Annotated in this window: 49 protein-coding genes, 9 tRNA genes, 1 other RNA gene and 1 pseudogene (2 of these 60 only partly in view); 40 read left to right on the forward strand and 20 right to left on the reverse strand. The window is 70.5% G+C overall.

The features are described from left to right. A protein-coding gene (locus tag ACIOGX_RS14750; RefSeq protein ID WP_401913179.1) for a class I SAM-dependent methyltransferase crosses the window boundary here: on the reverse strand, positions 1-307 show its start. 521 nt of this gene lie to the left of the window's left edge; 307 of the gene's 828 nt are visible here — the first part of the coding sequence; the start codon lies at positions 305-307; its stop codon lies off the left edge, out of view. Between the two features lie 56 nt (positions 308-363). On the opposite strand from ACIOGX_RS14750, the gene ACIOGX_RS14755 reads away from it, so the two are divergent. From ACIOGX_RS14755 to ACIOGX_RS14840, 18 genes are all read left to right on the forward strand, one after another. Further along, on the forward strand, positions 364-1080 hold the full coding sequence (locus ACIOGX_RS14755; RefSeq protein WP_356509270.1) for a GntR family transcriptional regulator: 717 nt from the start codon (positions 364-366) through the stop codon (positions 1078-1080). Between the two features lie 627 nt (positions 1081-1707). Then, entirely contained in the window at positions 1708-1983 is a 276-nt protein-coding gene (locus ACIOGX_RS14760) for a DUF6284 family protein (protein ID WP_401913183.1), read from the forward strand. After that, positions 1980-2435 (forward strand): Pycsar system effector family protein, encoded by a 456-nt coding sequence (locus tag ACIOGX_RS14765; protein ID WP_401913186.1) that lies wholly within the window; start codon positions 1980-1982, stop codon positions 2433-2435. Before ACIOGX_RS14760 ends, ACIOGX_RS14765 begins: the two co-directional genes overlap by 4 nt. Beyond that, complete coding sequence (locus ACIOGX_RS14770) at positions 2432-2722, forward strand: DUF6303 family protein (RefSeq protein WP_401913189.1); 291 nt, start codon at positions 2432-2434, stop codon at positions 2720-2722. The genes ACIOGX_RS14765 and ACIOGX_RS14770 overlap by 4 nt, the downstream gene beginning before the upstream one ends. Beyond that, a complete protein-coding gene (locus tag ACIOGX_RS14775) occupies positions 2719-3633 on the forward strand; it encodes a DUF2637 domain-containing protein (protein WP_401913192.1) in 915 nt (304 codons plus the stop codon). The genes ACIOGX_RS14770 and ACIOGX_RS14775 overlap by 4 nt, the downstream gene beginning before the upstream one ends. Next, complete coding sequence (locus ACIOGX_RS14780; protein ID WP_401913195.1) at positions 3633-4019, forward strand: RRQRL motif-containing zinc-binding protein; 387 nt, start codon at positions 3633-3635, stop codon at positions 4017-4019. The genes ACIOGX_RS14775 and ACIOGX_RS14780 overlap by 1 nt, the downstream gene beginning before the upstream one ends. Before the next feature lie 24 nt (positions 4020-4043). Then, the gene (locus ACIOGX_RS14785; RefSeq protein WP_401913198.1) at positions 4044-4226 is read left to right on the forward strand and encodes a hypothetical protein; all 183 of its coding nucleotides are present in this window, start codon (positions 4044-4046) and stop codon (positions 4224-4226) included. Positions 4227-4320: 94 nt separating this feature from the next. After that, positions 4321-4704, forward strand: a complete 384-nt coding sequence (locus tag ACIOGX_RS14790; protein ID WP_401913201.1) for a DUF6251 family protein — start codon at positions 4321-4323, stop codon at positions 4702-4704. A gap of 77 nt (positions 4705-4781) precedes the next feature. Continuing rightward, entirely contained in the window at positions 4782-4973 is a 192-nt protein-coding gene (locus tag ACIOGX_RS14795; RefSeq protein ID WP_401913204.1) for a DUF6257 family protein, read from the forward strand. Positions 4974-5063: 90 nt separating this feature from the next. After that, a complete protein-coding gene (locus ACIOGX_RS14800; RefSeq protein ID WP_401913207.1) occupies positions 5064-7145 on the forward strand; it encodes a cell division protein FtsK in 2082 nt (693 codons plus the stop codon). A 402-nt stretch (positions 7146-7547) separates the two neighbouring features. Further along, the gene (locus tag ACIOGX_RS14805) at positions 7548-7736 is read left to right on the forward strand and encodes a hypothetical protein (RefSeq protein WP_401913210.1); all 189 of its coding nucleotides are present in this window, start codon (positions 7548-7550) and stop codon (positions 7734-7736) included. Positions 7737-7748: 12 nt separating this feature from the next. Then, positions 7749-8030: a hypothetical protein gene (locus tag ACIOGX_RS14810; RefSeq protein WP_401913213.1), complete on the forward strand. Its 282-nt coding sequence runs from the start codon at positions 7749-7751 to the stop codon at positions 8028-8030. A 78-nt stretch (positions 8031-8108) separates the two neighbouring features. Further along, positions 8109-8810, forward strand: coding sequence for a SpoIIE family protein phosphatase (locus ACIOGX_RS14815; protein WP_356509292.1), 702 nt, complete (start codon positions 8109-8111; stop codon positions 8808-8810). Positions 8811-8895: 85 nt separating this feature from the next. Further along, the gene (locus ACIOGX_RS14820) at positions 8896-9750 is read left to right on the forward strand and encodes a hypothetical protein (RefSeq protein ID WP_401913216.1); all 855 of its coding nucleotides are present in this window, start codon (positions 8896-8898) and stop codon (positions 9748-9750) included. Then, complete coding sequence (locus ACIOGX_RS14825; RefSeq protein ID WP_401913219.1) at positions 9747-10583, forward strand: bifunctional DNA primase/polymerase; 837 nt, start codon at positions 9747-9749, stop codon at positions 10581-10583. The genes ACIOGX_RS14820 and ACIOGX_RS14825 overlap by 4 nt, the downstream gene beginning before the upstream one ends. Positions 10584-10587: 4 nt before the next feature. After that, positions 10588-12063, forward strand: a complete 1476-nt coding sequence (locus ACIOGX_RS14830) for an ATP-binding protein (RefSeq protein WP_401913222.1) — start codon at positions 10588-10590, stop codon at positions 12061-12063. A gap of 468 nt (positions 12064-12531) precedes the next feature. After that, positions 12532-12750 (forward strand): helix-turn-helix domain-containing protein, encoded by a 219-nt coding sequence (locus ACIOGX_RS14835; RefSeq protein WP_401913225.1) that lies wholly within the window; start codon positions 12532-12534, stop codon positions 12748-12750. 82 nt (positions 12751-12832) lie between these two features. Next, a complete protein-coding gene (locus tag ACIOGX_RS14840; protein WP_401913228.1) occupies positions 12833-14113 on the forward strand; it encodes a tyrosine-type recombinase/integrase in 1281 nt (426 codons plus the stop codon). 64 nt (positions 14114-14177) lie between these two features. Here ACIOGX_RS14840 and ACIOGX_RS14845 read toward each other — a convergent pair. Beyond that, positions 14178-14265 (reverse strand) — tRNA-Ser (locus ACIOGX_RS14845). Between the two features lie 72 nt (positions 14266-14337). Between ACIOGX_RS14845 and ffs the strand changes: the two genes are divergently transcribed. The 6 genes and pseudogenes from ffs (at position 14338) to ACIOGX_RS14875 (ending at position 23797) form a co-directional block, all read left to right on the forward strand. After that, an RNA gene (gene ffs, locus ACIOGX_RS14850) (signal recognition particle sRNA small type) lies at positions 14338-14436 on the forward strand. A gap of 51 nt (positions 14437-14487) precedes the next feature. Next, a complete protein-coding gene (locus ACIOGX_RS14855; protein ID WP_401913231.1) occupies positions 14488-16878 on the forward strand; it encodes a DNA polymerase III subunit gamma and tau in 2391 nt (796 codons plus the stop codon). Between the two features lie 82 nt (positions 16879-16960). Then, a pseudogene (purD, locus tag ACIOGX_RS14860) lies at positions 16961-18205 on the forward strand (phosphoribosylamine--glycine ligase); the annotation flags it as partial. Between the two features lie 536 nt (positions 18206-18741). Next, positions 18742-20796 (forward strand): hypothetical protein, encoded by a 2055-nt coding sequence (locus ACIOGX_RS14865; RefSeq protein WP_401913234.1) that lies wholly within the window; start codon positions 18742-18744, stop codon positions 20794-20796. A gap of 311 nt (positions 20797-21107) precedes the next feature. Further along, on the forward strand, positions 21108-22640 hold the full coding sequence (locus ACIOGX_RS14870; protein WP_387013962.1) for a N,N-dimethylformamidase beta subunit family domain-containing protein: 1533 nt from the start codon (positions 21108-21110) through the stop codon (positions 22638-22640). Between the two features lie 257 nt (positions 22641-22897). Further along, a complete protein-coding gene (locus ACIOGX_RS14875) occupies positions 22898-23797 on the forward strand; it encodes a phosphoribosylaminoimidazolesuccinocarboxamide synthase (protein WP_356509308.1) in 900 nt (299 codons plus the stop codon). Positions 23798-23938: 141 nt separating this feature from the next. Here the strand turns inward: ACIOGX_RS14875 and ACIOGX_RS14880 are convergent. From ACIOGX_RS14880 to ACIOGX_RS14915, 8 genes are all read right to left on the reverse strand, one after another. Further along, positions 23939-24011: transfer RNA gene (locus ACIOGX_RS14880), tRNA-Gly, on the reverse strand. A 22-nt stretch (positions 24012-24033) separates the two neighbouring features. Then, complete coding sequence (locus ACIOGX_RS14885) at positions 24034-24645, reverse strand: response regulator transcription factor (RefSeq protein WP_129769931.1); 612 nt, start codon at positions 24643-24645, stop codon at positions 24034-24036. Between the two features lie 4 nt (positions 24646-24649). Continuing rightward, positions 24650-26215: a sensor histidine kinase gene (locus ACIOGX_RS14890; protein WP_401913238.1), complete on the reverse strand. Its 1566-nt coding sequence runs from the start codon at positions 26213-26215 to the stop codon at positions 24650-24652. A 39-nt stretch (positions 26216-26254) separates the two neighbouring features. Further along, the gene (locus ACIOGX_RS14895) at positions 26255-27079 is read right to left on the reverse strand and encodes an ABC transporter permease (protein WP_401913241.1); all 825 of its coding nucleotides are present in this window, start codon (positions 27077-27079) and stop codon (positions 26255-26257) included. After that, a complete protein-coding gene (locus ACIOGX_RS14900; protein WP_401765987.1) occupies positions 27076-28044 on the reverse strand; it encodes an ABC transporter ATP-binding protein in 969 nt (322 codons plus the stop codon). Before ACIOGX_RS14900 ends, ACIOGX_RS14895 begins: the two co-directional genes overlap by 4 nt. A gap of 277 nt (positions 28045-28321) precedes the next feature. Continuing rightward, positions 28322-28394: transfer RNA gene (locus ACIOGX_RS14905), tRNA-Gly, on the reverse strand. An 89-nt stretch (positions 28395-28483) separates the two neighbouring features. Further along, a tRNA-Gly gene (locus tag ACIOGX_RS14910) sits at positions 28484-28555 on the reverse strand. Between the two features lie 174 nt (positions 28556-28729). Beyond that, entirely contained in the window at positions 28730-29065 is a 336-nt protein-coding gene (locus ACIOGX_RS14915; RefSeq protein WP_129769933.1) for an Lsr2 family protein, read from the reverse strand. Positions 29066-29441: 376 nt separating this feature from the next. Here ACIOGX_RS14915 and purS point away from each other — a divergent pair, with 376 nt between their 5' ends. The 7 genes from purS to purM all read left to right on the forward strand — a co-directional run bounded on the left by purS (position 29442) and on the right by purM (position 37711). Then, the gene (purS, locus tag ACIOGX_RS14920; protein ID WP_356509316.1) at positions 29442-29726 is read left to right on the forward strand and encodes a phosphoribosylformylglycinamidine synthase subunit PurS; all 285 of its coding nucleotides are present in this window, start codon (positions 29442-29444) and stop codon (positions 29724-29726) included. After that, complete coding sequence (purQ, locus tag ACIOGX_RS14925) at positions 29723-30403, forward strand: phosphoribosylformylglycinamidine synthase subunit PurQ (RefSeq protein WP_356509318.1); 681 nt, start codon at positions 29723-29725, stop codon at positions 30401-30403. Before purS ends, purQ begins: the two co-directional genes overlap by 4 nt. Continuing rightward, positions 30403-32661 carry a phosphoribosylformylglycinamidine synthase subunit PurL gene (gene purL, locus ACIOGX_RS14930; protein WP_401913246.1) on the forward strand — a complete coding sequence of 753 codons (2259 nt, stop codon included), beginning with the start codon at positions 30403-30405 and terminating at the stop codon, positions 32659-32661. Before purQ ends, purL begins: the two co-directional genes overlap by 1 nt. A 559-nt stretch (positions 32662-33220) precedes the next feature. Beyond that, positions 33221-34024, forward strand: coding sequence for a sterol carrier family protein (locus ACIOGX_RS14935; protein ID WP_356509322.1), 804 nt, complete (start codon positions 33221-33223; stop codon positions 34022-34024). Further along, entirely contained in the window at positions 34021-34968 is a 948-nt protein-coding gene (locus tag ACIOGX_RS14940; RefSeq protein WP_401913250.1) for an META domain-containing protein, read from the forward strand. The genes ACIOGX_RS14935 and ACIOGX_RS14940 overlap by 4 nt, the downstream gene beginning before the upstream one ends. A gap of 73 nt (positions 34969-35041) precedes the next feature. Then, positions 35042-36568: an amidophosphoribosyltransferase gene (gene purF / locus ACIOGX_RS14945; protein ID WP_382527107.1), complete on the forward strand. Its 1527-nt coding sequence runs from the start codon at positions 35042-35044 to the stop codon at positions 36566-36568. A gap of 72 nt (positions 36569-36640) precedes the next feature. Continuing rightward, the gene (gene purM, locus ACIOGX_RS14950; RefSeq protein ID WP_401913254.1) at positions 36641-37711 is read left to right on the forward strand and encodes a phosphoribosylformylglycinamidine cyclo-ligase; all 1071 of its coding nucleotides are present in this window, start codon (positions 36641-36643) and stop codon (positions 37709-37711) included. A gap of 178 nt (positions 37712-37889) precedes the next feature. On the opposite strand, the gene ACIOGX_RS14955 is transcribed toward purM, so the two are convergent. Beyond that, the gene (locus tag ACIOGX_RS14955) at positions 37890-38141 is read right to left on the reverse strand and encodes a DUF3073 domain-containing protein (RefSeq protein ID WP_129769940.1); all 252 of its coding nucleotides are present in this window, start codon (positions 38139-38141) and stop codon (positions 37890-37892) included. A gap of 302 nt (positions 38142-38443) precedes the next feature. After that, complete coding sequence (locus ACIOGX_RS14960; protein ID WP_401913257.1) at positions 38444-39544, reverse strand: Leu/Phe/Val dehydrogenase; 1101 nt, start codon at positions 39542-39544, stop codon at positions 38444-38446. 188 nt (positions 39545-39732) lie between these two features. On the opposite strand from ACIOGX_RS14960, the gene ACIOGX_RS14965 reads away from it, so the two are divergent. Continuing rightward, positions 39733-40605, forward strand: a complete 873-nt coding sequence (locus ACIOGX_RS14965; protein WP_401913260.1) for a hypothetical protein — start codon at positions 39733-39735, stop codon at positions 40603-40605. Between the two features lie 590 nt (positions 40606-41195). Beyond that, positions 41196-41402, forward strand: coding sequence for a developmental transcriptional regulator BldC (gene bldC, locus ACIOGX_RS14970; protein ID WP_003949541.1), 207 nt, complete (start codon positions 41196-41198; stop codon positions 41400-41402). 393 nt (positions 41403-41795) lie between these two features. Here bldC and ACIOGX_RS14975 read toward each other — a convergent pair whose 3' ends face one another. The 3 genes from ACIOGX_RS14975 to hrpA all read right to left on the reverse strand — a co-directional run bounded on the left by ACIOGX_RS14975 (position 41796) and on the right by hrpA (position 46464). Continuing rightward, positions 41796-42035 (reverse strand): DUF6274 family protein, encoded by a 240-nt coding sequence (locus ACIOGX_RS14975; RefSeq protein ID WP_401913263.1) that lies wholly within the window; start codon positions 42033-42035, stop codon positions 41796-41798. A 237-nt stretch (positions 42036-42272) separates the two neighbouring features. Further along, a tRNA-Asp gene (locus ACIOGX_RS14980) sits at positions 42273-42347 on the reverse strand. Positions 42348-42447: 100 nt separating this feature from the next. Continuing rightward, a complete protein-coding gene (gene hrpA, locus ACIOGX_RS14985) occupies positions 42448-46464 on the reverse strand; it encodes an ATP-dependent RNA helicase HrpA (RefSeq protein ID WP_401913266.1) in 4017 nt (1338 codons plus the stop codon). A gap of 244 nt (positions 46465-46708) precedes the next feature. On the opposite strand from hrpA, the gene ACIOGX_RS14990 reads away from it, so the two are divergent. The 3 genes from ACIOGX_RS14990 to ACIOGX_RS15000 all read left to right on the forward strand — a co-directional run bounded on the left by ACIOGX_RS14990 (position 46709) and on the right by ACIOGX_RS15000 (position 49014). Continuing rightward, on the forward strand, positions 46709-47146 hold the full coding sequence (locus ACIOGX_RS14990) for a hypothetical protein (RefSeq protein ID WP_401766005.1): 438 nt from the start codon (positions 46709-46711) through the stop codon (positions 47144-47146). A gap of 63 nt (positions 47147-47209) precedes the next feature. After that, a complete protein-coding gene (locus ACIOGX_RS14995; protein WP_401766008.1) occupies positions 47210-48046 on the forward strand; it encodes a DsbA family protein in 837 nt (278 codons plus the stop codon). Next, positions 48043-49014, forward strand: a complete 972-nt coding sequence (locus ACIOGX_RS15000; RefSeq protein ID WP_401766011.1) for a cytochrome c biogenesis CcdA family protein — start codon at positions 48043-48045, stop codon at positions 49012-49014. Before ACIOGX_RS14995 ends, ACIOGX_RS15000 begins: the two co-directional genes overlap by 4 nt. 55 nt (positions 49015-49069) lie before the next feature. Here the strand turns inward: ACIOGX_RS15000 and ACIOGX_RS15005 are convergent. From ACIOGX_RS15005 to ACIOGX_RS15025, 5 genes are all read right to left on the reverse strand, one after another. Then, a tRNA-Phe gene (locus ACIOGX_RS15005) sits at positions 49070-49143 on the reverse strand. A 21-nt stretch (positions 49144-49164) separates the two neighbouring features. Continuing rightward, positions 49165-49239: transfer RNA gene (locus tag ACIOGX_RS15010), tRNA-Asp, on the reverse strand. Between the two features lie 39 nt (positions 49240-49278). Next, a tRNA-Glu gene (locus ACIOGX_RS15015) sits at positions 49279-49351 on the reverse strand. 80 nt (positions 49352-49431) lie between these two features. Continuing rightward, positions 49432-51123: a metallophosphoesterase gene (locus ACIOGX_RS15020; RefSeq protein ID WP_401913271.1), complete on the reverse strand. Its 1692-nt coding sequence runs from the start codon at positions 51121-51123 to the stop codon at positions 49432-49434. Positions 51124-51395: 272 nt separating this feature from the next. Continuing rightward, positions 51396-51746, reverse strand: a complete 351-nt coding sequence (locus ACIOGX_RS15025) for a metallopeptidase family protein (protein ID WP_129769950.1) — start codon at positions 51744-51746, stop codon at positions 51396-51398. A gap of 168 nt (positions 51747-51914) precedes the next feature. Here ACIOGX_RS15025 and ACIOGX_RS15030 point away from each other — a divergent pair, with 168 nt between their 5' ends. The 4 genes from ACIOGX_RS15030 to cas3 all read left to right on the forward strand — a co-directional run. Further along, positions 51915-52553 carry a hypothetical protein gene (locus ACIOGX_RS15030; protein ID WP_356509346.1) on the forward strand — a complete coding sequence of 213 codons (639 nt, stop codon included), beginning with the start codon at positions 51915-51917 and terminating at the stop codon, positions 52551-52553. A 310-nt stretch (positions 52554-52863) separates the two neighbouring features. Continuing rightward, on the forward strand, positions 52864-55143 hold the full coding sequence (locus ACIOGX_RS15035; protein ID WP_401766014.1) for a DEAD/DEAH box helicase: 2280 nt from the start codon (positions 52864-52866) through the stop codon (positions 55141-55143). Between the two features lie 266 nt (positions 55144-55409). Then, positions 55410-55482, forward strand: a tRNA-Lys gene (locus ACIOGX_RS15040). A 460-nt stretch (positions 55483-55942) separates the two neighbouring features. After that, positions 55943-57671, forward strand: the 5' portion of a protein-coding gene (gene cas3, locus ACIOGX_RS15045; protein ID WP_401913276.1) for a CRISPR-associated helicase Cas3'. Its footprint extends 677 nt past the window's final position; only the first 1729 of its 2406 coding nucleotides appear in the window; the start codon lies at positions 55943-55945; its stop codon lies off the right edge, out of view.

Below are 57671 nucleotides of genomic sequence, written 5' to 3' on the forward strand. Positions count from 1 at the left end.
GCTCTGACAGGTCGCGCGCGTCCCCTACAGCCGACGGGCACACGGCCGACGCGGCCTCAACGTGGCGGGGTACCGGGTCCACCAGAGCAACGTCATAGCCGTCCTTCACCAGCCATTCAGCATGGATCCCCGTGCCCCCGCCCACGTCGAGTACACGTGCCGGCGCGGGGGGCAAGAAGCGTCGGAGGAGTTCTTGCGTTCTGACCAGTTCCATCCGTCCGTCTGCCGAGCTACGCAGGCGGCTGTCCTCGTTCACTGTCTCGCCGTAGAACCGCATCACGGAGGGAGCCAATTCGAGATTCGACATGGTCGCAGTATCGTGTGTACCGGTGGACCAGTCCAGCGCGCGGAATAGGGGAAGCCATGGCTGTTCTGAAGTACGAAGAGATCGCGGAGTCCCTGCGCGCACGCATCGCCGCTGGTGAGTTCGCCCCTGGGGCCACGATCCCATCGGGTCGTGACCTTGCCGAGCAGTGGGATGTGTCACGGGCCACTGCCATCAAGGCCGTGGACGTGCTGCGCAACGACGGTGTGGTCGTGGCCAAGCAGGGAACCGGGTTTGTTGTCACGGAGACACCCGTGGCACGTCCCGCCGGCGCTCGCCGTGCGGGGTCGGCGCGCATCTTGGGTGGGATGCCGTTCCTGCGCGTCGGTACGCCCGACTGGGCGGAACCTCCTGCCCGTGTGGCCGTCGCGCTCGGACTGTCGCCTGGGGTGAGAGCGCTTCGGCGTGTCCGCGTCCTCCAACTCCCGGACGGAACGCCGAATAGCTGCGTTGAGGCGTGGTTCCCCCCGGAGATCGCGGAGGCGGCACCCCGCCTTGCCGACACCGCTCCAATCGCCGAAGGAACGACACGCTATGTCCGGCGACAGACCGGACGGTTCCCGGTTGAGGGGGTGGATGTCACCACCGTGCGTGTCGCCACGGATGCGGACGCGGATCGCTTGGGAGTGCTGGCGGGATCGCCGGTAGCTGTGTTGCTGCATACGGCACATGACCAGGAGGGTCGCCCGCTGGTCTGTGAGGAAGGGGTTACCCCCTCCTCGCTCTTCGAGCAGGTGGACGCCTACGCGATGTAGGCAGGTCGTCAGAGGCGACTAAAGGAAGCTGGACCGGTCCACCGGTTCAGCTTTTTTTGATGACTTTTCGTGCCGCTGACCTGCATCTTTCTTGTTGAGGGTCCTTGGGGTGCGGATTCATCACTTGACTGGACCGGTCCACCGGTCCAGTCTCTTGGTGTGGCCACCGCCCGATCCGGAACTTCTCGGAGAAGGGCGATTCCGTCACGCCGACAACTCCACAGCGTGATCCACCGCAGTACGGCGGCCGTGACAACTCCGGCCGAGGCGAGTGGAGACCAGCCGACCGAGAACGGGCCCGCGTCACAACCGGGCCCCACACCCCACATGGGGGACACGCCATCGGCTCTAAAGAACCGCACGGCACACCTTTGATGCTGCGACCTCAGACTTCCGGGACTTCGGACCTCCCCGGGACGAGCAGCGCCGTGCGAACCGGAGAACCGAACCAACTACCTGCGCAGCCTGAGTGCTGCGGCCGGTTGCCTCCTCCGCCCGTCCGGCTCGCCGCCGTACGGGCGGGGCCGAGGGGAGCCGGAACCCTTCCGCTTCAACGGCGCACGGCCCCGGTGTCCTACCACCGGGGCCGCAGTTTTGGGCCGTTCACCCGTGAGAGGAACACGACCCATGTACTTCATCGGCACTGTTCAGGCGGCTGTTACGGCCGCTGAATCCGACGGTGGGCCGACGGCCGCCGAGCTGGACGCGATCGAGCTGGAGATGCCGCTGATCCTGGCGGACGTCGAGCTGCTGGACGCGCAGATCATGACCATCGACCGGCCGGCCACCGAGCTGGACATCCGCCGGATCCGGCGGGCCCGTCGGCGGGTGCTGGCCGCCCGCCGGGAGCTCTCGAACCTGTCCGCCGCCTCCACGGTGACGGCGCCGGGGGGTGCGGCATGAGCGCCCTGGACGCGAACCTGACCGCCGCCCACGCGGAAGTGAAAGCCGAGATCGCGCGGACCGACACCAAAGCCGGGCTGTTGCTGGCGTTCATCGGCGCGCTGCTGGCGGGTGTGTGGACGGTCACCAAGGATGTCCACCTTCCCACCGTCGCGCTCGTGGTCGGCGGGCTGGGGGTGGCGCTGCTGGTGGCCGCGGCCGGTCTGCTGCTGCGTGCGGTCCGGCCGAACCTGGGTGGTGCCCGGCCGGTGGGCTTTCCCCGGTGGGCGACGCTCACGGCCGAGGAGATCCGCACGGAGCTGGACGCGGACACGCGTGCTCAGCACATCGCGAACCTCTCCCGGATCGCCGTCTGCAAGTTCACCAACCTGCGCCGCGCGGTCGATGTGACGTGCGCGGCCGGCGTGCTGCTCATCGTGGCCGCCGTGATCGCGGTGGGGGGTGCGCTGTGACTGCGACATTCCAGGCGCAGATGGCGAACAACGGTGGCCGGTGGCACGCCTTCGTGGTGCTCCTGCCCGGGTCGGTGTCGCTGTGGCCCGAGCACGACTGGTACCGGGACGCGCCCGTGCCCACCCTCACCGAGCGGACGCAGGTCCTCGCCGCCCTCGGGTACGAGATCGCGGCCGGTGCCGAGTGGGAGTGGACCGAGTCCAGCGACGTCTACGACGACCCGTCGTCGCCGGTCCTGCTGATCGCCACCGTTACGGTCCAGGCCCTGCCGGAGGTGACGGCATGAACCGCACCGCCAAGACGATGTTGGTGCTGGCTCTGGTCGGTGTGGTCGGTCTCGCGTTCCGGGTGTCGTGGAACGCTCTGAGGGATGTGGCCCGCGCGATCGGCGCGGACCAGACCGCCGCCAACCTCTACCCGTTCGTGGTTGACGGCCTGATGGCCCTCGCTCTGATCGCCACGCTCGTGCTGACCGACACGAAGGACAAGACGTTCGCGCTGCGGGTCCTGGCCGCCTACACGGTCGCCTCGCTGGTCCTGAACTACGTCCACGGACTCGTGCCGGAGCTGCACGGCCAGTCGGTTGCCTGGGGCCGACTGGCCGAACCGGACTGGGCCAACTGGGCGCTGGTCCTGCTCGCCACGTCGCTGCCGGTCGGGTCGATCTACTTCGGCTCCGATCTGGTCGCGAAGGTCCTGCACCACCGACCGGACGACCACCGACCGGACGATGGCACAGATGGTCAGAAAACGACTGCGATCGATATCAATCGGTCGATGTCTGACCTGGGAGAGTCGGCCGACGCCCCTGTGGTCACGTCGGTGGGGCCGTCGGCCGACCCGGTCGCGCTGCCCGCCCCGGTACCGGTCGAACTGCCCGCACCGGTTGAGCCGGTGCCGGTCGTGTCGGCGGTCGCCGCCGAGTCGGGCCGTTCCCGTCGGGCGACCGGTCGGGTTCCAGACGCCGCACGCACCAGTCGGCCGACGCGTACAGCGGACCAACTGCTTGATGAGGCACGCCAGTTGACGGCCGACTGGTCCGACAAGGAGCTGACGGCCGACGGTATCCGTAAGGCGGTCCGGACGTCGTCGGCGGCGGCACGCGGTCTGCGCGACACCCTGCGCGCCGAACGAGCCGCCGCCGACGACGCCGTTACCGATTCGCGTCAGGATGACGCGGCCCTGGCGGTCGTCTGATGTCCCCGGCATTCGGGAAGTGCTACGACCCGACCGGGGCGATTCACGGGGTGCCTACGTTCCCCTGGCGCCTCGCCCCGGACGGCTACGCGACGCGCCGGCAGTTACGGGCCCGGGGCCTGCGGCCCGGCGGGCAGGCCGTCGCCGCACAGGTCATGCGCCGTTCCCGCCGCCGTACGGCCGGTGTCGCGGTCGCCTACCTGTACCGCGTCGACCGCGCGTTGCCGGTCCGCCCCATGACCCCGGGCCGCGCCGCCGCACTCGCCAAAGCGATGGCCGCGCGCCGCACGTGCCCCGAGTGCCGCGCGGATGTCGGGTACTGCATCCCGACGTCGCTTGGCATGTGTGTGACCTGCGCCTACCCCGAGGAACAGCGCGCCGCCTGACCACACCGACCCGAGAGGAACCCGATGACCGAGCGAATGAGGAACCAGGCCGAGGCCAACCGCGCTGCGGCGCGAGTGCTCCGCAACCGGGGCGCGGACGACGCTGCGACGCGGATGGAGGATCGGGCCGCCGAGCTGGAGTCCGGACGCGTCACCGACGTGACTGACCAGGTCAGCAGTCTCATCCGCTGGGGCCTGCGCCGTTGACCAACCGCCCCGGCATCCACGCCGCGAGGGCGCCGGATCGGATCCGGCCCGGGGCACGCACCGCACCACCCCCCGACACCGCTACGGAGGCACCGTGGAATCCCTCCCCGCCCCGGCCCCGCGTACGGTCGTCCAGCTCCCGGACGGCACGCACGCCTACATCGATCCGGCGGCCCTGCCCGCCGTTGCCCCGCAGTCGGCCGGTCCTCAGGTCGTCCACATCCATCAGGCCGCACCCGACCGGACCGTGCAGCGCGTCGCGCTCGGGTCCGGGATCGGCGCCGGCGCCGTCGTCGGCGGCGTCTTCTTCGGTCCGATGCTGGTCGCGGCGATCACGTCGATGGCTGTGTCCCTCGCCGTCGTCGCGCTCGTGGTCGTGGCCACGGCGTGGGGTCTTGTCGCCGTGGTCCGCTCGGTGGGCGGCGCGGATGGCGAGGCCGCGGCGAAGACCCTCTCCAAGGCCCGTCGTCGGCGCTGACGGTCCTCTGTCGTTCCCCGGTGTGCATGGCCGGGGGGCGGCAGAGGACCGGACAGTCCGGCCCGGATCGGAGCGTCATGGCACAGCAGCAGCACGGGCCCCGCCTCACCGTGGGTGAGAAGGCGCGGGTCGCCGTTCTGGTGGCCCGGATGACGAAGCGGTGCGCGGTCAGCGAGGACATCGACCGCAGCGACCTGGAACGCAAGGTTGACCGCATCATCGACGGCGCCCGCCGGCGCGAGGAGCGCACCGCCAAGACCCGCAAGTGACTACGCCCCGGGGCGGCCGTACACCGGCCAAGGAAGTCCGGCCGCCCCGGGCCGCCCGCCCGCCCTTCAGGCAGAGCAGGAGAAACCATCATGACCGAGACTCTTCCGCCGCCCGCGCACCTGCGGGCGGTTCCGGACACGACCGACACCGAAGAGGCCACGACCGCGGCGCCGGTGGCGGTCGACAATCCCACGCTCCCCGAACCGGGGGTGGCCACCGAGAAGCGCAAGCCGGTGATGGCCGGGTGGCTGACCACCCGGCGGGACTTCCTGTCCACCGCCCGGCACACGGCCGCGAACGCCGGGTACGCGGCCCTCTACCACGGGGTCCGGGCCCCGGTGTATGCCGGACGCCTCGCCGTCATGTCCCCGCGGGGAGCCTGCCGGTTCGTCGTCGCGACCAACCGGTGGGTGTGGGACCGGGAAGCCGCGCCGCTGCGGGACCACGCCGTGCGCACCGAGGACGTTGAGGAGTACATGCGGCTGTCCCGGCTGCGTGCCGGGCGGGTGCGGCTGCGTGGGCTGGTGACGCTGGTGGCGGCCGTGTTCGGGCTCGGATTTGCCCTGTGGCTCTATGTCCTGGCCCCCGCCTATCTCTACGCGTTCGCGGCCGGCGGCGTGTTGCTGCTGGGTCTGGGGGGCGGGGAGAAGGACGCGCCGGTCATCGGCCCCGCCGTGCTGAAGACCGAGGTCCAGAAGCTCACCGGCAGCATTGTGCTGCGCGGGCTGGACTCCATCGGCAACGCCAAGGTGTCGGCCGCCATCAAGAAGGGCGGGGACAACGGCCTGCGCTTCACCAGCGAGATCACCCGCGACGGCCCCGGCTACCGCGCCGACCTCGATCTCCCCTACGGCGTGACGCCCGAGGACATCATGGAGGCCCGCAAGCCCCTCGCGTCCGGTCTGCGGCGCAAGGTCGGCTGCGTGTGGCCCTCCCCCGACCCCACCCAGCACGAAGGACGGCTGGTTCTGTGGGTCGGGGACAAGCCGATGAACGAGACGACCAAGCCCGCCTGGCCCCTCGCCAAGACGGGTCAGGTTGACCTGTTCAAGCCGGTCGTGTTCGGCAACGACCAGCGCATGCGGGACGTCGCCGTGACGCTCATGTTCGCGAGCGTGGTGGTCGGGTCGATCCCGCGTATGGGCAAGACGTTCCTGATGCGCCTGTTCCTGCTCATCGCCGCCCTGGACCCGCGCGCGGAACTGCATGCGTTCGACTTCAAGGGCACCGGCGACTTCGGCGCCCTGGAGCCGGTCTGCCACCGCTACCGCGCCGGTGAAGAGGACGAGGACATCGAATACGTCGTCCACGCGCTGCGGGAGCTGAAGGATGAACTCAGGCGGCGGGCGAAGGTCATCAAGGGCCTGCCGCGCTCGCGTTGCCCCGAGTCGAAGGTGACCCCGGAACTCGCGAATGACAAGGCGCTCGGTCTGCACCCGATCGTCGCCGGGTTCGATGAGTGCCAGGTCCCCTTCGAGCACGAGGAGTACGGCAAGGAGATCGAGGCGATCTGCACCGACCTGGTCAAGCGCGGCCCCGCCCTGGGGATCGTGGCCCTCTTCGGCACCCAGCGCCCCGACGCCAAGTCCCTGCCCACCGGCATCAGCGCCAACGCCGTGCTCCGGTTCTGCCTGAAGGTCATGGGCCAGCCCGCCAACGACATGGTCCTCGGCACGTCGATGTATAAGGCGGGCTACCGGGCCACCATGTTCAGCAGGTCCGAGCGCGGTATCTGCTGGATGGCCGGTGAAGGCGACGACCCGCGCATCGTCGCGTCCGCGTTCGTGGACGCGGTCGCCGCGGAGCGGATCGCCGCCCGCGCACGGACGATGCGCGAGGAGTACGGCAACGTCACCGGCCACGCCATCGGCCAGGGCCCCGAGAAGAGCACCGGCGCCGACCTCCTCACCGACGTCCTCGACGTCATGCCGGCCGACGAGAAGGCCGTGTGGTGCGAGCGGATCGCCGCCCGCCTCACCGCCCTGCGCCCCGAGGCGTACGAGGGGTGGAAGGGCGAGAACGTCACCACCGCACTCAAGCCCTGGGGCATCAAGCCCGGACAGGTCTGGGGCCAGACCGACAGCGGCGAGGGCAAGAACCGGCGCGGCATCGACCGGGCCGACATCACCGCCGCGATTACGCGCCGTGACGCGGATCGGGCCGCGGCCTGACCCGAGCAGCGCTGCTAGACCTAGCACCCCCGCCTGCTAGGTCTAGCACCCCCGCTAGCGGCCCATCACCCCTGTGATCAGGCACCTAGCGTCTAGCGGCTGACCTGCCGCAACCCCCGAAAACCATCCCAGGACGGGAGTTCACCCACCCATGCTCCTCACTAGCGCCGCACTCCTCGCGACCCTGGCCGGTTACGCAGCGTTGTGCGCTGTCAGTCCGTTCGGCCCGTGCCGGAAGTGCTCCGGGACCGGGCTGCGCGAGCTGCGCAAGGGCTCCAAGCTCTGCCGCCGCTGCCACGGACAACGCCGCCGACTCCGCCTCGGCCGCCGCGCTCTCAACTCCTCGCGCCGCACATACGCCGCCGGAACCACCCCCCGCACCGTCTCGAAGGGAGCCGCGCCGTGGCACTGACCCTCTCACTCGTCGCGCTGTTCGGACTCGTCCTCTTCTTCCTGCTCCGCTCCCACTCCCTCAGCTTCGGCGCCGCGTTCATAGCCGCCGGATTCGGGTTCTTCCTCGCCTCCACCGGCGCCGCCGAGCCCATCAACCAGCTCACCACCGCGCTCATCGACGCGATACCCGACCTGTAGGAGACCTCGTTGATGCGACTGCGTATCCAGCACACCACATGGCCTCGCCCGGCCCTCATCCTCACTGACACGCCTCGCCCCAACTGCCCTCGCTGTGAGGGCGACGGCGGGCACAACCGTGATTACGGCGACTACGAGACCGGTGAGTACGCGGGCACCGAGTGGGAGCCCTGCCCCTGCTGGGACGAGACCCGTCGCTGGACCGTGCTGCCCCTCCCGCGCATGCCTCGCCGGCGTGCTGCTTGGCGCGACCCGTGGGAGACCGGCGGCTACAGCGACGAACCGCCCTTCTGACGGCTCCCCGTCGCGCCCGGCCGATGCCGGGCGCGGTGGGGAGCCGGACAGTCCGGCCCCGCCACGAGGAAGGCATCCATGCCTGAGATCGCAACACACACCATCCTGACCGGCGTTGCTACCCGAGGGGGAACCGAGACGCCGTGCGCGGACGGGGCGCACGTCCACCGGCGGGGCGATCGCGTATGCGCGGCCGTCGTGGACGGAGCCGGCCACCACGAGGACGTCACCGACTACGCCCGGCACGCGCCGTCCGTGATCACCCTGACGGGCATGGCCATGGGCGGACTCGTCGCTCTGACCACCGCCGGGCGGATGGCCGACGCGTACGACCGCCCGCCGCACATGTCCGCCGTCTACGCATCCATGGAACCGGGCCACCCCACGGGGGTCCACTGGATCGGCGACTGCCGCGCGTACGGATGGGACGGCCAGACGCTGACCCTGTGGAGCACGGACCAGACCATGGGCCAGTGGCTGCGGTGGAACGGCGGCGTACCCATCGAGATCGCACGGACCCAGGACAACTGGGCCAGGCTCGGACTCGCGCAGGCGACAGAGATGACGTGCCGCCAACTGGAGATCCCCGAGGACATCCCCCTTGTCCTACTCGTCAGCGACGGCGTCTCGGACCAAGTGGCCCCGGAGACGGCGGAGGAGCTGTGTCGGGAGCACGCCGGTAACCCACAGGCACTCGCAGACGCTCTCGTCGCGGCGGCGCAGCCGGACCCTGACGGCTACCGCGACGACGCCACCGCCGTCGTCATCGCCCGCACCTAGACACAACCGAGGGCGGCCCCCGTCTCGCCAAAGTCCGGGGCCGCCCTCATCCAGCACAACTCAACAGAGGACTGGAGTCCCCAGCATGACTCAACCGACCCTCATCCGGCGAGACCGCCGGGAGCACCCGCCTGCCGCCCCGCCGGGTGGTATGCGGTTCTACCTGACCACCCACAAGCGGCACTGGGTGCGCCTGACCGATGTGCCGCTGTTCCTGAAGTCCGAGCACTTCGTGAAAGCGGTCAAGCTCCCCGAAGCCCTCGGCCCGTACGCCGTGGACTCCGGCGGCTTCTCGGAGCTCCAGGAACACGGCCGCTGGACGCGTAGCGCCCGGCAGTATGTCGCGGATCTGCGCCGCATCTGGGAAGGGGTCGGCCCGTTCGACTGGGCGGCCCCGCAGGACTGGATGTGTGAACCGCTCATCATCCACGGCGGCAAGGCCGGACCGAACGTCTTCGTCGGCACGCACCTGAGCGTGGCAGAGCACCAGCGGCGCACCGTCGCCAACTACCTCGAACTCAGGGAGCTGGCACCGGAGTTGCCAATCATCCCGGTGTTGCAGGGCTGGGAGCTCCAGGACTACGAACGCTGCGTGGACCTGTACGACCGGGCCGGTATCGACCTCACGGCGGAACCGCTCGTCGGGCTCGGCTCCGTCTGCCGGCGTCAGTCCACCCGCGAAGGTGCGGAGATCGTGACCGCTCTCGCCGGGCACGGCATCAAGCTGCACGGCTTCGGATTCAAAATCCTCGGTCTGGAGAAGGTTGGGCACCTCATGGCCACCGCCGACTCCATGGCATGGAGCTACCACGCCCGCAAGCGCCCGCCCTTGCCCGGCCACACCACCCACAAGAACTGCGCCAACTGCATTGACTACGCCCTCAAGTGGCGCACACGCGTTCTCGCCGGACTGCCCGCACAGACGGGAGCTCCCGCATGAGTGAGTACCTGAGAACCGCTCTCAACCTCGCCACAGCGGGCGTGCCCGTGCTGCCGCTGCGCGCGGGCAAGCTCCCCTTCGGGAACTGCCCGGCGTGCACCGGCTCCGCATGTGGCGACCGTCCGCACATGAAGCGCGCGGGTACCTGTGCCTGCCCGGCTCCGTGCCACGGGTGGGCCGCCGCGACCGCCGACACCGCCGTGCTGACTTCCCTGCCGTGGGCGGGGGCGTGGCGTGAGGCGCGGGCGGTCGCCTACCACCCCGGCGGCGCCGGGCTGACCGTCGTCGACCTCGACAACGCCGACGCGATCACGTGGGCACGGGCGCACCTGCCTCTCACCCGGACCGTGGCCACGACCCGTGGGGAGCACTGGATCTACCTCGGTGCCATGCGGGGCGCGAACAACGTGCGGCCCGGCGTGGACATCAAGTCCCTTATGGGGTACGCCCGTTGGCTCGGGCCCGGCACGGGGACGATGGTCGATCTGCCGGACGTCGTTCGCGCGCTGCCCGTGAAGGAGCGGCCCGTCCCGCAGCACGGGCCGGTGAGCGCTTCCGTGCCCGTGTCGGTCGGCGGGGTGTGCCGTCACCGCACCCCCGTCTACCTGGAGCGCGGTATCTCCATGGCCGAGCACCGGATCACCGATGCCCGGAGCGCGGTCCACAACACCGTGTACCGGGTCTTTCTCGCTGTCCTGTCCACCCACGGCCGGTGCGGCTGCCTCACCGACGCCCACGTCGCGCGGCTGTTCACCGCCGCGCAGGCCAAGGGCGAGTCCCCGCGGCACTGCACCATCGCGTGGGCCAACGCCCGTACCGCGCTGGGGGTGTAGGGCTGTGGCCGACGACGAGAAGAACCCGGCGCGCGAGGTCATCACCGACTACGCGCAGTCCCACTTCCGGTACTTCCGGACCGCTGACGGGACCGTGTACGCGCAGCGCAACGGCCATCCGGTGGCCCGCCCGATCCGCTCCCAGGGCACGACGGGCAGCCACCGCCAGGAACTCATGGTCGGCCTGTTCAAGGACGGCATCGGCGTGTTCAACGGCACCGCCATGAAGGAGGCGTTGGACTTGATCGAAGCACTCGCGTTGACCGAGGAGACTCAGGCCGTGCACATCCGCGTGGCCCCCGGATTCGACGGGGCGACGTGGCTGGACCTGGGCCGCACCGACGGGCGGTCCGTCCGCATCCACCCCACCGGCTGGGACATCACCGTGCCCGACCCGCGCGAGGTGTGCTGGCGGCGCACCCAGCTCACCGGCGAACTCCCCCTGCCCGCGCGGGACACCGATGGCAAGGGCATCGACCTCCTGCTCAGGCTGTGCAACTTCGCCAACGCGGAAACCGAATGCCTGGCCATCGCCTGGCTCATCGGCTGCCTCGGACCGTCCGTTCCCGTCCCCGCCCCGTTCCTCACCGGCCCCCAGGGCGCCGGCAAGTCCACCGGCGGGCGGATGCTCGTGCGGATCATCGAGGGCATGAGCGGCGATCTGCGCCGCGCTCCGAAGGACGAAGAGAACCTGATCGCGGCGGTGGCGGCCGGATGGGTCACCGCCCTGGACAACCTGTCCCACATGACGCCGGACCTGTCCGACGCCATGTGCTGCATCGTCACCGGAGCCGAGAGCGTCAAGCGCGCGCTGTTCACCGATGGGGACGTTCACCGGGCCCGCTACCGCCGCCCGCTGCTCCTGACCGGTATCGACGTGGGAGTCATCCGGCCTGACCTCGCGGAACGGCTCCTGCCGCTGCGATTGGAGCGGCCCCGCGTCCGGCGCACCGAGGCCGAACTCTGGGCGGAGTACGCGGAAGTGCTGCCCGTCGTTCTCGGCTCCCTACTGGACCTCGCGGTCAAGGTCCACGCCGCTGATGCGGAGACGCCCACCGATCTACGGATGGCCGACTTCGCGCACCTGTGCGCGCAGCTCGACGCCGCCACCGGCCTGGGGGCGCTCTCCGCGTACCGGGCCAGTCTGGACGACCTGAATGACGACGTGATCGAAGGCGATCTCCTCGCGCAGACCGTCCTCCAGCACGCCGACAGCCTCGAACCGGGCGCAGAGCAGCGGATGACGTCCACCGAGTGGCTGCACTGCCTCAGCCGCCTCTACAGCGGCGACGAACTGCGCCCCCTGCCTAAAGGGTGGCCGACCACGGGAAAAGTCCTCTCAGACCGCCTCAAGCGCCTCCAGCCCACCCTGGCCGCTCGCGGCGTGCTCATCGACAGCGGCCGGACCCGTGAGGGCCGTTACCTCGAAATGGCCCGCCGGGCCGCCCCCTCACCGCACGAGCAGGCGGCGGCGTTCTGACCGCACGGCACGGCGCGGGGACAAGCAAGAAGAGCACGCCACGGCGGGTGCTCTTCTTGCTTGTCCGGCGGAACGCCGCCTGAGGGTCGCGCCGCGACGCGGCTCCTTCTTCACGCTGGAAGGGCCGCCGCACTACTACAGACACCCCCTTCCTTTTCCTAAGTAGGGACGCCCTGCGTCACCTGCGTCACGCGGGCCAGGAAACGGCCCCTGAGCTGCGGCTACGGGCGTGACGCAGACGGCAGACGCTGCGTCATCCCGCGTCACCTGCGTCACGCCGTGACGCAGCCCATGACGCAGCGATGACGCACACCCACACCACTGCGTCACACAAACCCCCAGGTCACAGCCCTGCATGACGCTGGTGACGCTGTGACGCAGAAATCCACACATCGGACAGGCGCAGGCCCCTGAGAAAGCACGCAAGCGCCTCCCGGTATCGCAGTCAGACGAAGGAGTGCCCCACCCATGGACACGTTCCAGCTCTCCGACTCCCTGGACTCCACCCTCGTGTTCCTCACGGTCGAAGAGGCCGCCCGCCGACTTCGCATCGGGCGGACCACTTGCTATCGGCTCATCCGCACCGGAGCACTGGAATCCCTGACCATCGGCGGCCTCCGACGTGTGCCCGCCGACGCTCCGGCCGCCTACCTCGCTCGCCGCCGCGCTGAGCAGCGCGCCGCCTGACCAACCCTTCGCCGGAGTGCCACCCCGCCCCAGGGTGGCGCTCCGGCCGTTTCCACCCGCAGCACCCCGAAGGAGACCGCCCATGGCGGAGGACCAGAAGCGCACGCGTCGAGCCAACGGCGAAACAGCCATCTACTTCGGCAAGGACGATCGTTGGCACGCCCGGGTGCCGATGGGCTACAAGGACAACGGTGAGCCCTACCGCAGGCACATCACCCGCCCCTCCGAGGACGCGTTGATCGAGGAGGTCAAGCGGCTGGAGAAGCAGCGCGACCAGGGCACTGCGCAGCAGCCTGGCAAGCTGTGGACAGTTGAGAAGTGGCTGTGGCACTGGGTCCAGAACATCGCCAAGGACGTCGTCAGCGAGAACACCTATGACGGGTACGAGGTTGCGGTTCGCGTGCACCTCGTACCCGGCATCGGTAAGCACCGAATCGATCGCTTGGAGCCGGAGCACCTGGAGAGCCTGTACCGCCGGATGCAGAAGAACGGCAGCAAGGCAGCCACGGCCCACCAGGCCCACCGAACTGTCCGCACCGCACTCGGTGAGGCGGTACGACGTGGCCACGCAGCGAAGAACGCCGCCGCCCTGGCCAAGCCACCACGGATGGAGGAGCCGGAGGAGGAGATCGAGCCCTACTCGGTTGAGGAGGTGCAGAGCCTGCTGATCGAGGTGAACAAGCGCCGGAACAGCGCCCGTTGGATGCTGGCGTTGGCGCTTGGCCTGCGGCAGGGAGAGACGCTGGGACTGCGCTGGGCCGACGTGGACTTGGATCACGAGTACCTGAAGTTGCGCCGGAACCGGCTGCGCCCGAAGTACGCACACGGGTGCAAGGAGCCCGATCCGTGTGGTCGGAAGGCCGGGTACTGCCCGCACCGCAAGCAGGTGCGGCGCGAGACGAAGAACACCAAGTCGCGCGCAGGCCGCCGTGCGGTTCCCCTGCCAGGCCCCCTGGTCGTGATGCTGCGAACGCACAAGGAAGCTCAGGCCCGGGAGCGCAGGGCGGCCGGGAACCTGTGGACAGAGTCGGACTACGTGTTCACGAAACCGCTCGGTGGCCCGCTGAGTCCGAACACGGACTACCACGACTGGAAGAAGCTGTTGGATGACGCGGGTGTGCGCGACGGACGCCTGCACGATGCCCGCCACACCGCCGCCACCGTCCTCATGCTGCTTGGCGTCCCGGACCGCGTGATCGACCAGATCATGGGCTGGGAGTCGGGCACGTCCTCCCGGATGCGCGCGCGGTACCTGCATGTGCCCGACGCCATGCTGAAGGCGGTGGCGCAGAAGATCGCGGAGGCCATCTGGGGGCCTTCCCCGAACGCCCCTGCGGACAAAGACCAGAACAACGAGGGTTGAGACAACGTCGAAGGGCCCCACCGCGAACGGTGGGGCCCTTCGACGTATTGCCCGGTGAGAGCAATGGCGGAGGATACGAGATTCGAACTCGTGAGGGGTTGCCCCCAACACGCTTTCCAAGCGTGCGCCCTAGGCCACTAGGCGAATCCTCCGCGGCAAACAATACAAGACGCCGGGGAGTGCTCGCGAACTCGATCCGGGCCTCCGGGATCGGGTACTGTGTGCGGAGCCCCTCACGTGGCGCTATCTGACTGAACTCCCCCAGGGCCGGAAGGCAGCAAGGGTAGGTCGGCTCTGGCGGGTGCGTGGGGGGCGCTTGCGTTGGGGGTGGTGGTCGGGGGGCTTTGTCGTAGGGGGCCGATATCGTCGTAGGTGTGTCGTCCCTTGCGCTGTACCGCCGTTATCGCCCCGAGTCGTTCGCCGAGGTCATCGGGCAGGAGCATGTCACTGACCCGCTGCAGCAGGCCCTGCGGAACAACCGGGTCAATCATGCGTACCTGTTCAGCGGGCCGCGTGGCTGTGGGAAGACGACCAGTGCGCGCATCCTCGCGCGCTGTCTGAACTGTGAGCAGGGGCCCACGCCGACGCCGTGCGGTAAGTGCCAGTCCTGCAAGGACCTGGCCAGGAACGGGCCGGGGTCCATCGATGTGATCGAGATCGACGCCGCGTCGCACGGAGGCGTGGACGATGCCCGTGATCTTCGGGAGAAGGCGTTCTTCGGGCCCGCGGGCAGTCGTTACAAGATCTACATCATCGACGAGGCGCACATGGTCACCTCGGCGGGCTTCAACGCCCTGCTGAAGGTGGTCGAGGAGCCGCCGGAGCATCTCAAGTTCATCTTCGCGACCACCGAGCCCGAGAAGGTCATCGGCACGATCCGGTCGCGTACGCACCACTATCCGTTCCGGCTGGTCCCGCCGGGGACGCTGCGCGACTATCTCGGCGAGGTGTGCGGCAAGGAGCGGATCCCGGTCGCGGACGGGGTGCTGCCGCTGGTCGTGCGGGCCGGTGGCGGGTCCGTACGTGACTCGATGTCCGTGATGGATCAGTTGCTCGCGGGCGCCGCCGAGGACGGTGTGACGTACGCCATGGCGACGGCCCTGCTCGGTTATACGGACGGGTCGCTGCTCGACGCGGTGACGGACGCCTTCGCGGCGGGGGACGGGGCCGCGGCGTTCGAGGTCGTCGAGCAGGTCATCGAGGGCGGGAACGACCCGCGGCGCTTCGTCGCCGATCTCCTGGAGCGGCTGCGGGACCTCGTCATTCTGGCCGCCGTGCCGGATGCCGGGGAGAAGGGGCTGATCGACGCCCCCGCCGATGTCGTCGAGCGGATGCAGGCCCAGGCGTCGGTCTTCGGCGCGGCCGAGTTGAGCCGGGCGGCCGACCTGGTCAACACCGGGCTCACGGAGATGCGCGGGGCCACCTCGCCCCGGCTTCAGCTGGAGCTGATCTGCGCGCGGGTGCTGCTGCCCGCGGCCTTCGACGACGAACGGTCGGTTCAGGCGCGGCTCGACCGGCTGGAGCGGGGGGCGGCCGCCGCCGCTTCGACCGCGGGGGCCGTGTTCTCGGCCGGGGGTCCCGGTCCCGCGACGGGGTACGTCCCCGGGCCCGAGGCGCACGGGCCCGTACCGCCCGCGATGCCAGGACCGGCCGCGCCCGCGCCCGTACCACCGGCCGTGCCGCAGGCCCCGGCCGTGCCGCAGGCCGTACCGGAGCCCGCCGCTCCGCCGCCTGCCGCGCACGCGCCGGCGCCCGGCCCCGCCGCCGAGCCGCAGCGGCCCGGTGCCTGGCCCTCCGCCGCGACGCCCGAGACCGCGGGGCGCCGTCCCGGCGGCTGGCCCACCGCGTCGGCCCCCGGGCAGGGGCAAGCGCAGGGACAAGGACAGGGACAGGGACAGGGACAGGGGAGCGCACCGACGCCGGGTCCCGCGTCCTCGCCGGCCGCCGCCCCTCAGCCCGCCGCCGCTGCCGCCGCGCCTGCCCCCGGTATGACGCAGGGCGCCGGCCAGGTGCGGAACATGTGGCCGGACATCCTGGAGGCCGTCAAGAACCGCCGGCGCTTCACCTGGATCCTGCTCAGCCAGAACGCGCAGGTCGCGGGATTCGACGGGACGACCCTCCAGGTCGGTTTCATCAACGCGGGCGCCCGTGACAACTTCACGAGCAGCGGCAGCGAGGACGTGCTCAAGCAGGCGCTCTCCGAGCAGTTCCATGTGCAGTGGAAGATCGAGGCGATCGTCGACCCGTCGGGCGGCACCGCCGCGCCCCCGGCGAGCGGAGGCGGCGGAGGCGGTGGCGGTTACGGCGGCCCCGGCCCCGGTGGCGGCTACACCGCGGGCGGTGGCTATGGCGGGGGCGGCCCCGGCGGCGCGGCCTCTCCCGGGTCCGGCTCCGGCGGCGGATACGGAGGCGGGGGCGGTGGCGGATACGGAGGTGCCCCCTCCGCCTCGAACGCCGCCCCGGCCAGCCCGCAGGCGCAGCGCCCCGCCCAGCCCACGCACGCCTCGCAGTCGTCGTCCGCCTCCGTGTCCCAGGCCGCGACCGGTTCCGGTGCGGCGCGATCCGAGTCGCAGCGCCAGAACGGACCCGGCCGCCAGGACCGGCCCGACAACAGACCCGCCGCGCCCGCGAAGCCGCCGGTGGCACTGGAGGACGACATTCCGGAGGAGGACGATCCGGACCTCGTCGACTCCGCGCTCTCCGGTCACGAACTGATCGTGCGCGAGCTGGGAGCGACGGTTGTGGAGGAATACACAAACGAATAGCGGTCCGCGATTCGGCGGCCTGTCCAAGGCCGTCCAAGGCCCGCACACGGAGCGGCGCCCTGTCCGGGCTAGGCTGCCCCTCGTGAAGGTCCTTGTCATCGGCGGCGGCGCCCGCGAACACGCCCTGTGCCGCTCTCTCTCCCTCGACCCCGAGGTCACCGCTCTGCACTGCGCGCCCGGCAACGCCGGCATCGCCGAGGTCGCCGAGCTGCACCCGGTGGACGCGCTGGACGGTACGGCCGTGGCCCGCCTCGCCACCGAGCTGGAGGCCGGGCTCGTCGTCGTCGGGCCCGAGGCCCCGCTGGTGGCCGGGGTCGCCGACGCCGTACGGAGCGCGGGCATCCCCTGCTTCGGCCCGTCCCGGGAGGCGGCCGAGCTGGAGGGCTCCAAGGCCTTCGCCAAGGATGTGATGGCCGCGGCGAACGTTCCGACGGCCCGTAGTTACGTCTGCACCACCCCCGAACAGATCGACGAGGCGCTCGACGCCTTCGGCCCGCCGTACGTCGTCAAGGACGACGGACTCGCCGCCGGGAAGGGCGTCGTCGTGACCGCGGATCTCGCCGTGGCGCGCGAGCACGCGCTCGGCTGCGACCGCGTCGTCATCGAGGAGTTCCTCGACGGCCCCGAGGTCTCCCTCTTCGCCATCACCGACGGCGAGACGGTCCTTCCGCTCCAGCCCGCGCAGGACTTCAAGCGCGCCCTCGACAACGACGAGGGCCCCAACACGGGCGGCATGGGCGCGTACTCCCCGCTCCCGTGGGCCGACCCCAAGCTGGTGGACGAGGTCCTGGAGACCGTTCTCCAGCCGACGGTCAACGAACTGCACCGCCGCGGTACGCCCTTTTCGGGGCTGCTCTACGCGGGCCTCGCGATCACGGGACGCGGCGTGCGGGTCATCGAGTTCAACGCACGCTTCGGCGACCCGGAGACGCAGGTGGTCCTGGCCAGGCTCAAGACGCCGCTGGCGCGCGTCCTGCTGGCGGCGGCCGAGGGAGACCTCGCCACGCTGCCCCCGCTGACCTGGCGCGACGACGCGGCGGTCACGGTGGTCGTCGCCTCGCACAACTACCCGGACACCCCGCGCACCGGCGACCCGATCGAGGGCCTCGGAGAGATCGCGGCACAGGATGCCCCCGACGCGTACGTCCTGCACGCCGGCACCCGGCGTGACGGCGACACGGTCGTGAGCGCCGGCGGCCGTGTGCTGTCGGTGACGGCCACGGGCGGGGATCTGACGCAGGCGAGGGAGCGTGCGTACACGGCGCTGCGCCGCATCCGGCTGGCGGGCTCCCAGCACCGTACGGACATCGCCCGCGAGGCCGCGGAGAACGCCGGGAACGCCAAGAACGCCGGGAACGCGGAGAACGCCGAGGCCACCGAGACCGTGGAGACCACGGGAGCCTGATCCCGGGCGCGGGAGCCGCAGGCGCCGCAGGAGCCCGATCCCGTGCGCCGGAGCCCCGGGAGGCACGATCCCGAGCGCTGTCCGTCCCCGCCCCGCCGCACGCCGCCTCAGCCCTGGCCCACGCCCCGCCTCACCCCGCTCCGCTCCGACCTCGACCCCGACTCCACCCCACGCCCACGCCCCCGCCCCCGCCCCGGCTCGCCCAGGACGGGGGCGGCGCTGTCACACCGCACCCACATCGCACGCGTCGCCGCATCCCCCTCGCGTCAGCAGCTTTACCCAAAGCCATTCCATCGAGTGACCGTTGGGCCATCCGGATGACGGGTCTCCAGGGCCCAACTAGGGTGCGGCGCAGGCGTTCCGGCACTTGGCCCACCGGCATTGCGATGTCAGTGACGGGTGCCACAGTGGGGGAGTGAGCAACGCAGGCCGCGGGGCAGAGGGGGTGAGGTCCGACCATGTCCGGTACCGGTCTCGGTGAGGAAATGGGTGCTCAGGGCGCCCGTGTACGGGCTCTCGCGGTGCTGCGCGTCCGCAGCAGGGCGCTGGGCGTGGCGGTGCTGCCCGCCGCCGTCGCCGTCGTCCTGCTCGTCGGCGGGGCCACGGGCCGCCTCAGCGGCGGAGGCTGGGACATCGCGCGCTGGGCCGTGACGGGCCTCGCGCTCGTCGTGCTGCTGCTCGCGGGCGCCGTCGCCGCCGTGGTCGCCCGTGCCAGGCCCGCGCTCAGCCCGACCGTCCCGGTCAGCGAGAAGGCCGCCCCCGATCTCTACCGGCTGGTGCGCGATCTCGCGGAGCGGCTCGATGTGCCCGCGCCCTCCGCCATAGCGCTGACCCCGGACTGCGACAGCTGGCTGGAGGACCGTACGCATCCGGCGCACGCCGAGGCACTCTCGGATACGCACGCTGACGCGTATACGCACCCGCGCGCGCTGTCCGGCTTCGGCGGCGGCCGTCGGCGCGCCGCCCGGCGGATCGCCGCCGCCCCCGTCCTCGTGATCGGTTCGCCCTTCCTGTGGTGGATGCGGGTCGCCGAGCTGCGGGCCGTGCTCGCCCCTGTCGTGGCGGGTACGGGACCTTCGGCGCATCCCGACATAGCCGCGGCACGCCGGTTCGTCCGGGGGCTCGACGCGGCGGTCGCCGTCGCGTCCCGGCCTGGCCTGGGACCGATACGCCGCGTGGCGCTGGGCTTTGTCGGCCGCGTCGCCAAGCTGCTGCTGCGCGGCTGCGGCGAGCATGCCGCGTTGATGGAGCGCGGTGTCGCGGCGGCCGCCTCCGAGCGCGCACAGGCGGTGGACTACGGTCTGCGGATCGTCGCCCAGGAGCAGGTGGGCCTCGCGTACGCGGGCTGGGACCGGCTGCTGACCAGGGTCGCTCTGCCCGCGTGGCGCATGGGCCGCTGGCCGTCCCGGCTGGACGCCGGCGTGGTGTCCGCGCTCACGGAGCTGTCCCGCCGCGACCGTCTCGCCGAGGGTTTCACGTCCCGGCTCGGCGAGCGTCCCGCCTGCGATCTGCTCGAAGAACCGGGCGTGGTCGACGAGGCGGCCTCTCTGCTGGCCGCCCGCCTCTTCCACGGCGGTCCGGCCGAGGCGGGCCCGGACTGGTCCCCGGTGGACTGGCAGCAGTATCCGGAGGAGGTCGTCGACCGTAAGTGGCGTACGGAAGCGGCGCGGCTGCACCGCGTCCTCGACGCCATGGGGGTACGGCGCTCCGCCGACCCGGCGGGCTCCGCCCTGACGCCGGGCCCGACCCTGGAACGGGTCATCGAGCACCTCTCCCGGCACGACGCCAGGACAGGCGTCACCGGCAGTGCCCGTCATGTCAGCGGCGGCAGCGGTGGCAGTGGCAGTGGCAGCGGCAACCGTGGCAGCAGTGGATGCGGTGGCTCCAGCGGCACCAGTCCCGTCGGAAGCGCGAGTGAGGCCGGCAGGACCAGCGGGATCGGTGAGGCCGGCGAAACCGACAGGACCAACGAAACCGGCAAGACCAACGAGACCAGCAAGGCCAACGAGCCGAGCAGGACCAGCAAGGCCAACGAGCCGAGCAGGACCAGCGAGACGACGAGCAGGACGGGCAAGCCGAGCAGGACCAGCGAGACGAACAAGATCGATGAGGCCATTGAGGCGGGCGACGCCCTGGCCGCCGGCATCAGCGCCGAGCTGGCCCGCGAAGAGGCCGCGGCGGCTCCCGCCGTCCCGCCCGAGGTCGCGAGCGACGCTGTCGCGCTCTGGGGCACCGACCCGCTGCCCCTCTTTCCGCTCCAGCCGCCCCGCAGCGGCCGTGAGCTGCTCGCCGACCATGTCACGGCGATGGTCTGCTGCTCCGCCGTCGATACGGCGGGTGCCGTGCCCGGCCTCGACTGGCTCGACGGCCCGGCCCTCCTGATCGACGGCGAGCGCCGCGCGGATCTGGGCGGGCGCGTCCTCAGCCTGGTCGAGGGCGGCGACGCCGAGCCGCTCCGTTCCTGGCTGACGTCGCTCGGCGTACGGGCCGAGAAGCCCGTGCGCCTCGTGTGAGCCCCGCCACATAACGGCACACACCGCCCGGCGCCCGTCGGCGCCGGGCCCGGTACCGCCCTGCCGGCCGCGATCGCGGCCCACCCCTTATCACACCGTGAATCCTGATTGTCGCGTTCCTTTAAGGTTAATTCGCAACGAACGGTGACGGAGCGCGTGCGTAATGTGATGTGCTGGGGGTCGCCGCTTACACCCGACCGCTTCACCGGCCGGATAAACGGTCGTATCACCGGCGCGTCGGTGCTCGCGTCGGCGCATCTGTCAACGGTCGTGCCACCTGATGGCGCGGGGGCTCGGAGGAGGGGCGCACCATGGGGGCGGACCAGATCCGGCGGTGGGAATCGGGTGCGCTCGCCCACGCGGTCAGCGATCCCTTCGGCCAGGGCCCGCTGCCCTGGCTGCGCGGCAGCGAGAACTACTTCGACGACACCGGCCATGTCGTGCCCTGGTACGCCGATCCGCATCTGGGCAGCGACGGCCAGGGCAACCACGCCGGTTACGGGCACGGACACGGACATGGGCACGGGCACGGGCACGGACACCACGGCGGCAGCGGTGGCACCCGTACCGCCGACGACGTACGACGCCAGATCAAGGGCTTCGCGTCCACCGGCGCCGTCGCCCCCGGCGAGGCCATCGACTTCCATGTCACCGTCGACCCGCCCCAGCAGTTCTCGGTCGACATCTACCGGATCGGGCACTACGGCGGTGACGGCGCCCGCAAGATCATCACCAGCCCCAGGCTCTCCGGGATCGTCCAGCCGCCCCCGCTCGCCGCCGACCGGACCGTCTCCTGCCATCACTGGTGGCTGTCCTGGCGGCTCCAGATCCCGGACTTCTGGGCCCTCGGTGCCTATGTCGCCGTCCTCACGACGGCCGACGGCTACCGCTCCCACATCCCCTTCACCGTCCGCGACAGCCACCCCGCCGATCTGCTCCTGCTCCTCCCCGACATCACCTGGCAGGCCTACAACCTCTATCCCGAGGACGGCCACACCGGCGCCAGCCTCTACCACGCGTGGGACGAGCAGGGCCGGCTCCTCGGCGAACAGGACGCCGCCATGACGGTCTCCTTCGACCGCCCCTACGCGGGCGCGGGGCTGCCCCTCCATGTCGGCCACGCCTACGACTTCATCCGCTGGGCCGAGCGGTACGGCTACGACCTCGCCTACGCCGACACCCGCGATCTGCACGCGGGCCGCGTCGACCCCAGCCGCTACCGGGGCCTGGTCTTCCCCGGCCATGACGAGTACTGGTCCGTCCCCATGCGCCGGACCGTCGAGGCGGCGCGCGACGGCGGTACCTCACTCGTCTTCCTCTCCGCCAACACCATGTACTGGCAGGTGGAGTTGGGCCCCTCGGCCTCCGGCGTCCCCGACCGCCTGCTCACCTGCCGCAAGCGCCGTGGTCCGGGCCGCCCCGCGCTCTGGCGCGAGGTGGACCGGCCGGAGCAGGAGCTGCTCGGCATCCAGTACGCGGGCCGGGTCCCCGAGCCGCACCCCCTGGTCGTACGGAACGCCGATCACTGGCTCTGGGAAGCCACCGGCGCGACGGAGGGCGACGAGATCGAGGGCCTGGTCGCGGGCGAGGCGGACCGTTACTTCCCGCGTACGGCCCTCCCCGAGCACCAGGACCGGATCCTGCTCGCGCACTCCCCGTACCGCGATCTCGACAACAGCCGGCGCCACCAGGAGACCTCGCTCTACCGCGCCCCGTCCGGCGCGCTCGTCTTCGCGTCGGGCACCTTCGCCTGGTCCCCGGCGCTGGACCGGCCGGGCCATGTCGATCCCCGCATCCAGCGCGCGACCGCCAACCTCCTGGACCGGATCTGCAAGCGGGACTGACGCCGGTACGGAGCGCCGGTACGGAGCGCCGAGATCGAGCACCGGTAGCGAGCGCCAGGACCGGACGCCAGGACCGGGTGCCAGGACCAGACGCCAGGACCGGGCGCCGGGGCTGAGCACCGCCCGCCCTCCCGCTCCCGTCGGACCGGATCCGCGAGCCGTCCGAACGGCGCGCGGCACCCCTGCGAGCTGGGACTTCCGGCATACGGGAGAATCGAGGCGATCTCTCAGATCGGACAGAACCACGGGGAGGAACCGTGTCCGGATTCGTAGAAAAGCCCGAGCCCGCAGAGGTGCCGGGTCTGGTGCACATCCACACCGGCAAGGTGCGGGATCTGTACCGGAACGAGGCGGGCGACCTCGTGATGGTCGCCAGTGACCGAATGTCCGCGTACGACTGGGTGCTGCCCACCGAAATCCCCGACAAGGGCCGGGTCCTCACCCAGCTCTCGCTCTGGTGGTTCGAGAAGCTCGTCGACCTCGTGCCCAACCATGTGATCTCGACCGATCTCCCCGCGGGCGCCCCCGCCGACTGGGCCGGCCGCACCCTCATCTGCCGGTCGCTCCGGATGGTCCCCGTGGAGTGCGTCGCCCGTGGCTATCTGACCGGCTCGGGTCTCGCGGAGTACGACGAGTCCCGTACCGTCTGCGGGCTCGCGCTCCCCGAGGGCCTCATGGACGGCTCCGAGCTGCCCGGCCCGATCTTCACGCCCGCCACCAAGGCGGCCGTCGGCGACCACGACGAGAACGTCCCGTACGAGGAAGTGGCCCGCCAGGTCGGCGCGGAGACCGCGGCCCTGCTCCGCCGGACGACCCTCGACGTCTACGGCCGGGCCCGGGACATCGCCCGCGACCGGGGGATCATCCTCGCCGACACCAAGTTCGAGTTCGGCTTCGACGGCGAGCGGCTGGTGATCGCCGACGAGGTGCTGACCCCCGACTCCTCGCGTTTCTGGCCGGCCGCCGGCTGGGAGCCGGGCCGTCCGCAGCCGTCGTACGACAAGCAGTACGTCCGCGACTGGCTGACCTCCCCGGCCTCCGGCTGGGACCGCCGGAGCGAGCAGCCGCCGCCCCCGCTGCCGCAGGAGATCGTCGACGCGACCCGCGCGAAGTACGTGGAGGCGTACGAACTGCTCACCGGCCTCAGCTGGCGGTAAACGCCTACGAGCTGCCGCCGGAAGCGGATCGCACGGCCGGACCACTTCCCGGACCACCCCCCCCCGGACCACACGGCCGGAACACACGACGGGAACACCGAGAAGCCCCCCGGCCGATCCGGCCGGGGGGCTTCTACGCTGAGCGGACGACCAGGTTCGAACTGGCGACCTCAACCTTGGCAAGGTTGCGCTCTACCAACTGAGCTACGTCCGCATGCGCCGTGGCGCGGAGACCACTATACCCAACCTCGCTCGCGGGCGAGACGCACTGCCGTATGTCGGTTCTCCGCCCCCAGTTTGGAGGCCGCCGACGACAGATAGTTCCGTACGGTCCCCTGCGACAGCGACGCCCGCTCCGCGACCTCCGCGATCGGCGCCCCGTCCGCCGCCAGCTCCAGGACCTCGGCCTCGCGCGCGGTCAGCGGCGAGTCCCCGGCCGAGATCGCGTCCGCCGCCAACTCGGGGTCGACGAAACGGTTCCCGGCGTGGACGGTACGGATGATCTCGGCGAGCTGCCGTGCGCTCACCGTCTTCGGGACGAAGCCCCGTACGCCCGCCGCCAGCGCCCGTTTCAGATGGCCGGGCCGGCCGTGGCTCGTCACGATCATCGTGCGGCAGCCGGGCAGTTCGGTACGGAGCGATGTGGCGACTTTCACACCGTCCGCGCCCGGCATCTGGAGATCCAGCACGGCCACATCGGGCCGGTGGGCCCGTGCCATCGCCAGGGCTTCGGGCCCGGAGGCCGCCTCGGCGACGACGATCAGATCGTCTTCGAGCGCGAGCAGCGCGGCGAGCGCACCACGGATCAAATGCTCATCGTCGGCGAGCAGTACGCGAACAGGACTCATACCGCTACTTCCTCGCCGTCCGGGTCTCGCCGGCTTCATCGGTCACGCCAGTCACGCCAGTCACGCCAGTCGCGCCAGTCGCGCCAGTCACGTCGGTTACGTCAGCCACGTCGGAGTCATCGCCCGCGTCTCCCGCGTCTCCCGCCTCGCCCGCGTCGGAGAAGCGGCGGTCACGACCGGTGTCCGTCCGTGGCAGCGGCAGCGGCACCCGTGCCGTCAGCAGGAAGCAGCCGTCCCCGGTGCTTCCCGCCTCAAGGGTCCCATCCAGCGCGGCCAGCCTCTCCCGCAGTCCCGCCAGCCCGGAGCCCGTCCCCGACAGTCCGGAGTCCTTCCCGGCCGGCCCGCCGGAGCCCGTCCCGGCCCGCGTACCGGCGGCCGGCACCCCGTCGTTCTCCACGGTCAGCACCGCCTCCCGGCCGCCCGAACCGCCGCCCGACCCGCCGGCCGGCCCTCCGCCGACCCCCGAGCCGCCGGCCCCCGACCCGCCGACCCCCGACCCGCCGACCGACGGGTCAGCGACACCCGACCCCCCGGTCTGCGACAGCTGTACGGTGCACCGCCGGGCGTCCCCGTGCCGCAGCACATTCGTCGTCGCCTCCCGTACCACCCACCCGAGAGCCGACTGGACCTCGGCGGACAGTCCGCCGACATCGTCCCCCTTGATCCGGCAGTCGATGCCCGCCGCCTTCAACACCCCCCGGGCTCCTTCCAGTTCGGTGTGCAGATCCGCTTCCCGGTAGCCGCGTACGACCTCCCGTACCTCCCGCTGCGACTCCTGCGCGATCTGCTGCACCTCGGTCATCTGGGTCACCGCCCCCGGCCGGTCGCGCTCGGCCAGCTGGACCGCCAGCTCGCTCTTCAGCGCGATCACCGCGAGGTTGCGGCCCATGACATCGTGCAGATCGCGCCCGAAACGCAGCCGCTCCTCCGCGATCGCGAGCCGCGTATGCAGCTCGCGCGCCTCGCTCAGTTCCCAGACGACGTTGACCAGCCAGGCCGAGAAGACACAGGAGAAGCCGAGAGACGAACCCGTGGCGAGGACGGCGACCCCGTTCGCGGCGGCGTTGTACCACTCCAGCCCGAACAGCAGACTGAAGGCCGTCGTCCCGACCCCCGCACCGAGCACGGCGTACACCCTCTGCGCCGTCGTGCGCAGTCCGAGAGTGATCGCCGCCAGACCGAAGCCGGCGAACCCCACCAGCAGAAACGCGTAAGCCGTGTCCTGTGGAAGCGAGCCGGTACTCCCCAGCACGAGCAGGGTGATGATGCCTCCGCCCGTCAGTGCGGAAACGCCCAGAATCAGCCGTACAGGCTGCTCACGCCGGCCCAGGCGCCAGTCCATGGCCGTGGACAGCAGCACGCCCGTCACCGCGGAATGCGCCATGACGAGCAGGAACAGCCAGCCGCCCCGCTGTCCTCCGCCACCGGCGAAGAGCTGCGGAATGCCGATCGCGCCGACCTCGACGATCGTGAAGCCATGGAACGTCCAGCGGGTGTAGAGCTCGACCTTGGCCATGTTGCTCCTGGCCGGCTTGCTCCAGCCGTGCCACCAGCCCGTCAGTCTGGACATCGCGCCCTTCCTCGGTGTCCTGGTGCCTGTGTCCGCGTCTCAGCGACGAGGCTCCCAGCGGAACCATCGCTGTACAGCAAACACTGAGAGGATGGTCCAAACCAAGGCGCTCAGCGCCGCGCCGAGCAGGTCGTACGCTTCCGTCCCGCCGAGCCAGCCCGCCCGGATCAGCGTGATGGTCCCGGTCATCGGCAGCAGCTCGCAGAAGGAGGCGATCCGTTCGGGCAGCGCCTCCAGCGGTACGAACAGCCCCGAGCCGACCACCGAGATCATGAACAGCGGCATGCTGGTGATCTGGGCGCTCTCGACGGTACGGGTGAAGGCGGAGGTCACCGCCGCCATCGCGCTGAGCAGCACCAGCCCCAGCAGCAGTCCGCCCACCAGCACCACCGGCTGCTGCGGCGCGCGTACGTCGAGGAACGCGACCGCGGCGGCGATCATCACGGCGGACTGTGCGAACGCCAGTCCGGCCGACGGCAGCGCGGTGCCGATCAGGATCTCCCGGTCAAGCGCCTCCATCGTGCGGAGCCGCTTGAGCACCAGTTCCTCGCGGCGCGCGGTGTACGCGGCGGTGAGGCCGCTGTAGACGGCCATGATCAGCACCATGCCGATGCCGCCGGTCATCGACGCCTCGATGACGCTGATCCCGGTGTCGCCGAGGTCGATCCTGCCGAGCGACTCCTTGATCGCGACGATCATCCCCAGCGGTACGAGCAAGGCGGTGAACAGCGCCGTCCTGTTCCGTACGAGCAGGGAGAACTCGGCCCGGCCGAGCGCCTTGAGGCGGTCTCCGGTCGTGGTCGTCCGTACGTCGGTCTCCCCGCTCCGCGGGATCTCCGTCTTCTGCCGGCTCACCGTGCTCATCGTGCGTCCACCGTTCCGGCCGTTTCCACTGTTCCCGCTGTCCCCGCTGTCCCCGCCGTTTCCGCGGTCCGGGCCGCGATGTCGAGAAAAGCCTCTTCGAGGGAGGCGGACCGCGCGTCCAGCGCCCCCAGCTCCACGCCCGAGTCCTCGGCCCACCGGAGGAGTTCGCCCAGATCCCGCTGGAGCCGCTGCGTGCGGATCTCCACCGCCTGTCCGTTCGCCGCCGCCCGCAGGGACAGCGGGAGCCGTCCGGCGGGGACGTCCTGGGGGAGCACGAAGCGGATCCGGGCCGGGCGGGTGGCGGTCACCTCGGCCGGGGTGCCGGTGACATCGATCCGGCCCTGGTGCATGATCGCCAGTCGGTCGGCCAGGGTCTCGGCCTCCTCCAGGTAGTGCGTGGTCAGCAGCACGGTCGTGCCGCCGTCCCGCAGCTCCCTGACCAACTCCCAGGTGTCGCGCCGCCCTTCGGCGTCCAGCCCGGTCGTCGGCTCGTCGAGGAAGAGCACCTCGGGCCGGCCGAGCAGCGCGAGCGCCAGATCCAGGCGCCGCTTCTCCCCGCCGGAGAGCTGCTTGACGCGTACGCCGGAGCGCTTGGTGAGCCCCACCAGATCCAGCGCCTCCGGGGTCGGCCGCGCCCCGCTGGTGCAGCCGGCGCACATCGCCACGGTCTCGGCGACCGTCAGATCGGACGGGAAGCCGCCCTCCTGGAGCATCATCCCCATCCGGGGCCGGACGGCCGTCCGCTTGGTGTACGGATCATGTCCGAACACCCGGACCGTGCCGCCGCTGGGTCTCGCGAGACCCTCCAGCATTTCGAGGGTGGAGGTCTTGCCCGCCCCGTTCGTCCCGAGCAGGGCGAACAGCTCGCCGCGTGCCACGGAGAAGGAGACACCGTCCACCGCTGTGAAGCCACCGGCGTATGTACGCCTCAGCTCTTCCACCTCGATTACCGCGTCGTTCATCATGCCTTCGAGGTTTCCGCCGGACCGGTGTGGTCGGCAGTGCGCGGTGTCATCGCGGCGGATGACATTTGTCATCGATCGCTGGGCCTGCGCGGGGCTCGCGCCGCGCACGCGCCGGACATACGCCGGAGCACGCCCCGGGGATAGGCGCCCGGGATACGCATCCGACACACGCATCCGACACACGAGACACAAGAGATCGGCGAGTACATGAGATACACGAGATACACGAGACATACGAAGAAGGCCCCGGTCGAAGTGACCAGGGCCTTCTTTTCTGAGCGGACGACCAGGTTCGAACTGGCGACCTCAACCTTGGCAAGGTTGCGCTCTACCAACTGAGCTACGTCCGCAGTGCGTCGGAAGTCCGGCGCGAGCACCACTCTACCTGATCCAAAAGAGCCACTGGACCACCGGCCCAGTGGACCGGAGAGCGACGCGGAGCGGGTGACAGGAATTGCACACTGCGCCTCCCCCTTGGAAAGGGGGCGTTCTACTACTGAACTACACCCGCACGCTGCTTGGGGTTTGGCCTTTCGGCCTTGCCCCTCGGCGTGGTCCAAACTCTAGCCGATCAATGGGGGTGCTGTGCAACTCGGTGCGCTGCGGGGCGCACTGTCCGCGGGACCGGGCCGCGCCGGGCCCGCGGAGTCGCCGCACCGAACCCGCGGAGCCGGGTGGCGCGGCCTCAACTCGCTTCGCGGAACGCCTCGTACACCCGCTTGGGGATCCGGCCCCGGGCCGGCACCTCCATCTTGTGGGACTGCGCCCAGGCGCGGACCGCCGCAGGGTCGGGCGCGAGAGCGGTGTGCCGGTAGGTGGTGCGAGACTTGCCGTGCTTGCTGGCGTTTGTCTGCTTTCGGCCTGCGGCCATGAACGGTGCCAGGGCCTTGCGCAGTTTCTTTGCATTGGCGGGATTGAGGTCGATCTCGTACGTCTTCCCGTCGAGGCCGAACGTGACCGTTTCCGCCGCTTCTCCTCCGTCGATGTCGTCGGAGAGCGTGACCACTACGCGCTGCGCCACGGATATCGGTCCTTTCCTGCGGTACCACCCGCGCCCGTCACCTGCTGGAAACAGGGCTGACGTGCGGCGATACCGGCCTTCCGGCTGTTATGGGGCAATGCTGCTTTCTTCTGTATTCCTTTGTACAGCCGCAAGCGTCGCATTGTGAAGCCCAGCCAATTGCATCAGCGTGTCCCGGGGCAATGGTGGGGTGTGACTTTTTCCCTGGATTTTTCCCGCCGTCGCCGGGGCCGAAATCGCGGCGTGATCTGCGAAACGGCATATCTACCCGCGTAGATCTTGCGGCCGGGTACGCTGAGAGTGCTCGGGGGGTCTGGGGGATTCCCTGGAGAAGACAGCAGCGAGAACCAGCCGCACCACACCACCGGGAGTGCCAGTGGCACGCGTCGTAGTCGACGTCATGCTCAAGCCGGAGATCCTCGACCCGCAGGGCCAGGCGGTGCAGCGTGCACTGCCCCGCCTGGGTTTCGAGGGGATCGCCGACGTCCGCCAGGGAAAGCGCTTCGAGCTCGAAGTGGCGGGGCCGGTCGACGACGCCGCCCTCGCCCGTATCCACGAGATGGCCGAGACGTTCCTCGCCAACACCGTCATCGAGGACTTCATCGTGAAGGTCGAGTCCGACAAGGCCGGGAGCGCGGAGAAGGCCGGGGAGCCGAAGTGACTTCCCGTATCGGAGTCGTCACCTTCCCCGGCACGCTCGACGACCGCGACAGCCTGCGCGCCGTGCGGATCGCCGGGGCCGAGCCCGTCTCCCTCTGGCACCGTGACAAGGACCTCAAGCAGGTCGACGCCGTCGTGCTGGCCGGTGGCTTCAGCTACGGCGACTATCTGCGGGCCGGAGCCATCTCCCGGTTCTCCCCGGTGATGGAGACGGTCATCGAGCAGGCGAAGGCCGGTCTGCCGGTCCTCGGCATCTGCAACGGCTTCCAGATCCTCACCGAGTCCCATCTGCTGCCCGGCGCGATGCTCAGGAACAACCACCTGCACTTCATCTGCCGCGACCAGAAGCTGCGGGTGGAGAGCGCGGACACCGCCTGGACCGCCGACTACGAGGCCGGCCAGGAGATCTCCGTACCCCTCAAGAACATCGACGGCCGGTACGTCGCCGACGAGCGCACGCTCGACGAGCTGGAGGCCGAGGGCCGGGTCGCCTTCCGCTACCTGGACGGCAACCCCAACGGTTCGCTGCGCGACATCGCCGGAGTCACCAACGCGGCGGGCAATGTCGTCGGCCTGATGCCGCATCCCGAGCACGCCGTGGAGCCGCTGATCGGTACGGGCCGTACCGACGGCCTGGGATTCTTCACCTCGATCCTGAAGAAGCTGGTAAGCGCCTGATGACCATCAAGACCCTCGACACGGTCAAGCACGCGAGCGGCACGCCCGAGGCCGAGCAGCCCTGGAAGGACCTCGGTCTCAAAGCGGACGAGTACGCCCGGATCCGCGAGATCCTGGAGCGCCGTCCCACCGGCGCCGAGCTGGCCATGTACTCCGTCATGTGGTCGGAGCACTGCTCGTACAAGAGCAGCAAGGTGCACCTCAGGCAGTTCGGCGAGAAGGCCCCGGCCAACGACGCCATGCTCGTCGGCATCGGCGAGAACGCGGGCGTCGTGGACGTCGGCCAGGGGTACGCGGTCACGTTCAAGGTCGAGTCCCACAACCACCCGTCGTACATCGAGCCCTACCAGGGCGCGGCCACCGGCGTCGGCGGCATCGTGCGCGACATCCTCGCCATGGGCGCCCGCCCGGTCGCCGTCGTGGACCCGCTCCGCTTCGGCGCCGCCGACCACCCCGACACCAAGCGCGTCCTGCCGGGCGTCGTCGCGGGCATCGGCGGCTACGGCAACTGCCTGGGCCTGCCGAACATCGGCGGCGAGGTCGTCTTCGACGCCTGCTACCAGGGCAACCCGCTGGTCAACGCCGGCTGCATCGGCGTGATGAAGCACGAGGACATCCACCTCGCGAAGGCGTCGGGCCCCGGCAACAAGGTGATCCTGTACGGCGCCCGCACCGGCGGCGACGGCATCGGCGGCGTGTCCGTCCTCGCCTCCGAGACCTTCGAGTCGACCGGGCCCGCCAAGCGCCCCGCCGTCCAGGTCGGCGACCCGTTCCAGGAGAAGCTCCTCATCGAGTGCACCCTGGAGATCTTCCGGGAGAAGCTCGTCGCCGGTATCCAGGACCTCGGCGGCGCCGGGCTCTCCTGCGCCACCAGCGAGCTGGCGTCCGCCGGTTCCGGCGGGATGCGGGTCGAGCTGGACACCGTGCCGCTGCGTGACGCGACCCTCTCGCCCGAGGAGATCCTCATGAGCGAGTCGCAGGAGCGCATGTGCGCGGTGGTCGAGCCCGACAAGGTCGCCCGCTTCATGGAGATCTGCGAGAAGTGGGACGTCATCGCCACCGTCATCGGTGAGGTGACCGAGGGCGAGCGCCTGGAGATCTTCTGGCACGGCGAGCAGATCGTCGACGTACCGCCGCGCTCGGTGGCCCATGACGGCCCGGTCTACCACCGGCCGTACGCGCGCCCCGACTGGCAGGACGCCCTCCAGGCGGACGACGCCAACAAGCTGGCACGCCCGGCGACCTCCGCCGAGCTGAGGGAGCAGGTCCTGCGGCTGATCGCGTCGCCGAACCAGGCGTCCAAGGCGTGGATCACCGACCAGTACGACCGGTTCGTGCAGGGCAACACCGTCCTCGCGCAGCCCGAGGACGCCGGAATGGTCCGGATCGACGAGGAGTCGAACCTCGGCGTGGCGATGGCGACCGACGGCAATGGCCGGTACGCGAAGCTCGACCCGTACACGGGCGCGCAGCTCGCGCTGGCGGAGGCGTACCGCAATGTCGCCGCCTCCGGTGCCAGGCCGCTGGCCATCTCCGACTGCCTGAACTTCGGCTCGCCCGAGGACCCGGCGGTCATGTGGCAGTTCGCCGAGGCCACGCGCGGGCTGGCGGACGGCTGCCTCCAGCTGGGCACCCCCGTCACCGGCGGCAATGTCTCGCTCTACAACCAGACCGGTGAGACGGCCATCCACCCGACGCCGGTCGTCGCGGTGCTCGGTGTGATCGACGACGTCAACCGCCGTACGCCGATCGCGTTCAAGGAAGAGGGCCAGCTCCTCTATCTGCTGGGCGAGACGCGCGAGGAGTTCGGCGGCTCGGCCTGGTCGCAGGTCGTCCACGACCACCTCGGCGGGCTGCCGCCGGCCGTGGACCTGGACCGGGAGAAGCTGCTCGGCGAGATCCTGATCTCGGCGTCCCGCGACGGAATGATCGACGCGGCGCACGATCTGAGCGACGGCGGTCTGATCCAGGCGGTCACCGAGTCCTGCCTGCGCGGCGGGAACGGCGCCCGGCTGGTCGTGCCGGACGGTCTGGACGCGTTCACGTTCCTGTTCAGCGAGTCCGCCGGGCGCGCGATCGTCTCCGTACCGCGCAGCGAGGAACTCCGCTTCACCGACATGTGCGGTGCGCGCGGGCTGCCCGTGACCCGGATCGGGGTCGTGGACGGCGAGGCGGTCGAGATCCAGGGCGAGTTCAGCGTGGCGCTGGCCGAGCTGAAGGACGCCCACGAGGGCACGATCCCCGCGCTGCTGGCCTGAGGCCCGTATCCGGCCGAAGGTCCGTACGCGGCTGAACGCCGTCATATGACGATGAGCCCCCGCCCGGTCTCCACCGGGCGGGGGCTCCGTCGTGCGGCGGGCATCAGGCCATTGCCGGGAAAGGTGACGTCCAACCGCGCGTCCCTCATCTCCGTGCGGAATTCCCCAGCCTGGCCGCGTACGTGGATTCAGGCGCTCTCCGCACCGGTGAAAGGAGCGGGTTTTCTGCTGGGAGAAGGCGTTCCGGGAAAGCTCCCTCCTCCGTACGGAAGTGCTCCCCGTGCCCTCTGAGCAGGGATGACTCCCGATCTCGGCCTCGATACCCTGCCTTTGGCGGAGTGCGGCGGTAAAGCGGGCTTCTCTTCGCGCGTTTCCCGTGCGGGAAATTCCCGGGATTCGGAAATTCCCGGGATTCCATGGGCCGTCGGGTTTTCCGCCGTCCCGGAGGCCCGGCCGAATGGTGCGCGGCCGGAACCGGTGCGTTCACTTCCCGCCAGTCATGGCCGGAGGCGCGTACGGACCCCGGCGGCCGGCCGGGGGCCGCGCATATGCTCGCGCCATGCCACCGGCCAAGAAGCGTCTGCGCAGCTACGACTCCGCCAAGATCCGGACCGCCGTCCTGACCCAGTTCGGGACCGTGCGCGAGGCCGTCGCCCGGCTCACCCCCGAGCAGCTCGCGCTGCCCACCGCGCTCGGCGACTGGACCGTCCGCGAGCTGGCCGCGCATCTCAGCATGGCCGTGGAGTCCGTCAACCGCTATCTCGAACAGCCCGAGTACCCCGGCCCGCCGCCCGGCCCCGTGGTCGTCCTGCCCGAGTGGCCGTTCTCGACCGCGGCCCACGCCCCGGCGATCTCCGAGGACATCCGCGCGCTGGCCGCGTCCGCCACCCCCGACGAACTGTTCGAGCGGGCCGGGACCCGGATCGCCGCGCTGCTGCCGGGCGCCCCCGACGACCGGCTGCTGGCGACCAGGATCGGTGCGATACGCCTCGGCGACTATCTGGTCACCCGGACCGTCGAGCTGATCGTCCACACCGACGACCTGAACCGGGCGGCCGGGCTGAGCGTCCCGTACGAGCGGCAGGCGCTCGCCGCCTGTACGCGGCTGCTCGCCGACGCCCTCGCCGTGAAGGCGCCCGGGGCCTCGACCGAGGTGCGGATCCCGCCGTACGCGGTGGTGCAGTGCGTGGAGGGTCCCCGGCACACCCGCGGTACGCCGCCCAACGTCGTGGAGACCGATCCGCTGACGTGGGTCAGGCTCGCCACCGGACGGACGACCTGGCGCGAGGCGCTGGACGCGGCGCGGGTCGCCGCCAGTGGCGAACGCGCGGATCTGGCCGGGCTGCTGCCGCTCATGGGGTGACGGGACCCCGCCGCACGAGCGACATCGGAAGAACCGCGGAACCGGAGTCCGGCCCGCTCCGTCCCACCGGTATGCCGAAGCAGCGGATCACCACAGTCACTACTGTCACAGCCGTCACTACCGTCGCTCTGCTCACACTGGCCGCCTGCGGTACGGAGTCCGGCAAGGGCTCGGGATCGGGCGCCGGCGCGGGCTCCGGCGGCGAGGTACGGACCGAGACCGCCCTCACCGATGTGCGCTGGAACGTCGCCAGCGTGACGGTCGGCGGCAAGAAGACCGCCGCCCCCGCCGGTGCCAGCGTGCAGATCGACTCCCAGGGCCGGGCCAGCGCGAAGACGGGCTGCAACTCCATCGGCGCGGAGGTCACCGTCGAGGGCGACACCGTCACCGTGGGCAAGAAGCAGACCACGCTGATCGGGTGTCCGAAGGAGCTGGAGACCTTCGAGAAGGCCCTCGACGGCGCCTTCTCCGGCAAGCTCAAGGCCACCGTCCAGGACAAACGGCTCACGCTCACCACCGCCGACGGCGACGCGATCGCCCTGACCTCCGAGCCCCCCGCCCCCCTCGTGGGCACCGAGTGGACCGTCGACGCGCTGGCCCAGGGCGCCACCGCGACCTCCCTGCCCAAGGGGACGGACGGCAAGGCGCACTTCACGTTCCGTGAGGACGGCAAGGGCCTGTCCATGGAGGGCAGCCTCGGCTGCAACACCTTCAGTGCGCCCGCGAAGCTCTCCGCGTCCGCGTCCGACTCCGCGGCCACCCTCACGGTCGGCCGGGTCAGCTCCACCCGCAAGCTCTGCCCGGGGCCCGAAATGACCCTGGAACGCCAGGTACAGAAGGTGCTGGAGGGCAAGGTCTCCTATGAGCTGCGTCACCGCGGGCTGAGCCTCACGTCCGCCGACGGCCAGGGACTGAGCGCCACCGCGCCCGCTCCGGGGAAGTAGTCGGAGGACCGGCGGGGGGCCGGTCCGCATCCCCAATTCGGACCAGTGGTCGATCTCGCCTACACTCGGTGGCGTGCCTCGTGGTGATGGACGACTCAACCACGACCTGCTCCCCGGAGAGAAAGGCCCCCAGGACGCTTGTGGCGTCTTCGGAGTCTGGGCCCCGGGCGAAGAGGTCGCCAAGCTCACCTATTTCGGACTGTATGCCCTGCAGCACCGTGGACAGGAGTCCGCGGGCATCGCAGTGAGCAATGGGTCCCAGATCCTGGTTTTCAAGGACATGGGCCTCGTCTCACAGGTCTTCGACGAAACCTCCCTCAGCTCACTCCTCGGCCATATCGCCGTGGGCCATGCCCGCTACTCCACCACCGGCGCCTCGGTGTGGGAGAACGCGCAGCCGACCTTCCGGGCCACGGGCCATGGCTCCATCGCGCTCGGCCACAACGGCAATCTGGTCAATACCGCCCAGCTCGCCGAGATGGTCGCCGATCTGCCCAAGGAGAACGGCCGGACGACGCGCGTCGCCGCCACCAACGACACCGACCTGGTCACGGCGCTGCTCGCCAGCCAGGTCGACGAGGACGGCAAGCCCCTCACGGTCGAGGAAGCCGCCGCCAAGGTGCTGCCCGAGGTGAAGGGCGCCTTCTCGTTCGTCTTCATGGACGAGCACACGCTCTACGCCGCCCGTGACCCCCAGGGCATCCGCCCGCTGGTCCTCGGCCGGCTCGAACGTGGCTGGGTCGTCGCCTCCGAGGGCGCCGCTCTCGACATCTGCGGTGCCTCGTACGTCCGGGAGATCGAGCCCGGCGAGCTGATCGCCATCGACGAGAACGGTCTCCGTTCGCAGCGATTCGCGGAAGCGAAGCCCAAGGGCTGTGTCTTCGAGTATGTCTATCTGGCCCGTCCCGATACGGACATCGCCGGGCGGAACGTCTATCTGTCCCGGGTCGAAATGGGGCGGAAACTCGCCAAGGAAGCTCCGGTCGAGGCGGATCTGGTCATAGCGACCCCGGAGTCCGGCACGCCGGCCGCGATCGGCTACGCGGAGGCCAGCGGCATCCCGTACGGATCGGGCCTGGTCAAGAACGCCTATGTCGGCCGGACCTTCATCCAGCCGTCCCAGACCATCCGCCAGCTGGGCATCCGTCTCAAGCTGAACCCGCTGAAGGAAGTCATCCGGGGCAAGCGCCTGGTGGTCGTCGACGACTCGATCGTCCGCGGCAACACCCAGCGCGCCCTGGTCAAGATGCTCCGTGAGGCGGGCGCCGCCGAGGTCCACATCCGGATCTCGTCGCCGCCGGTGAAGTGGCCGTGCTTCTTCGGGATAGATTTCGCCACCCGCGCCGAGCTGATCGCCAACGGCATGACGGTGGAGGAGATCGGCGTCTCCATGGGAGCCGACTCCCTCGCGTACATCTCGCTCGACGGCATGATCGAGGCGACGACCATCGCCAAGCCGAATCTCTGCCGTGCCTGCTTCGACGGCGAGTACCCGATGGATCTTCCCGACCCCGAGCTGCTCGGCAAGCAGCTGCTGGAGACCGAGCTGGCGGCGGGACCTGCCAATACCGCCGCCACGGACGCGCTCCGCCGCCCGTAGCCGCCCGCGTCCTCCCCGCCCGTGACCGTCCGTTCCTCCGACGACCGTAAGACGACAGGAAAGTACCCAGCCATGTCCGAAACGACTACTGGTGCCAGCTATGCCGCCGCGGGCGTCGACATCGAAGCCGGTGACCGCGCGGTCGAGCTGATGAAGGAGTGGGTGAGGAAGACCCGTCGCCCCGAGGTCCTCGGCGGCCTCGGCGGCTTCGCCGGCCTCTTCGACGCCTCCGCCCTCAAGCGCTACGAGCGCCCGCTGCTCGCCTCCGCCACCGACGGGGTCGGTACGAAGGTCGACCTCGCCCGCAAGATGAGCGTGTACGACACGATCGGTCACGATCTGGTCGGCATGGTCGTCGACGACCTGGTGGTCTGCGGCGCCGAGCCCCTCTTCATGACCGACTACATCTGTGTCGGCAAGGTCCACCCCGAGCGGGTCGCCGCCATCGTCAAGGGCATCGCCGAAGGCTGTGTGCTGGCCGGCTGCGCCCTGGTCGGCGGCGAGACCGCCGAGCACCCCGGACTGCTCGGCGAGGACGACTTCGACGTCGCCGGCGCCGGTACGGGCGTGGTCGAGGCGGACCGGCTGCTCGGCGCGGACCGTATCCGTACGGGTGACGCGGTGATCGCCATGGCGTCCTCCGGTCTTCACTCCAACGGGTACTCGCTGGTCCGGCACGTGGTCTTCGACCGGGCCGGCTGGTCGCTGGACCGCGAGGTCGCGGAGTTCGGCCGCACCCTGGGCGAGGAACTGCTCGAACCCACCAAGATCTACTCGCTGGACTGCCTGGCGCTCGCCAGGACCACCGAGGTGCACGCGTTCAGCCACATCACCGGCGGCGGTCTGGCGGCCAATCTGGCCCGGGTGATCCCGGACGGACTGCACGCCACGGTGGATCGCTCGACCTGGACGCCCGGCGCGGTCTTCGACGTCGTCGGCACGGCGGGCCGGGTGGAGCGCCTGGAGCTGGAGAAGACGCTGAACATGGGCGTCGGCATGATGGCGGTCGTCCCGCGGGAATCGGCCGACGCCGCGCTCACCACGCTCGCCGACCGGGGAGTGGACGCCTGGATCGCCGGAGAGATCACCGAGCGGGCCGGCCACGCCACCGGAGCCACGCTGACCGGCGACTACGCGGGCTGAGCGCGGAGAGGATCCGCCCCGTCCAGGGGCCGCCCCGGCACCGCCGGAGGCCCCGTGGACAGGGCGGACAGGCGAAAAACGGACAGGGAAGAAGCGGACAGCACAGAACCCGGTCCCGGACTACCGCCCAGGACCGGGCAATGAGCTACTGCTCGGGGTATATCGACGTATAAGGACGTCAAGCGCCGCGGCGCTGCGTCGAGGGTCCGGACTCGTCGTCCTCGTCCTCGTCGTCGTTGTACCGATCCGCGTACTTCGCGTACGGGTCATCTTCCTCGTCGTCATCCTCGAACGGCTCCGCGTTCGGTGGTTGACTTGAAGGCGATGCGCCCAGCTCGTTGGCCAGACGCGACAGGTCAGTCCCGCCGCTGTTGTACTTCAGCTGGCGGGCGACCTTCGTCTGCTTGGCCTTGGCCCGGCCGCGCCCCATGGCTCGACCCCCTCGGTGACGGGGCTCGACGGCCCCAGAGTCTTGACACGCGTTCATGAATCAGAACGAGCTCTCCGCGGAGAGACCCGTCCGTAGGGCTTCAACGGTACCTGCTTCCGCGGCCATACGGTACGCCGCCCGCATGACGCGCCCCGGCGCAGGACCAACGAGATGCCCCGTCCTCGCTGGTCAGCTGCGATTTTAACCTCTTCTTGAGGGGCGACCCGCCGACCGGCGTGAGTCTGGTCTCCCGAACGGTCCCCCGCGCGGTCCACCGGGCGTCACGCCGGCCTCGCGCGGGGTCAGGGACGGCGGGCTTCCGCCATCTTCTGCTCGGCGATCCTGTCCGCCGCCGCGGCCGGCGGAATACCGTCTTCCTTCGCACGTGCGAATATCGCCAGCGTGGTGTCGAAGATCTTCGTGGCCTTGGCGTGGCAGCGCTCGAAGTCGAACCCGTTCAGTTCGTCGGCGACCTGGATCACCCCGCCGGCGTTCACCACGTAGTCCGGCGCGTAGAGGATCCCGCGGTCCGCGAGGTCCTTCTCGACGCCGGGGTGCGCGAGCTGGTTGTTGGCCGCTCCGCACACCACGGCCGCGGTGAGCACGGGTACCGACGCGTCGTTCAGCGCGCCGCCGAGCGCGCACGGGGCGTAGATGTCCATGCCGGCGGTACGGATCAGCGCGTCGTTGTCGGGGACGACGGCGACCTGCGGGTACTGGTCGGTGACGCGGGTGACCGACTCTTCCCGTACGTCCGTGATGACGACCTGGGCGCCGTCCTGGAGCAGATGCTCCACCAGCAGCCGCCCGACCTTGCCGACGCCCGCGATGCCGACCGTACGGCCGCGCAGCGAGGGGTCGCCCCACTGGTGCCGCGCGCTCGCCCGCATGCCCTGGAAGACCCCGAAGGCCGTCAGGACCGACGAGTCGCCCGCGCCGCCGTTCTCCGGCGACCGTCCCGTGGTCCACCGGCACTCCCGCGCCACGACGTCCATGTCCGCGACGTACGTGCCGACGTCGCAGGCGGTGACGTACCGGCCGCCGAGCGAGGCCACGGCCCGGCCGTAGGCGAGCAGCAGCTCGGTACGCCGGGCGCCCTCGAACTGCGTGGAGTCCCCGATGATCACGGCTTTGCCGCCGCCGTGGCCGAGCCCGGCCATGGCGTTCTTGTACGACATGCCCCGCGAGAGGTTCAGCGCGTCGGCGACGGCCTCTTCCTCGGACGCGTAGGCGTGGAAACGAGTACCGCCCAGGGCGGGGCCCAGGGCGGTCGAATGAATGGCGATCACGGCCTTGAGGCCGCTGGCACGGTCCTGGCAGAGCACGACTTGCTCGTGGCCTCCCTGCTCCGAACGGAACAGGGTGTGCAGTGCGTCGACAGGAGCGCCGGTCACATCGGTCACTGTGGTGACTCCCAAGTAAGAAACGGCGGTGGGAAGGCCCCTCCCATGGGTTGGGGGAGGGCCTGATGGAGCGGTTGTGCGGGTGAGGCGGTCGAGCAAGCAAGAGCGTAATTCCTGTGGGGGCGCAGATCAGCCGCAGTGCTGAGGATCACCCCCTTGTGGGGTACGGACATGGGACGATGCGCCGCATGCCGGCGGTGTCTTCGATTCTTGTCCCTTACGCGTCCTACCTGCGGGTCTACGAGCCGCTGGCTGCCTTCGCGGAGCCCGAACGCGGCCATTGGCGCCGTTACGCCGCCCGGGACGGTACGCCGACGGCACAGGACGAACTACGGCGCTCCCTGGCCGACTTGCTGCCCACCCCGCCGGTGCCGGTGCCCGTGCACGAGAGCGCGGACGCCTTCATCGCGGAGGTGGACGGCGTGGTGTGCGTCTGTCCGTGGCGGACCCGGCTGCGCGGCTGGCTGGCCCTGGAGGAGCTGGGGGAGGTGCTGCCCGTACCGCTGCTGGACGCGGTGCTGCCGCCGGTGGTGCGCGGGCAGGCGGCGAAGGACTACGAGCGCTGGCGGGACCGCAACCCGGACGCCCGGCCGTGGATCCGGACGGCGGTCTGGCAGGTGCCGGTGCGCTGGTTCACGCTTTTCTCCGACGACGAGCGCACTTTTGAGCCAGGTCCGGCCGAGGGGGCCGGGGAGGGCGGGGAGGACGGGGCCAAAGTGCGGATGCTGCGCTACCGGACCCCGATGGTGCAGGCCCGGCGCCGGCTGGCCCGCTCGCTGAAGACCCTGCGGGACGCCGTGGACGACGGTCCGCTGATCGAGGGACTGGTGGACGTGGGGCGCTGGCTGGAGGAGTTCCACCCGCGCTCACTGGTCGAACTGGACTACGGCGGCCTGGTGCACGTACTGTCCTGCGCTCAGCTCGCCGAGGACCACTCGGCGGCCGATGTGGCGGCGGCGATCACGGCGCTGCGGGACGGGGACGACGAGGGTGCCGGGGAGGCGTACGGGCGGCTCATGGAGCGGTGGCGGGCGGTCCGGGACCGTCAGTTCGCGAACTGAGTTCATACTCTGTCCCACTCACCGACTCCCACGGGGCGCAGAGTGGCGGGCGGGGAGCCGCGGTCGGCGAGCGCGCGGAGCGGCATCCGAAACGGGCGCCGAAACGGGCAGTGCCCGGCCCTTTACGGGCAGTGAACCGGCCCTAGGGCAGAGGTCCCGATCCGGGCCTTTGTCTCAAGCGTGACGGACCGCACTAACGGGGCTCTTGCGCCCATCACCCACCCTCGTGTCAAAATAGGACAAGGAGTCCGGGGAGGGTTCCTTCCGTCCAAGTGTGGGCGGAACGCTCAGCATTGCACTCTATGCGGGGGATCTGTTGACTCCTGATCGCTCTGTGACTGATCGTATCTGTGACGTGACTGTCCGCTATGGCATGGTCCATCGGCTTCCGCCACTGATGGGCACCTCAGAGGGCAATTCCATCGGTTTGGCCGACGTGGCTGGACGGATGGTGTAGTTGTAGTGCCGAGGACAAGCCGTTCGTCCTATAACCGACTCGGCCCGCGTCCGCCATTTCGGGCAACGCGGGTCAAGGTGCAGAATTTAGAGGAAAGAACCGAGATGGTTCGGTTCTCCCGAGGAGGCCGCTCATGACCGCTCGCACCCCTGATGCCGAGCCGCTGCTGACCCCGGCTGAGGTTGCCACGATGTTCCGCGTGGACCCGAAGACGGTCACGCGCTGGGCAAAAGCCGGCAAGCTCACGTCCATCCGCACGCTCGGTGGGCATCGCCGGTACCGCGAGGCAGAGGTCCGCGCACTGCTTGCGGGTATTCCGCAGCAGCGCAGCGAGGCCTGAACACCCCAGTAAGGCTCATTAGGGCTCAACTACAAGCAGGGCACAGCCGGGTCCCCCAAACTCGGTCGTCCCGACCCATAGCTCCACACGACGGGCGCCTGCCCCAACAGGCCCCATGCCCTCGCAACACGGGTAAGTCGTCGATCGCGCTGGACTCCGCCGGGTCCAGCGCGATCTTTTTTGTGCGCCGGGGAGGCGACGTCCCCGCCCTGTTGGGGCACTGTGCGAGGGCTCCCGGAGATGCTCCGGGAGTGGGTCGGGAGAGGGTGCAATTGCACATATTAAATTGGTGCGTTGTAGGTGGGGTGTAAGCGCCGTCATTCCAGAAACTCATTCGGTGACTAGCGTCACACCGCGAAAGGCTTGCCAACAGCGGGCGTGCTACGGGATGGATCAAGGGCAGTCGGCGGGGCACGGAGCGGAGGTGGCTTGACCCTCCGCTAACTCCCCCTCCAGGAAGCAGTCTTCGAGGAACAGGTCGTCGCCCACCGAGGGCTCCATGGCGAGCCGCTGGAGGCGATGACAGATCGGGCAGTACCCGGTTCGATGCGGGTGGCCGGACGCGGCCGCCAGATGGGCGCGCAGCAGCGCGCGAGTCTCGTGCTTCGTCTTCGATGTCGTCACGCACACCACCCCCGGTGCGGGCCCCTGGATGCGATGAGCGTGGGGTCCTTCTGCTTAGGTACCCCCGGCCGTTGGCGCCGTCAAGGAGCTGCGGCCCAGGTCCGGCCGATTTGGGTACGCCATTACTGCCGCGTGACCACCGCGTCGACGGCGCTTGCCGTATGCAATGGGGTCACCTGTGACAGGGAACAGCACGGAACGACGGAAGGGCCCGCATCCGAGGGGATGCGGGCCCTTCCTCTACTGCGGTCCTGACGGGATTTGAACCCGCGGCCTCCACCTTGACAGGGTGGCGAGCACTCCAAACTGCTCCACAGGACCAGGTTTCGCGGCCCCGTAGTGGCGGCTGCGAAACGAGACTCTACAGCAGCTCGGAGGTCCGGTCGAACTCACTCCCCGCGCACCCTCCGCCCTGCACGCGTTACGGCGCCGCCGCGTCGATCGCCTTGATGATGCGCTTGTCCGAGACGGGCTGCGCGGTGCCCAGCGCGTGCGCGAAATAGCTCACCCGCAGCTCCTCGATCATCCAGCGGATGTCCAGCACCTGCTGCGGCACCGGCCGTCCCCGCGGCAGCTGTTCGAGCAGCCAGGCGTACTCGTCCTGCATCTCGTGGACCTTCTCCATGCGCGTCGTGTCGCGCTGGACGCTCGTCGGCATCTGCTGGAGCCGGCGGTCCGCCGCGACGAGATAGCGCATCAGGTCGGGCAGCCGGCGCAGCCCGGTGCGGGTGACGAAGCCCGCCGGTACGAGGGCCGCCAGCTGGTCCCTGACGTCCTGGACGTTGGTGACCAGCGTCAGACTGCCCGTGGCCTTCAGACGGCGCTCGCAGGCCTGCCAGGCGGCCAGGATCTGCTGGACCTGCCCGATGGTCCGTACGGTCGCGTCGACGAGATCGGCGCGCACCCGGTCGTACAGCTTCCGGAACGATTCCTCGTCCCACGCCGGACCCCCGTGGTCCGCGATCAGCTTGTCGGCGGCGGCCATGGCGCAGTCGTCGAACAGCGCCTGGATGGAGCCGTGCGGATTGCGGGAGAGCGCCAGCTTCTGCTGGTTGGTGAGCTTGTCGGAGGCGAACTTCGCCGGGTTCACCGGGATGTTCAGCAGAATCAGCCGGCGCGTCCCGGCCCACATCGCCTGGCGCTGCTCGGCCTCGGTGTCGAAGAGCCGTACGGCCACGGTCGCGCCCTGGTCGACCAGCGCCGGGTACGCCTTGACGGGCTGGCCGGCCCGCCGGGTCTCGAAGACCCGGGAGAGCGTGCCGACCGTCCAGTCCGTCAGCCCCGTACGTTCGATCGCCTCGCCGCCCGCGCGCTCGGCGGTGGCCGCGGCGGCCTTGGAGAGCGCCTGACGGGCCTTGGGGCGCAGCTGGAGCCTGAGCGCCTCCAGATCCTTGTCCTCGGCGATCTTGCGGCGGCGTTCGTCGACGACGCGGAACGTGATCCTGAGGTGGTCGGGCATCCGGGCCGGATCGAAGTCGTCGGCCGTGACCGGCACCCCGACCATCCGCTGGAGCTCGCGGGCCAGTGTCACCGGCAGCGGCTCCTGGAGGGGCACGGCACGCTCCAGGAACGCCTTGGCGTAGTTCGGCGCGGGCACGTAGTGGCGGCGGATCGGCTTGGGCAGCGAGCGGATCAGCTCCATGACCACGTCCTCGCGCAGGCCCGGGATCTGCCAGTCGAAGCCCTCGGAGGTGACCTGGTTGAGCACCTGGAGAGGGACGTGGACGGTCACGCCGTCCGCGTCCGTACCCGGCTCGAACTGGTACGTCACCCGGAACTTGAGGGGTCCCTGGCGCCAGGAGTCCGGATAGTCGTCCTTGGTGACGGAGCCGGCCTTCTCGTTGATGAGCATCGAGCGCTCGAAGTCGAGCAGCTCCGGCTCCTCTTTGCGTCTCTTCTTCCACCAGGAGTCGAAGTGCGCGCCGGAGACCACCTCCTCCGGCACCCGCTGGTCGTAGAAGTCGTAGAGCGTCTCGTCGTCCACGAGGATGTCGCGGCGCCGGGCGCGATGCTCCAACTCCTCGACCTCGCCCAGGAGTTTGCGATTGTCATGGAAGAACTGGTGGTGCGTGCGCCAGTCGCCCTCGACCAGCGCGTGACGGATGAACAGCTCCCGGGACGCTTCCGGGTCGATCCGGCCGAAATTCACCTTGCGCTGCGCGACGATCGGTACGCCGTACAGCGTCACCTTCTCGTACGCCATCACGGCCGCCATGTCCTTCTCCCAGTGCGGCTCGCTGTACGTCCGCTTGAGGAGGTGGCCGGCGAGGGGCTCGATCCACTCGGGCTCGATCTTCGCGTTGACACGCGCCCAGAGCCGGGAGGTCTCCACCAGCTCGGCGGACATGAGGAAGCGCGGCGGCTTCTTGAAGAGCGCGGAACCGGGGAACACCGCGAACTTCGCGCTGCGGGCGCCGAGATATTCGTTCTTGGCGCCGTCTTTCACATCCTTCATCCCGATGTGCGAGAGCAGCCCGGCGAGCAGCGAGACGTGGACGGACTGGTCCCCCGCGTCCTCCTCGTTGAGGTGGATGCCCATCTGCTTGGCGACCGTACGCAGCTGCGAGTAGATGTCCTGCCACTCGCGGATCCGCAGGAAGTTCAGATATTCCGCTTTGCACATCCGGCGGAAGGCCGAGGAGGACAGCGTCTTCTGCTGCTCCCTGATGTAGCGCCAGAGATTGATGAACGCCAGGAAGTCGGAGGTCTCGTCCTTGAACCGGGCGTGCTGCTGGTCCGCCTGGGCCTGCTTGTCGGCGGGCCGCTCGCGGGGGTCCTGGATGGAGAGCGCGGCGGCGATCACCATCACCTCGCGCACGCAGCCGTTGCGGTCGGCCTCGATGACCATCCGGGCCAGCCGCGGGTCCACCGGGAGCTGCGAGAGCTTGCGGCCGAGCGGGGTGAGCCGCTTCCTCGGATCCTTCTGCGCGGCCTGCGACGGGTCGAACGCGCCCAGCTCCTGGAGCAGCTGCACGCCGTCGCGGATATTGCGGTGGTCCGGCGGATCGATGAAGGGGAACTTCTCGATGTCGCCCAGGCCGGCCGCGGTCATCTGGAGGATGACGGACGCCAGATTCGTACGGAGGATCTCGGCGTCGGTGAACTCCGGACGCGACTCGAAGTCGTCCTCGGAGTAGAGCCGTACGCAGATCCCGTCGGACGTACGGCCGCAGCGGCCCTTGCGCTGGTTGGCGCTGGCCTGGGAGATCCGCTCGATCGGCAGCCGCTGGACCTTGGTGCGGTGGCTGTAGCGGGAGATACGGGCGGTGCCCGGATCGATGACGTACTTGATGCCGGGGACGGTCAGCGAGGTCTCGGCGACATTCGTGGCCAGAACGATCCTGCGTCCGCTGTGGCGCTGGAACACGCGGTGCTGCTCGGCGTGCGAGAGCCGGGCGTAGAGGGGGAGGACCTCGGTGCCCCGGAGCTTGCGCTTCTCCAGGGCGTCGGCGGTGTCGCGGATCTCCCGCTCGCCGGAGAGGAAGACCAGGATGTCGCCCGGCCCCTCCGACTGGAGCTCGTCCACGGCCTCGGAGATCGCGGTGATCTGGTCGCGGTCGCCCTCCTCGCCGTCCTCCTCCAGCAGGGGGCGGTAGCGGACCTCGACGGGGTACGTACGCCCCGAGACCTCCACGATGGGCGCGCTCCGCCGCGCTTCGCCGTCGCCGTCGCCGTTGCCGCCTCCGCTGTCGCCGCCGTCGACGCCGACGGAGGCGAAGCGGCCGAAGTGCCGGGCGAAGCGCTCCGGGTCGATCGTCGCGGATGTGACGACGACCTTCAGGTCCGGGCGTCTGGGGAGCAGCTGGGCCAGATAGCCCAGCAGGAAGTCGATGTTGAGGCTCCGCTCATGGGCCTCGTCGATGATGATCGTGTCGTAGGCGAGCAGCTCGCGGTCCGTCTGGATCTCGGCGAGCAGGATGCCGTCGGTCATCAGCTTGACGAACGTCGCGTCCCGGTCGACCTGGTCGGTGAACCGGACCTTCCAGCCGACGGCCTCGCCCAGCGGGGTGTCCAGCTCCTCCGCGACGCGCTCGGCGACGGTACGGGCGGCGATCCTGCGCGGCTGGGTGTGCCCGATCATGCCGCGGACCCCGCGGCCCAGCTCCAGACAGATCTTGGGGATCTGCGTCGTCTTGCCCGACCCGGTCTCACCGGCGACGATCACGACCTGGTGGTCGCGTATCGCCTCCAGGATCAGGTCCTTCTTCTGGCTGACGGGCAGCTGCTCGGGGTACGAGACGGCGGGCATCCGCGCCCTGCGCAGCCGGGTGCGCTCGGCGGCCTTTCCGGCCTCGCCGGCGATCTCGTCCAGCACGGCCTGCCGCGCTTCGGGCTTACGGATGCGCCGTGCGCCTTCGAGACGGCGGCCGAGCCGCTGCGCGTCGCGCAGGGAGACGTCGGCGAGCAGGGTCTGGAGGTCGGCGAAGGAAGTAGACATACCTGGCCCAGGATCTCACCCGCCGCTCGGGAGTGGCGAACCCATTTCAGCGGTGGCCCCGGCAGGGTGGCCATGGCGCGGCGGCCATGGTGGTCGCGGCGACCCGGCGGGTCGGGGGGCCGTATTGCCCGATCGGGACGAGCACCCCTTACGATGCGAGGCACGTACCCCGTACTCGTCCTCCTTCTGTCCCCCGTATTCCTTCTGTCCCCCCGTATCGCCGACCTTCGGAGAGGCTCAGCCGATGCCCCGCACGCGCACCGGAAGCAGGCGCCGCCGCTTCGTGGATGTGGGTGTGGGCGGGGCGCTGCTGGGGGTGCTGGTCGCGCTGCTGTTCTGTCTTCCGTCGGCCGCCGTGGCGGTCGGGACGGCCGGCGCCGCCGAGACCGCCGTGGGTGCCGCGGCCGTCGGGACCGCCGGGGCCGAGGCCGTCGCGGTCGGCAGCGGGCACGGCGGGCAGACTCCGGGGTGCGGGCGCGGCGACCAGGACGATACGGGCATCCCGCCCATCACCCCGTCGCGCGGCAGCTCCGTCCATGAACTGCTGCCCGCGCTCCACGACGCCCGTGACGCCGCCGGCGCGTGGGGCGTCGCTCAGGCCGCGCTCGCCGTGACTCCCGACCGCGGGCCGCCGCCGGTCGCCGCGCCGTCTCCGGTCGATCTCTCCGTACTGCGCGTATAGGGCCCGGCTCCGTCCGCCCCTTTCGTCCCCTTTTCATGGATTGCTACGGAGAGCCGAACACCCATGTCCGCACAGCCTTCCCGGATGTCCTCCCGCCGCGCCCTCGCCATCGGCGCCGGCGTCGTGGCCGCCGCCGCCCTGCTCGGCGTCGTCTCCTACACCGCCACCAAGCCCGACACCTCCACCCGCGTCGCGACCGGGGACAGCCCGGTCGCCGAGATCTCCCCGGAGCCGCAGACCGGGGTCTACCCCGAGCTGGCGAAGCTCGCCCGCCGCGCCCCGGCGGACCCGCTCGCCGTCGGCCGGGCGGACGCGCCGGTCGTCATGGTCGAGTACGCCGACTTCAAGTGCGGCTACTGCGGCAAGTTCGCCCGCGACACCGAGCCCGGCCTCGTCGAGAAGTACGTCGAGAACGGCACCCTGCGCATCGAATGGCGCAACTACCCGATCTTCGGCGAGGAGTCGGAGGCCGCCGCCCGCGCCGGCTGGGCCGCCGGACAGCAGGGCCGCTTCTGGGAGTTCCACTCGGCCGCGTACGCCGAGGGCGCGAAGGAGAAGGGCTTCGGCGCGGCCCGGCTCGACGCGCTCGCCCGGGAGGCCGGGGTGAAGGACCTGGACCGGTTCCGGCGCGACCGTACCGGGGACGCCGCCGCGGCCGCCGTACGGAAGGACCAGGAGGAGGCGTACGGCCTCGGCGCCACCTCCACGCCGTCCTTCCTCATCAACGGCCGCCCCATCGCGGGCGCGCAGCCGGTGGAGGCCTTCACGCAGGCCATCGAGTCGGCGAAGGCCGCGGCGAAGCCCGCCCCCGGGCCCGCCCCGGAGCAGGCCCCCGAGTCTGCTTCCGAGTCCGCCCCGGAGTCCTCCCCCGAGGCCGGCACGGGGGACGGGGACCAGTGACCGACATCGGGTATCCGGTCGCGCTGCTCGGCGGGCTCCTCGCGCTGCTCAGCCCGTGCAGCGCCCTGCTCCTGCCCGCGTTCTTCGCGTACTCCATCGACTCGGCCGGCCGCCTCCTGGCCCGTACCGGCATCTTCTATCTCGGCCTGGCGACCACGCTCGTCCCGCTGGGCGCCGCCGGTTCCTTCGCCGGCCGGCTGTTCTACGGGCACCGCGATCTGCTGGTCGCCGTCGGAGGCTGGCTGATCATCGCGCTCGGGGCCGCCCAGATCCTCGGCATGGGCTTCGCCTCGCGCCGTATGGCCGCGCTGTCGGGCCGGATCCGGCCGACGACCGCGCTGTCGGTGTACGCCCTCGGCATGGTCTACGGGCTCGCCGGTTTCTGCGCGGGCCCGATCCTCGGCAGCGTGCTGACCGTGGCCGCGCTGAGCGGCAGTCCCGTCTACGGCGGGCTGCTGCTCGCGGTGTACGCGCTGGGCATGGCCGTACCGCTCTTCCTGCTCGCCCTGCTCTGGGAACGGTTCGATCTCGGCGGGCGGCGGTGGCTGCGCGGCCGGGCCTTCCGGCTCGGACGCTTCGAACTGCACACGACCTCACTGCTCTCGGGGCTGTTCTTCCTCGTCCTGGGCGCGGTCTTCCTCGTCTTCGACGGGACGACGGCGCTGCCGGGGCTGCTCTCGGTCGACGACTCCTTCGCGACCGAACAGTGGGCGCGCGGGGTCGGGGCGGCGATCCCGGACTGGGCGCTGCTCGGTGGGGTGGTGCTGGTGGTGGCGGTGATCACACTGGTGCGCTGGCTCCACGGGCGCGAGGAGCGTGACGACCGCGAGGGGCACGGCGACAGCGAGAGGCACGGCGACAGCGCCGATCGCGAGAGCCGCGAAAGTCCCGAAAGCCGCGAGAGCCGCGACGGGCGGGCCGCGCACGACGACCCGGCCGAGCCGGTCCGTACCGAGACCGGAGCATGAGAAAAGCCCCCCGCCGAGAAACTCGGTGGGGGGCTCTCGCCCTTACGGGCCGAAGTGGCTGGGGCCGGGATCGAACCGGCGACCTATCGCTTTTCAGGCGATCGCTCGTACCAACTGAGCTACCCAGCCACGCAACCTCGACGGCTGCAGCGGTCCTGACGGGATTTGAACCCGCGGCCTCCACCTTGACAGGGTGGCGAGCACTCCAAACTGCTCCACAGGACCAAGCAATGTGCGAGCACTAGTCTCGCACACAGTGTTGCGTGCCCCCAACGGGATTCGAACCCGTGCTACCGCCTTGAAAGGGCGGCGTCCTGGGCCACTAGACGATGAGGGCTAAGGGCCCGCCTGGGCGCTTTGCAGCGCGTCGGGGACGTGAGAAGCATATGGGATGGGCAGAGCTATCGCCAAAACGATTCAGGGAGCGGGTACGGGGAGGCCCGGCGGGGGCGGTGAGGATGCGGCGCCGCCGGGCGCGGGCGAGGCGGCGCCCGGCGTACGGGCCGGGGTGCCGGGCGTACGGGCCGGGGAGCCCGGTGGTGCCGACGACGGTCCCGTACCGCCGGTGCCCGACGGATCAGGGCCCGGCGAGGCGTCGGCCCCCGGTGTGCCGACCTCCTGCGGAAGATGGCGGCTGACCTCGGCGGTCGTCAGACCCAGCCCGCCGAGGGTGATCTCGTCCCAGGCCTGGAGCCGCTTGGTCGTCCGGTCCAGATAGAGCACGGACATCTGCACCTTCTCCGGACTGTCGTTCTGTACGGCGCGCAGCCCGCCGCCGCCCGTGGAGCCCTCGATCTTCAGCCGGGTGCCGTGCGGCAGCATCTCGGTCTCGCGGTGGTGGATATGGCCCGAGAGGGCCAGCGGGACGAGGCCGTCGGTCTCCCGCGCGGCCACCGGGTTGTGGGCGACGGCGATGTCCACCGGCGTGCCCGCCCGCCGCTGGTCGCGGAGGGCCGAGGCGAGCCGGATGCCCGTCATGCGTTCCGCCGGGTCGCCCTGGGCCTCCACCGAGCGGTCGGGGGTGAACTGCGGGTCGCCGCTGCCCGCCACCCGCACCCCGCCCACGGTCACGGCCCGGCCCTCGTCCAGCACCCGGACGTTCTTCATGCGCCGCAGATACTCCTGGGTGCCCCGCGAGTCGTGGTTGCCGCGCACCCAGACGTACGGGACGTCCAGGTCGGCGATGGGGTCGAGGAAGGTGTTCTCGGCGGAGGCGCCGTGGTCCATGGTGTCGCCGGAGTCGATGATCACGCCGATCCCGTACTGCTCCACGAGGGAGCCGATGATGTGCCAGGCCGCCGGGTTGAGATGGATGTCCGAGACATGCAGCACCCGGAGGGTCGCCGGGTCCGGCTGGAAGGTGGGGAGCGTGGAGGCGGCGTCGTACAGCTTGGTCACGTTGGTGACCAGCCGCGCCAACTCCTTCTGGTAGACGTCGAAATCGTTCACGATCGAGCGCGCGCTGCCGACCACCTGCGGGGCGGAGGAGAGCAGTCCGGAGAACCGCGGCTCCAGCACCGACTTGGGGTTCCAGGTGGCGTACGCGCCGACGCCCGAGGCGGCCAGCAGAGCGAGCGCGAGCCCGCCGGCGGTGAGGGCGCGGCGCGGGCGGCGGTAGACGGCGAGCCCGAGGGCGGTGGCTCCGGAGACGACGGCGACGACGGACCGTACGGCCAGCTCCGTCGTGCCGTCCATGACGTCGTGGCTGACCTCGCCCTGGAGGCCGGAGAGCCGCTCGGGGTGCTCGACGAGCGCCTGGGACCGTACGGGGTCGAGCTGGTCGACGTCGACGTCGAGTCGGATGGGGGCGGTGTGCGTGCTCAGCTCCAGCGCGCCCAGCGGCGAGACGTTGATCTTGGTGCCGCCGGTCAGGGACGGGCGGAGCGTCATCTTGGTGTCCATCGGCCCGACCGGGGTCCGTACGCTGCCGACGATCAGCAGCCCGAGCCAGGCGCCCAGCAGGACGACGGAGAGCAGCCCGACAGCGCGGCTGTAGGGGTGCGGGGAGTGGGTCAGGGTGCTGGTGGGGGCGTCGCGCCGGGAACTGAGATGGCCCTGGATGCGGGTGAGCGAGGTACGGAACGGGAAGCGTGGTACATCACGGGCCATTGGTCGCGTATGCCCATGATGGGGGCGGACCATGCCTGGCCACGGCCATCAGGAGTAGTGGGCAGTGAGCGGGCGGGATGCGGGGAGGGCGGTGGGGACTTCGCCTGCCCCCGGCCCGGCCGGATACCTCCGCTTCAGCTCATGCCCCCGGTCCGGTCGTTACCCCCGGCCCGGCTCGTGCCCCGCGGTCCGGCTTGTTACCCCCGGCCCAGCTCATGCCCCGCGGTCCGGCTCGTTACCCCCAGCCCAGCTCGTGCCCCTGGCCCGGCTCGTTACCCCCAGCCCAGCTCGTGCAGCCGGTCGTCGTCGATGCCGAAGTGGTGGGCGATCTCGTGGACGACGGTCACGGAGACCTCGTGCACCACGTCCTCGGGGGTCTCGCAGTAGCGCAGGGTCGGCCCCATGTAGATGGAGATCCGGTCGGGCAGGACCCCGGCGTACCACTCGCCGCGGTCCGTGAGCGGAGTCCCCTCGTAGAGCCCGAGCAGCTCGGGGTCGGACGCGTCGGGTTCGTCCTCGACGAAGACGGCGACGTTGTCCATGACCTTGGTCAGCTCCGGTGGGATCTGATCAAGGGCCTGGCTCACCAGCTCTTCGAAGGTCTCGCGTGTCATCTCCAGCACAGGGCCATTGTCCAGCAGAGCCCGGCCGAACGGCCCCCGCCTTCCGCATGCGCGGGTGCGGGATGTCTCCCGGGCGTGTCCCCGGCGGGGAAAAGGAAGTTGAGCAGGGAAACCCTCACCTCGCCGTCGGCGGGGAGACCCGTTCCGCGCCCCCCGGAGGTGCCACTCGTGCGCCAGTTGTCCGCCCCAGGCCGTTTCGCCGTCTGGATCGTCACGTCACTGGCGGTCGCGGCCTCCACAGGCTGCATGAGCGTCGGTGAGGACGAAGGAAAGCCGGCGCCCTCGCGGTCGGCGGAGGACCAGGACACCGCGGCCGAGCCCGACGGCGTCACGGGTGAGGGCGCCGGAGCCGGTGAGCCCTACGCCTGGCAGGGCCGTACGGAGAGCGGCGGCGCCGAGAGCGCCGGCGCGGACGGCCGCGATAAGGAGGGCGGGGGCGAGAAGGGCGACGGAGAGGGCACGAGCGACAAGGGCGGCAGCGGCGACAACGGAGCTTCGCCGAGCGCCAGTTCCGACGTCACGCCCTCGCCCGAGCCGTCGAAGGGCACGCGTCCGCAGCCGGGGAAGCCGGTCCCGCCGGGTGACGGGCCCGAACCGCCCAAGGAGCCCACGCGCCCGGCGCCGCCGGCCTCCCCGCCGCCGGGGCCGCCGGATCCGGAACCGCAGCCGGAGCCGGAGCCGACGAGGCCGCCGGAGCAGCCGTCCGCGTCACCGGCGGCGGATGTCCGTACGGGCGCGATGTCGGCCGCCGACGGGATGGGGATGCGGAAGGAGCCGACGGCGTCGCCACAGCTCGGGCCGGTGTGACGGGGGTCACGGCGGAGGCGGTTCGCGTACGGTCCGCTCGCTGGTTTGCCCACCGGGCACGCACTGGTCCGCGCGCTGGCCTGTCCGATGGTCTGTCCGGTGGTCTGTCGGGTGGTCTGCCAGGTGGTTTGCCTAAGAGGGGGGAGGGTGCGTATGGTAGTAGATCGTTTGATCATTGCCCGGCGCCGACACAGAAGAGCGCCGCGTGGCGCGTACTCTCCCTTGCCGTGGCTGACCGCATTGAGGCGGTCGATTTGCGAATCACGGAGTTTGGGCGCGTGCCGAGACTCCGGAAGGTTTCGCATTTCGCATGTCCATTTCCAGTACTGACCACGCCGTCATGCCCGAGAACGAGTTCCCCGAGACGGTCGCCGACGTGACCGCCGAGGCCGCCAAGGCCCCTGAGACCGTTGAGGGCGCGGAGGCCGTCGTGGCCCCCGGGACGGCCATCGAAGCCCCCGAGGCTCCCGAAGCCCCTGAGACCTCCGAGACCTCGGTGGTTGACGAGGCGTCAGACGCCGACGAGACCCCCGGGCTCACCTTCGGCGACCTCGGCCTCCCGGACGGCATCGTCCGCAAGCTCACCCAGAACGGCGTCACCGCCCCCTTCCCGATCCAGGCCGCGACCATTCCGGACGCCCTGGCCGGCAAGGACATCCTGGGCCGTGGCCGTACCGGCTCCGGCAAGACCCTCTCCTTCGGTCTGCCGCTGCTGGCCACGCTCGCCGGCGGCCACACCGAGAAGAAGAAGCCCCGCGGCGTCATCCTCACCCCGACCCGTGAGCTGGCGATGCAGGTCGCGGACGCCCTCCAGCCGTACGGCGACGTGCTCGGCCTGAAGATGAAGGTCGTCTGCGGCGGTACGTCGATGGGCAACCAGATCTACGCGCTGGAGCGCGGCGTCGACATCCTCGTCGCCACCCCGGGCCGGCTGCGCGACATCATCAACCGCGGCGCCTGCTCGCTGGAGCAGGTGCAGATCGCGATCCTCGACGAGGCCGACCAGATGTCGGACCTGGGCTTCATGCCCGAGGTCACCGAGCTGCTCGACCTGGTGCCCGCGGGCGGTCAGCGCATGCTCTTCTCCGCCACCATGGAGAACGAGATCAGCACGCTGGTCAAGCGCTACCTGACCAACCCGGTCAGCCACGAGGTCGACAGCGCCCAGGGCAATGTCACGACCATGACGCACCACGTGCTCGTCGTGAAGCCGAAGGACAAGGCCCCGGTCACCGCCGCGATCGCCGCCCGCAAGGGCCGCACGATCATCTTCGTACGGACGCAGCTGGGCGCCGACCGTATTGCCGAGCAGCTGCGCGACTCGGGCGTGAAGGCCGACGCGCTGCACGGCGGTATGACGCAGGGCGCGCGGACGCGGACGCTGGCCGACTTCAAGGACGGTTACGTCAACGCGCTGGTCGCCACCGACGTCGCCGCGCGCGGTATCCACGTGGACGGCATCGACCTGGTGCTGAACGTGGACCCGGCCGGGGACCACAAGGACTACCTGCACCGCTCGGGCCGTACGGCGCGGGCCGGCAAGTCCGGTGTCGTCGTCTCGCTGGCGCTGCCGCACCAGCGCCGCCAGATCTTCCGGCTGATGGAGGACGCGGGCGTGGACGCCTCGCGCCACATGGTCGGCGGAGCCGGCGCGTTCGACCCGGAGGTCGCCGAGATCACCGGCGCCCGCTCGCTCACCGAGGTCCAGGCCGACTCGGCGAACAACGCGGCCAAGCAGGCCGAGCGCGAGGCCGCCGAGCTGGCCAAGCAGCTGGAGCGCGTCCAGCGCCGTGCCGCCGAACTGCGCGAGGAGGCCGAGCGCCTGGTCGCCCGTGCGGCGCGCGAGCGGGGCGACGACCCGGAGGCGGCGGTGGCCGAGGTGGCCGCCGAGGCCGAGCGCGCGGTGGAGGCGGCTGCCGCCGCCGCTGCCGCCGTACCGGCGCAGCGCGAGGAGCGCAGGGACAGCCGCGACGACCGGGGCAACTTCGGGCGCCGCGACGACCGCGGCGAGCGCAGTGGCCGGGGCGGCGCGCGGGGCTACACCCCGCGTGACGACCGTGGCGGCGAGCGCGGCGCGGACCGCGGCGGTGACCGTGGCGGGTTCCAGCGTCGCGACGACCGCGGTGCCGAGCGCGGTGGCGACCGTGGCGGTGACCGTGGTGGCTTCCGCCGGGACGAGCGCAGGGACAACGACCGCGGTGGCTTCCAGCGCCGTGACGACCGTGGCGGCGAGCGCGGTGGTGAGCGCGGTGGCTTCAACCGTGACCGCCGTGACGACCGTGGCGGGTTCCAGCGCCGTGACGACCGCGGTGCCGAGCGGGGCGGTTTCAACCGTGACCGCCGTGACGACCGTGGCGGCGAGCGCCGTGACGACCGCGGCGGCCGTTCCTTCGAGCGCCGTGACCACCGGGGCAGCGACCGCCCGTTCAACCGCGACCGCCGCGACGACCGCCCGTCGAGCGGCTTCCGCCCCGGCGGCCACGACCGTCCGTCCACCCGCCGTGACGACCACCGCGGCGGCACGACGGGCACCGGCACCGGCTCCTTCGGCCGCCGCGACGACAAGCCGCGCTGGAAGCGCAACGGCTGACCGTCCGCGACAGCGGTCCGGCTGACGCGTCACCAGGGCCCGTGTCCCACCCCCGAGGTGGGACACGGGCCCTGCTCGCGTCCGGGGCCCGAGGATCCGGACGGACACCCCGCCCGGCCCGGCCCACGAGAACCGCCTCCGGCCACCCTGCCGACCCCACCCCCGCGAACCGCGCAGACACCCACGCAGACGCGCGACATACCCACGAGGGGATACCCGATCGGCGCAGGGCCGACGGCGGGCTATGCTCGTGGGTGTTGTGCCGAGGGCCGTTAGCTCAATTGGCAGAGCAGCGGACTTTTAATCCGTTGGTTGTGGGTTCGAGTCCCACACGGCCTACCGACCGCAGGCGGGGGAATCCCCTAGGAGCCTGCACTTGGGCGCCCCTCCCGTCCCCGACGGGCAGGGGCGCTCCGTCGTCTCAGGACCGGATGCATGGGCGACGCACGGACGGACCTTTGAGGGCCCCGAGGGGCGTCCGTGCGGACCCCCCCCGCCTGCGCGGGGACCACACCCCTGCCGACGACCAGACCGCGGCCGACATCGGAACACCCCCGCCTGCGCGGGGACCACTTCGCCGCGCTCGGCGTCGTCACCGGCGCCGTCGGAACACCCCCGCCTGCGCGGGGACCACTCTTCCCGAGCTGCGGCGTTAGAGGGGCTTTGCCATTCCTTGACCATCGTTCCTTCTCGCCGCTCCATGGTGTCAGAGGCATGTGGTGAAGTACCCACCACTGAGACATCGCACCGTGGAGGGTGAAGCCGGTGGCCGGGTACGAGGCTTAGGCGGGGTGGCAGCGTGGATGTGCGGGTGGTGTGGGGCAAAGCGGGGAATGGCGGGCGCCCGCATCTGTTGGTGTGTCACGTGCTTGATACGGCGGTCGTGGCGGATGCGCTCTTCGACGTGGTGCCGGGGCCGCATTGCCAGCGGGAGCTGACGGCGGCGTTGGAGCCGCTGGGGGATGCGCGGGCCTGGGTGGCGGTGCTGTGCGGGCTGCACGATCTCGGTAAATGCTCGCCGACTTTCCAGGGCCTACGGGCGGATCTGGCGGAGAGTCTGCTACCGGCCGCGCCGGCTGCCGATGTGCGTCGACTCATGGGACGGCAGGGGATCGGGAAGCGGTTGGACACTCACCATGGCGTGCTGACGGCTCTTCATCTGCAGCGAATCCTGACTCGATGTGGGGCATCACCGAAGGTCGCCAAGTCGCTCGCCTGGGCGTTGGGCGGGCATCACGGGGTGATCCCCGAGAGCGCAGCGGTGCAGCAGGCCCGGTATGCGACGGGTGAAAACGGTGGTCCGTGGTGGGCTGAGGCATGCGACGCGTTGGTGGCGACCGTCGCAAAGTTGTGGGGGCTGGACGCTCCTGAGCATCTGCCGTGGGACCAGGTGCGGTTGAGTCCCGAGGCAGTGGTGGCTCTGGCGGGGTTGGCGTCGACGAGCGACTGGATCGCCTCGTCCCGCGCGCAGGCGGACTACAGCGGTGCTGAAGTTGATCTGTCCGGCTATCTCGCTGAGGCACGGCGTACGGAGTCGGTGAAGCTGGCCGCGCTTCAGTGGCTGCCCTGGACGCCTCCACGCGAGTCCGGATTCGCGGACTTGTTTCCGCAGGTGCAGCTTCCTTTTCCGGTGCAGACAGCGGTGGAGCGGGCGGTTGCCGGGATGCGGGGGTCGGGGATCGTCGTGGTCGCGGCTCCGACTGGCGAAGGCAAGACCAAGGCGGCGTTGCAGGCGAGCACCGTCATGGTCGGGACGCTGGGGCTGCGGGGTTTCTACGTGGCGATGCCGTCCCGGGTGACGAGCAATCAAGTCTACGACGTGACCGAGCAGTTTCTCTCCGAGACCGGCGAGGGGGGTGCCCTCCGTCTCCTGCATGCGACGGCGAAGGAGTACCTGAAGGGGCGTACCGCTCAGGAACCGCTGATGCCACGTGACGTCGGCCTCGACGGGCCTGGAGATGGGGACGGCGAGGGCAGTGAGTGGTTCGCCGGCAAGCGGGGCTTGCTGGCACCGCTGGGTGTGGGCACGGTGGACCAGGTGCTGATGGCAGGACTGCGTTCCACCCATGTGTTTGTACGTCTGTTGGGCCTGTCGGGAAAGGCCGTGGTCTTCGACGAGGTTCACGGGTACGACGTGCATATGTCGAAGCTGCTGGACCGGGTTCTCTGGTGGCTGGGGCGCCTGCGGGTCCCGGTGGTATTACTCTCCGCGACGCTGCCGTCGCGTCGGCAGGAGCAACTGGTGGCAAGTTGGCGGGCCGGTGCCCTGGGTGTTGCGGGCCGTGCCGATGAGCCGTCGGGGGATGTGGCGGTGGCTTATCCGCGTGTGGTGTGGGCGGACGCCGAGGGTGCCCCGCCTCTGCAGATCGCCGTAAAGGCGTCGACGCTGAATCGGGACCGTCTGGTCCGTCTTGAGCGAGTGTCACTGGACGACCACGCCACCTGGGCACTGAACCAGGCGCAGCGAGGGCAGTGCGTGGCGGTCGTGCACAATCTTGTCCGCCGCGCGGTGGCTGCCTATAAGGAGT

The organism is Streptomyces sp. NPDC088147, assembly GCF_044741565.1.
Taxonomy (GTDB): Bacteria; Actinomycetota; Actinomycetes; order Streptomycetales; family Streptomycetaceae; genus Streptomyces.

Excerpts from the sequence above, each read along its gene's own strand:
- ACIOGX_RS14755 (WP_356509270.1), top strand. The coding sequence starts at position 364 with ATGGCTGTTCTGAAGTACGAAGAGATCGCGGAGTCCCTGCGCGCACGC.
- ACIOGX_RS14760 (WP_401913183.1), top strand. The coding sequence starts at position 1,708 with ATGTACTTCATCGGCACTGTTCAGGCGGCTGTTACGGCCGCTGAATCC.
- ACIOGX_RS14765 (WP_401913186.1), top strand. The coding sequence starts at position 1,980 with ATGAGCGCCCTGGACGCGAACCTGACCGCCGCCCACGCGGAAGTGAAA.
- ACIOGX_RS14775 (WP_401913192.1), top strand. The coding sequence starts at position 2,719 with ATGAACCGCACCGCCAAGACGATGTTGGTGCTGGCTCTGGTCGGTGTG.
- ACIOGX_RS14780 (WP_401913195.1), top strand. The coding sequence starts at position 3,633 with ATGTCCCCGGCATTCGGGAAGTGCTACGACCCGACCGGGGCGATTCAC.
- ACIOGX_RS14785 (WP_401913198.1), top strand. The coding sequence starts at position 4,044 with ATGACCGAGCGAATGAGGAACCAGGCCGAGGCCAACCGCGCTGCGGCG.
- ACIOGX_RS14795 (WP_401913204.1), top strand. The coding sequence starts at position 4,782 with ATGGCACAGCAGCAGCACGGGCCCCGCCTCACCGTGGGTGAGAAGGCG.
- ACIOGX_RS14800 (WP_401913207.1), top strand. The coding sequence starts at position 5,064 with ATGACCGAGACTCTTCCGCCGCCCGCGCACCTGCGGGCGGTTCCGGAC.
- ACIOGX_RS14810 (WP_401913213.1), top strand. The coding sequence starts at position 7,749 with ATGCGACTGCGTATCCAGCACACCACATGGCCTCGCCCGGCCCTCATC.
- ACIOGX_RS14815 (WP_356509292.1), top strand. The coding sequence starts at position 8,109 with ATGCCTGAGATCGCAACACACACCATCCTGACCGGCGTTGCTACCCGA.
- ACIOGX_RS14820 (WP_401913216.1), top strand. The coding sequence starts at position 8,896 with ATGACTCAACCGACCCTCATCCGGCGAGACCGCCGGGAGCACCCGCCT.
- ACIOGX_RS14825 (WP_401913219.1), top strand. The coding sequence starts at position 9,747 with ATGAGTGAGTACCTGAGAACCGCTCTCAACCTCGCCACAGCGGGCGTG.
- ACIOGX_RS14835 (WP_401913225.1), top strand. The coding sequence starts at position 12,532 with ATGGACACGTTCCAGCTCTCCGACTCCCTGGACTCCACCCTCGTGTTC.
- ACIOGX_RS14840 (WP_401913228.1), top strand. The coding sequence starts at position 12,833 with ATGGCGGAGGACCAGAAGCGCACGCGTCGAGCCAACGGCGAAACAGCC.
- ACIOGX_RS14865 (WP_401913234.1), top strand. The coding sequence starts at position 18,742 with ATGTCCGGTACCGGTCTCGGTGAGGAAATGGGTGCTCAGGGCGCCCGT.
- ACIOGX_RS14870 (WP_387013962.1), top strand. The coding sequence starts at position 21,108 with ATGGGGGCGGACCAGATCCGGCGGTGGGAATCGGGTGCGCTCGCCCAC.
- ACIOGX_RS14885 (WP_129769931.1), bottom strand. The coding sequence starts at position 24,645 with ATGAGTCCTGTTCGCGTACTGCTCGCCGACGATGAGCATTTGATCCGT.
- ACIOGX_RS14890 (WP_401913238.1), bottom strand. The coding sequence starts at position 26,215 with ATGTCCAGACTGACGGGCTGGTGGCACGGCTGGAGCAAGCCGGCCAGG.
- ACIOGX_RS14895 (WP_401913241.1), bottom strand. The coding sequence starts at position 27,079 with ATGAGCACGGTGAGCCGGCAGAAGACGGAGATCCCGCGGAGCGGGGAG.
- ACIOGX_RS14900 (WP_401765987.1), bottom strand. The coding sequence starts at position 28,044 with ATGATGAACGACGCGGTAATCGAGGTGGAAGAGCTGAGGCGTACATAC.
- purL (WP_401913246.1), top strand. The coding sequence starts at position 30,403 with ATGACCATCAAGACCCTCGACACGGTCAAGCACGCGAGCGGCACGCCC.
- ACIOGX_RS14935 (WP_356509322.1), top strand. The coding sequence starts at position 33,221 with ATGCCACCGGCCAAGAAGCGTCTGCGCAGCTACGACTCCGCCAAGATC.
- purM (WP_401913254.1), top strand. The coding sequence starts at position 36,641 with ATGTCCGAAACGACTACTGGTGCCAGCTATGCCGCCGCGGGCGTCGAC.
- ACIOGX_RS14955 (WP_129769940.1), bottom strand. The coding sequence starts at position 38,141 with ATGGGGCGCGGCCGGGCCAAGGCCAAGCAGACGAAGGTCGCCCGCCAG.
- ACIOGX_RS14965 (WP_401913260.1), top strand. The coding sequence starts at position 39,733 with ATGCCGGCGGTGTCTTCGATTCTTGTCCCTTACGCGTCCTACCTGCGG.
- bldC (WP_003949541.1), top strand. The coding sequence starts at position 41,196 with ATGACCGCTCGCACCCCTGATGCCGAGCCGCTGCTGACCCCGGCTGAG.
- hrpA (WP_401913266.1), bottom strand. The coding sequence starts at position 46,464 with ATGTCTACTTCCTTCGCCGACCTCCAGACCCTGCTCGCCGACGTCTCC.
- ACIOGX_RS14990 (WP_401766005.1), top strand. The coding sequence starts at position 46,709 with ATGCCCCGCACGCGCACCGGAAGCAGGCGCCGCCGCTTCGTGGATGTG.
- ACIOGX_RS14995 (WP_401766008.1), top strand. The coding sequence starts at position 47,210 with ATGTCCGCACAGCCTTCCCGGATGTCCTCCCGCCGCGCCCTCGCCATC.
- ACIOGX_RS15020 (WP_401913271.1), bottom strand. The coding sequence starts at position 51,123 with ATGGCCCGTGATGTACCACGCTTCCCGTTCCGTACCTCGCTCACCCGC.
- ACIOGX_RS15035 (WP_401766014.1), top strand. The coding sequence starts at position 52,864 with ATGTCCATTTCCAGTACTGACCACGCCGTCATGCCCGAGAACGAGTTC.